The sequence below is a fragment of the Paenibacillus sp. FSL M8-0142 genome, assembly GCF_038597315.1.
Classification (GTDB): Bacteria; Bacillota; Bacilli; order Paenibacillales; family Paenibacillaceae; genus Paenibacillus_AQ; species Paenibacillus_AQ lactis.
Genome location: NZ_CP152008.1, coordinates 230288 through 287958, shown reverse-complemented (window position 1 = coordinate 287958; position 57671 = coordinate 230288). Strand labels below are relative to the sequence as shown.

General features: G+C 54.4%; 53 protein-coding genes (2 of these 53 running past the window's edge). 20 read left to right on the top strand and 33 right to left on the bottom strand.

The features are described from left to right. The 5 genes from NSQ46_RS01315 to NSQ46_RS01295 form a co-directional block, all read right to left on the bottom strand. Positions 1 to 274, bottom strand: the 5' end (the start) of a protein-coding gene (locus NSQ46_RS01315; protein ID WP_007128932.1) for a cation acetate symporter. 1286 nt of this gene lie to the left of the window's left edge; only the first 274 of its 1560 coding nucleotides appear in the window; it begins with the start codon at positions 272 to 274; the stop codon falls past the left edge of the window. 128 nt (positions 275 to 402) lie between these two features. Then, positions 403 to 1914: a cation acetate symporter gene (locus NSQ46_RS01310; protein WP_007128933.1), complete on the bottom strand. Its 1512-nt coding sequence runs from the start codon at positions 1912 to 1914 to the stop codon at positions 403 to 405. A 4-nt stretch (positions 1915 to 1918) separates the two neighbouring features. Then, positions 1919 to 2224 (bottom strand): DUF485 domain-containing protein, encoded by a 306-nt coding sequence (locus NSQ46_RS01305; protein ID WP_007128934.1) that lies wholly within the window; start codon positions 2222 to 2224, stop codon positions 1919 to 1921. Between the two features lie 465 nt (positions 2225 to 2689). After that, on the bottom strand, positions 2690 to 3490 hold the full coding sequence (locus NSQ46_RS01300; RefSeq protein ID WP_028404045.1) for a LytTR family DNA-binding domain-containing protein: 801 nt from the start codon (positions 3488 to 3490) through the stop codon (positions 2690 to 2692). Continuing rightward, entirely contained in the window at positions 3477 to 5246 is a 1770-nt protein-coding gene (locus tag NSQ46_RS01295; protein WP_210094057.1) for a LytS/YhcK type 5TM receptor domain-containing protein, read from the bottom strand. The genes NSQ46_RS01300 and NSQ46_RS01295 overlap by 14 nt, the downstream gene beginning before the upstream one ends. Before the next feature lie 273 nt (positions 5247 to 5519). Between NSQ46_RS01295 and NSQ46_RS01290 the strand changes: the two genes are divergently transcribed. The 4 genes from NSQ46_RS01290 to NSQ46_RS01275 all read left to right on the top strand — a co-directional run bounded on the left by NSQ46_RS01290 (position 5520) and on the right by NSQ46_RS01275 (position 10241). After that, complete coding sequence (locus NSQ46_RS01290; RefSeq protein ID WP_342576130.1) at positions 5520 to 6152, top strand: hypothetical protein; 633 nt, start codon at positions 5520 to 5522, stop codon at positions 6150 to 6152. Between the two features lie 337 nt (positions 6153 to 6489). Continuing rightward, positions 6490 to 7302, top strand: a complete 813-nt coding sequence (locus NSQ46_RS01285; RefSeq protein ID WP_007128938.1) for a CPBP family intramembrane glutamic endopeptidase — start codon at positions 6490 to 6492, stop codon at positions 7300 to 7302. Positions 7303 to 7372: 70 nt separating this feature from the next. Further along, a complete protein-coding gene (locus tag NSQ46_RS01280; protein ID WP_342576127.1) occupies positions 7373 to 9643 on the top strand; it encodes an ATP-binding protein in 2271 nt (756 codons plus the stop codon). Further along, positions 9609 to 10241, top strand: a complete 633-nt coding sequence (locus NSQ46_RS01275; protein ID WP_341342561.1) for a response regulator transcription factor — start codon at positions 9609 to 9611, stop codon at positions 10239 to 10241. Before NSQ46_RS01280 ends, NSQ46_RS01275 begins: the two co-directional genes overlap by 35 nt. 49 nt (positions 10242 to 10290) lie before the next feature. On the opposite strand, the gene NSQ46_RS01270 is transcribed toward NSQ46_RS01275, so the two are convergent. After that, on the bottom strand, positions 10291 to 10740 hold the full coding sequence (locus tag NSQ46_RS01270) for a threonine/serine exporter family protein (protein WP_342576125.1): 450 nt from the start codon (positions 10738 to 10740) through the stop codon (positions 10291 to 10293). Between the two features lie 61 nt (positions 10741 to 10801). Beyond that, on the bottom strand, positions 10802 to 11557 hold the full coding sequence (locus tag NSQ46_RS01265) for a threonine/serine exporter family protein (RefSeq protein ID WP_144878589.1): 756 nt from the start codon (positions 11555 to 11557) through the stop codon (positions 10802 to 10804). 358 nt (positions 11558 to 11915) lie between these two features. On the opposite strand from NSQ46_RS01265, the gene NSQ46_RS01260 reads away from it, so the two are divergent. The 4 genes from NSQ46_RS01260 (at position 11916) to serS (ending at position 15767) form a co-directional block, all read left to right on the top strand. After that, on the top strand, positions 11916 to 12440 hold the full coding sequence (locus tag NSQ46_RS01260) for a PadR family transcriptional regulator (RefSeq protein ID WP_144873093.1): 525 nt from the start codon (positions 11916 to 11918) through the stop codon (positions 12438 to 12440). A gap of 96 nt (positions 12441 to 12536) precedes the next feature. Next, entirely contained in the window at positions 12537 to 13259 is a 723-nt protein-coding gene (locus tag NSQ46_RS01255; protein ID WP_260986051.1) for an ABC transporter ATP-binding protein, read from the top strand. A gap of 89 nt (positions 13260 to 13348) precedes the next feature. Beyond that, positions 13349 to 14122: an ABC transporter permease gene (locus NSQ46_RS01250; protein ID WP_251535799.1), complete on the top strand. Its 774-nt coding sequence runs from the start codon at positions 13349 to 13351 to the stop codon at positions 14120 to 14122. 334 nt (positions 14123 to 14456) lie between these two features. Beyond that, positions 14457 to 15767 (top strand): serine--tRNA ligase, encoded by a 1311-nt coding sequence (gene serS / locus NSQ46_RS01245; RefSeq protein ID WP_144873087.1) that lies wholly within the window; start codon positions 14457 to 14459, stop codon positions 15765 to 15767. Positions 15768 to 16015: 248 nt separating this feature from the next. Here the strand turns inward: serS and NSQ46_RS01240 are convergent, their stop codons facing one another. Continuing rightward, the gene (locus tag NSQ46_RS01240; protein WP_144873084.1) at positions 16016 to 16756 is read right to left on the bottom strand and encodes a Cof-type HAD-IIB family hydrolase; all 741 of its coding nucleotides are present in this window, start codon (positions 16754 to 16756) and stop codon (positions 16016 to 16018) included. 399 nt (positions 16757 to 17155) lie between these two features. On the opposite strand from NSQ46_RS01240, the gene NSQ46_RS01235 reads away from it, so the two are divergent. Next, positions 17156 to 18199 carry an LLM class flavin-dependent oxidoreductase gene (locus tag NSQ46_RS01235; protein ID WP_210094060.1) on the top strand — a complete coding sequence of 348 codons (1044 nt, stop codon included), beginning with the start codon at positions 17156 to 17158 and terminating at the stop codon, positions 18197 to 18199. 262 nt (positions 18200 to 18461) lie between these two features. Here the strand turns inward: NSQ46_RS01235 and NSQ46_RS01230 are convergent, their stop codons facing one another. The 9 genes from NSQ46_RS01230 to uxaC all read right to left on the bottom strand — a co-directional run bounded on the left by NSQ46_RS01230 (position 18462) and on the right by uxaC (position 29272). Beyond that, a complete protein-coding gene (locus NSQ46_RS01230; RefSeq protein ID WP_251535801.1) occupies positions 18462 to 19220 on the bottom strand; it encodes a glucose 1-dehydrogenase in 759 nt (252 codons plus the stop codon). 165 nt (positions 19221 to 19385) lie between these two features. After that, positions 19386 to 20138, bottom strand: coding sequence for a glucose 1-dehydrogenase (locus NSQ46_RS01225; protein ID WP_007128950.1), 753 nt, complete (start codon positions 20136 to 20138; stop codon positions 19386 to 19388). A gap of 20 nt (positions 20139 to 20158) precedes the next feature. Next, entirely contained in the window at positions 20159 to 20584 is a 426-nt protein-coding gene (locus NSQ46_RS01220; protein ID WP_007128951.1) for a MarR family transcriptional regulator, read from the bottom strand. Positions 20585 to 20889: 305 nt separating this feature from the next. Next, positions 20890 to 21531, bottom strand: coding sequence for a nitrite reductase (locus NSQ46_RS01215; RefSeq protein ID WP_210094062.1), 642 nt, complete (start codon positions 21529 to 21531; stop codon positions 20890 to 20892). 77 nt (positions 21532 to 21608) lie between these two features. After that, positions 21609 to 24041, bottom strand: a complete 2433-nt coding sequence (locus tag NSQ46_RS01210; protein ID WP_342576112.1) for a heavy metal translocating P-type ATPase — start codon at positions 24039 to 24041, stop codon at positions 21609 to 21611. 33 nt (positions 24042 to 24074) lie between these two features. Then, positions 24075 to 24275: a cation transporter gene (locus NSQ46_RS01205; protein ID WP_007128954.1), complete on the bottom strand. Its 201-nt coding sequence runs from the start codon at positions 24273 to 24275 to the stop codon at positions 24075 to 24077. Between the two features lie 485 nt (positions 24276 to 24760). Further along, entirely contained in the window at positions 24761 to 25084 is a 324-nt protein-coding gene (locus NSQ46_RS01200; protein ID WP_007128955.1) for a metal-sensitive transcriptional regulator, read from the bottom strand. Positions 25085 to 25642: 558 nt separating this feature from the next. Next, positions 25643 to 27742, bottom strand: coding sequence for an alpha-glucuronidase family glycosyl hydrolase (locus NSQ46_RS01195; protein WP_342576108.1), 2100 nt, complete (start codon positions 27740 to 27742; stop codon positions 25643 to 25645). Positions 27743 to 27865: 123 nt separating this feature from the next. After that, positions 27866 to 29272 carry a glucuronate isomerase gene (gene uxaC, locus NSQ46_RS01190; RefSeq protein WP_007128957.1) on the bottom strand — a complete coding sequence of 469 codons (1407 nt, stop codon included), beginning with the start codon at positions 29270 to 29272 and terminating at the stop codon, positions 27866 to 27868. A gap of 239 nt (positions 29273 to 29511) precedes the next feature. Between uxaC and uxuA the strand changes: the two genes are divergently transcribed. Then, the gene (uxuA, locus tag NSQ46_RS01185; RefSeq protein WP_210094065.1) at positions 29512 to 30609 is read left to right on the top strand and encodes a mannonate dehydratase; all 1098 of its coding nucleotides are present in this window, start codon (positions 29512 to 29514) and stop codon (positions 30607 to 30609) included. A 17-nt stretch (positions 30610 to 30626) separates the two neighbouring features. After that, positions 30627 to 31535: an SDR family oxidoreductase gene (locus NSQ46_RS01180; protein ID WP_342576969.1), complete on the top strand. Its 909-nt coding sequence runs from the start codon at positions 30627 to 30629 to the stop codon at positions 31533 to 31535. Between the two features lie 308 nt (positions 31536 to 31843). On the opposite strand, the gene NSQ46_RS01175 is transcribed toward NSQ46_RS01180, so the two are convergent. From NSQ46_RS01175 to nirB, 6 genes are all read right to left on the bottom strand, one after another. Continuing rightward, positions 31844 to 33160 (bottom strand): 6-phospho-beta-glucosidase, encoded by a 1317-nt coding sequence (locus NSQ46_RS01175; RefSeq protein WP_144878576.1) that lies wholly within the window; start codon positions 33158 to 33160, stop codon positions 31844 to 31846. Positions 33161 to 33236: 76 nt separating this feature from the next. Beyond that, the gene (locus NSQ46_RS01170; protein ID WP_341342563.1) at positions 33237 to 34220 is read right to left on the bottom strand and encodes a BadF/BadG/BcrA/BcrD ATPase family protein; all 984 of its coding nucleotides are present in this window, start codon (positions 34218 to 34220) and stop codon (positions 33237 to 33239) included. Between the two features lie 113 nt (positions 34221 to 34333). Then, complete coding sequence (locus NSQ46_RS01165) at positions 34334 to 35233, bottom strand: AraC family transcriptional regulator (RefSeq protein WP_007128962.1); 900 nt, start codon at positions 35231 to 35233, stop codon at positions 34334 to 34336. A gap of 373 nt (positions 35234 to 35606) precedes the next feature. Beyond that, positions 35607 to 36362: a uroporphyrinogen-III C-methyltransferase gene (gene cobA / locus NSQ46_RS01160; RefSeq protein WP_341342661.1), complete on the bottom strand. Its 756-nt coding sequence runs from the start codon at positions 36360 to 36362 to the stop codon at positions 35607 to 35609. A gap of 64 nt (positions 36363 to 36426) precedes the next feature. Next, positions 36427 to 36738 (bottom strand): nitrite reductase small subunit NirD, encoded by a 312-nt coding sequence (gene nirD, locus NSQ46_RS01155; RefSeq protein WP_007128964.1) that lies wholly within the window; start codon positions 36736 to 36738, stop codon positions 36427 to 36429. Continuing rightward, the gene (gene nirB, locus NSQ46_RS01150) at positions 36735 to 39185 is read right to left on the bottom strand and encodes a nitrite reductase large subunit NirB (protein WP_007128965.1); all 2451 of its coding nucleotides are present in this window, start codon (positions 39183 to 39185) and stop codon (positions 36735 to 36737) included. Before nirB ends, nirD begins: the two co-directional genes overlap by 4 nt. A gap of 541 nt (positions 39186 to 39726) precedes the next feature. Between nirB and NSQ46_RS01145 the strand changes: the two genes are divergently transcribed. After that, a complete protein-coding gene (locus tag NSQ46_RS01145) occupies positions 39727 to 40329 on the top strand; it encodes an ANTAR domain-containing protein (protein ID WP_007128966.1) in 603 nt (200 codons plus the stop codon). 25 nt (positions 40330 to 40354) lie between these two features. After that, positions 40355 to 41413, top strand: a complete 1059-nt coding sequence (locus NSQ46_RS01140) for an anthranilate phosphoribosyltransferase (protein ID WP_342576099.1) — start codon at positions 40355 to 40357, stop codon at positions 41411 to 41413. A gap of 166 nt (positions 41414 to 41579) precedes the next feature. On the opposite strand, the gene NSQ46_RS01135 is transcribed toward NSQ46_RS01140, so the two are convergent. Next, the gene (locus tag NSQ46_RS01135) at positions 41580 to 42674 is read right to left on the bottom strand and encodes a branched-chain amino acid aminotransferase (RefSeq protein WP_028404021.1); all 1095 of its coding nucleotides are present in this window, start codon (positions 42672 to 42674) and stop codon (positions 41580 to 41582) included. Between the two features lie 126 nt (positions 42675 to 42800). Between NSQ46_RS01135 and NSQ46_RS01130 the strand changes: the two genes are divergently transcribed. Further along, positions 42801 to 43691, top strand: a complete 891-nt coding sequence (locus NSQ46_RS01130; RefSeq protein ID WP_007128969.1) for a LysR family transcriptional regulator — start codon at positions 42801 to 42803, stop codon at positions 43689 to 43691. A 166-nt stretch (positions 43692 to 43857) separates the two neighbouring features. On the opposite strand, the gene NSQ46_RS01125 is transcribed toward NSQ46_RS01130, so the two are convergent. From NSQ46_RS01125 to NSQ46_RS01100, 6 genes are all read right to left on the bottom strand, one after another. Beyond that, on the bottom strand, positions 43858 to 44085 hold the full coding sequence (locus NSQ46_RS01125) for a GNAT family N-acetyltransferase (protein ID WP_007128970.1): 228 nt from the start codon (positions 44083 to 44085) through the stop codon (positions 43858 to 43860). 448 nt (positions 44086 to 44533) lie between these two features. Then, on the bottom strand, positions 44534 to 45070 hold the full coding sequence (locus NSQ46_RS01120) for a GNAT family N-acetyltransferase (RefSeq protein ID WP_007128971.1): 537 nt from the start codon (positions 45068 to 45070) through the stop codon (positions 44534 to 44536). A 471-nt stretch (positions 45071 to 45541) separates the two neighbouring features. After that, entirely contained in the window at positions 45542 to 46459 is a 918-nt protein-coding gene (locus NSQ46_RS01115; protein WP_007128972.1) for a macrolide 2'-phosphotransferase, read from the bottom strand. Positions 46460 to 46998: 539 nt separating this feature from the next. Beyond that, positions 46999 to 47829 (bottom strand): formate/nitrite transporter family protein, encoded by an 831-nt coding sequence (locus tag NSQ46_RS01110; protein ID WP_341342566.1) that lies wholly within the window; start codon positions 47827 to 47829, stop codon positions 46999 to 47001. A 47-nt stretch (positions 47830 to 47876) separates the two neighbouring features. Continuing rightward, positions 47877 to 48320, bottom strand: a complete 444-nt coding sequence (cynS, locus tag NSQ46_RS01105; RefSeq protein WP_251535806.1) for a cyanase — start codon at positions 48318 to 48320, stop codon at positions 47877 to 47879. A gap of 288 nt (positions 48321 to 48608) precedes the next feature. Beyond that, positions 48609 to 48902 (bottom strand): DUF6509 family protein, encoded by a 294-nt coding sequence (locus NSQ46_RS01100; RefSeq protein ID WP_007128975.1) that lies wholly within the window; start codon positions 48900 to 48902, stop codon positions 48609 to 48611. A 197-nt stretch (positions 48903 to 49099) separates the two neighbouring features. Between NSQ46_RS01100 and NSQ46_RS01095 the strand changes: the two genes are divergently transcribed. Next, entirely contained in the window at positions 49100 to 49666 is a 567-nt protein-coding gene (locus NSQ46_RS01095; protein WP_251535807.1) for a hypothetical protein, read from the top strand. Between the two features lie 92 nt (positions 49667 to 49758). On the opposite strand, the gene NSQ46_RS01090 is transcribed toward NSQ46_RS01095, so the two are convergent. Together NSQ46_RS01090 and rlmN are read right to left on the bottom strand one after the other, a co-directional pair. Beyond that, on the bottom strand, positions 49759 to 50229 hold the full coding sequence (locus NSQ46_RS01090; protein ID WP_251535808.1) for a DUF3052 domain-containing protein: 471 nt from the start codon (positions 50227 to 50229) through the stop codon (positions 49759 to 49761). Positions 50230 to 50355: 126 nt separating this feature from the next. Further along, positions 50356 to 51417, bottom strand: a complete 1062-nt coding sequence (rlmN, locus tag NSQ46_RS01085) for a 23S rRNA (adenine(2503)-C(2))-methyltransferase RlmN (RefSeq protein ID WP_342576088.1) — start codon at positions 51415 to 51417, stop codon at positions 50356 to 50358. A 482-nt stretch (positions 51418 to 51899) separates the two neighbouring features. Here rlmN and NSQ46_RS01080 point away from each other — a divergent pair, with 482 nt between their 5' ends. Beyond that, positions 51900 to 53381: an FAD-binding protein gene (locus tag NSQ46_RS01080; protein WP_342576087.1), complete on the top strand. Its 1482-nt coding sequence runs from the start codon at positions 51900 to 51902 to the stop codon at positions 53379 to 53381. Positions 53382 to 53438: 57 nt separating this feature from the next. After that, positions 53439 to 54035 carry a TetR/AcrR family transcriptional regulator gene (locus tag NSQ46_RS01075; protein WP_007128980.1) on the top strand — a complete coding sequence of 199 codons (597 nt, stop codon included), beginning with the start codon at positions 53439 to 53441 and terminating at the stop codon, positions 54033 to 54035. A 94-nt stretch (positions 54036 to 54129) separates the two neighbouring features. Here NSQ46_RS01075 and NSQ46_RS01070 read toward each other — a convergent pair whose 3' ends face one another. After that, complete coding sequence (locus tag NSQ46_RS01070; protein WP_342576085.1) at positions 54130 to 55089, bottom strand: metallophosphoesterase family protein; 960 nt, start codon at positions 55087 to 55089, stop codon at positions 54130 to 54132. Positions 55090 to 55277: 188 nt separating this feature from the next. Here NSQ46_RS01070 and NSQ46_RS01065 point away from each other — a divergent pair, with 188 nt between their 5' ends. The 3 genes from NSQ46_RS01065 to NSQ46_RS01055 form a co-directional block, all read left to right on the top strand. Further along, positions 55278 to 56051, top strand: a complete 774-nt coding sequence (locus NSQ46_RS01065; protein WP_007128982.1) for a DeoR/GlpR family DNA-binding transcription regulator — start codon at positions 55278 to 55280, stop codon at positions 56049 to 56051. After that, positions 56051 to 56902 carry a DMT family transporter gene (locus NSQ46_RS01060; RefSeq protein ID WP_007128983.1) on the top strand — a complete coding sequence of 284 codons (852 nt, stop codon included), beginning with the start codon at positions 56051 to 56053 and terminating at the stop codon, positions 56900 to 56902. The genes NSQ46_RS01065 and NSQ46_RS01060 overlap by 1 nt, the downstream gene beginning before the upstream one ends. A 109-nt stretch (positions 56903 to 57011) precedes the next feature. Then, positions 57012 to 57671: the 5' portion of an alkaline phosphatase family protein gene (locus tag NSQ46_RS01055; protein WP_007128984.1), read on the top strand. Its footprint extends 156 nt past the window's final position; the window shows 660 of its 816 coding nt (coding positions 1-660); the start codon lies at positions 57012 to 57014; the stop codon falls past the right edge of the window.

Here is a 57671-nt window from a genome sequence, read left to right as displayed (position 1 = left end):
CATAGGAGGCCAGAAATCCGATCGAATAGAAAAATCCGTCAAAGCCGTACACCGCAATCGAGCCCGCAATGCCTAGAAAGGACGCGGCGCTTATATAGTCTCCCGAGATGGCCAGCCCGTTCTGGAGGCCGTTCAGCCGGTTGCCTGCCGCGTAGAAATCGTTCGTGCTGGTTGTCCTTCCCGCAGCGTAATACGTCATCATAAGCGTCCCGATGACGATCGCCAGAAAAAAAACGATGCCGGATATGTTCACGTACCAGGCCTCCTTATTCATATACGCTTAAGCTCCTTCTATCATTTTACGATAAGATGACAAAAAAAGGGTGACCCTCCTGCTAAAATGCAGATAGAAGACCACCCATTTTTGAAATCTGAGCCCATATGAAGTACAATCGGCGCTGCTTATGCGCCCGTATTCGCCTTCACCAGCACTTCGGCATACTTCGCATCGTCCTTGGAGGAGGATAGGAATGTGCCGACGTAGGCGGCCAGGAATCCGAGCGGAATGGAGACAATGCCCGGATTGCTCATCGGGAACAGCGGCTCCCCGATCAGAATGGCCTTGCCCGCCGGATCCCATATATTCGGGCTGAGCGCGACGAGGATAACCGTGCTGATCAGTCCGGTCAGCATGCCGGTGATCGCGCCGGCCGTATTGAACCTTTTCCAGAATACCGTGAACAGGATAACCGGCAGGTTCGCGCTGGCCGCGACCGCAAAAGCAAGCGAGACGAGGAACGCGACGTTCATCTTCTGCGCAAACAGGGCCAGCAGGATCGAGACGACGGATACGCCGATCGAGGCATAACGCGCCATCTTGAGCTGCTCCTTCTCCGATGCGCTTCCGCGGCGCAGGATTTGCCCGTAGAAGTCGTGGGCGAACGCCGATGCCGCCGACAGCACGAGGCCGGTTACGACCGCGAGGATCGTAGCGAAGGCAACGGCCGAGATGAGGGCGAACAAGAAGTCGCCGCCGATGACCTTGGCCAGCAGCGGGGCGGCCATGTTGCCCGCATTGTCGACTGCGGTAATATCGGACGCCCCGACGAAGGCAGCAGCACCGAAGCCGAGGAAAATCGTCATCACGTAGAAGATGCCGATGATCCATGTGGCGTAGACGACGGAGCTGCGAGCCGTCTTCGCGTCTCTGACGGTGAAGAAACGGATCAAAATATGCGGCAATCCGGCCGTGCCGAGCACGAGCGCCAGGTTCAGCGAGAGCGTCTCAAGCGGGATTTTGTACTTGTTGCCGGGATTCAGGAAGGCCTCCTTCAGCGGTGTGGCCGTCTTCATATGCTCGAACATATTCGTCAGGCTGAAGTCGAATTTCGCAAATACGATGATCGAGATGATGAAGGTTCCGGCCATCAGCAGCACCGCTTTGGAGATCTGCACCCAGCTGGTGGCATGCATGCCTCCGAACACGACATAGATGGTCATCAGCACGCCGACGATCAGTACGGACGTCACGTAGTCCAGACCGAGCAGCAGCTTAATCAGCGCCCCCGCGCCGACCAGCTGCGCAATCATATAGAAGATGGAGATCGAGATCGTGTTGAGCGCAGCGACGCCGCGTACCTTCTTGTCTGCAAAGCGGGCGGCGATCATATCCGCTACGGTATACTTGCCCAGATTCCGAAGCGGTTCGGCCACAAGGTACAACACGACCAGATAAGCGACCAGGAAGCCGATACTATAGAAGAAGCCGTCGAAGCCGACCAGCGCGATCGAGCCGGCGATGCCGAGGAAGGATGCCGCCGACATGTAGTCCCCGGCGATGGCCGTGCCGTTCTGCCAGCCCTTGAGTCCTCCTCCCGCCGTGTAGAAATCGCTCGTATTGGTCGTCTTTTTGGCAGCGAAATACGTAATGACAAGCGTCAGCAGCACAATACCGCAAAACAAAGCAATCGCCATATGCCTATGCCCCCATATCCTTTTTGATCTCATCGGCAATTCGGTCGAACTGCGAAGCCTTGCGGGAGTATAGGATGCACAAGACCCAAGTCATGATGAACTGCGCGAACGCAAACACCCAGGCCCACGTGATCGGTCCTACGGCCGGACGATTCAGCACGTCGGTGTATGACGTAAGAATCGGCAATGCGAAATAAAACAGCAGGAAAAATACCGTCATCGGGACAATGAATCGTTTCTTGCGGGAGAGCAGCGTTTTGAATTTGTCCGAGTGCCATACTTCCGTATAGCCTTTTTCCTTCGCTTCCATTACTTTCCCCTCCATCCATGGCGGAAATTCGGATTAACCTGCGCCTTTTCGATTGTAAGCGCTTTAAATCGATTATATACGGCAGCCGCGGCTCCTACTACCGCTCCTGCGCAAAGCGTCGGATGAGCTGCGCGAAACGCCGAATTTGCCGTCTGGAAAGTGTCGTTTACCACCGCTTTCCAGACGGCAAATTCACATTCGTGAAGCGTTAGCCGATACAGGGGGGGAAATGGCTCAGCGTGATCGAACACGTATTCAGCTGACGCCAAGGGGAAGCATTCCCGTATCAGATGCATTCTACCGACGCAGGTGGAAACGACTGCATTGAGTGTGTGCTGCCGACGCAGGGGGAAGTGGCTGCATGGAGCGCGTGCTGCCGTCGCCCAGAGAAGCAACCTGCATCGAAATGCATTCTGCCCTAACACTGGGACGGAACGCTCCATGAGTCCGGGTGGCGTTAAAGGTCTACGCTTTTCGCAGCAGCCGGAATAAATCCTTAGCCGCCTCTCTGGATAGCGGGATCACCGTCCGCGTCTCGTCTTTCATGACAATGTTATAAGCCCCGTTCGTCCAGGGCGACAGCTCGGCAATGCGGTTCACGTTCACCAGATAGCTCCGGTGCGGCCGAAAGAACGAATAGCCGGTCAGTCGCTCTTCCAGCTCCTGCAAGGTCTGCTTGCTCATGATCCGCTGTCCTTCCGCCGTGTGAATGGCGACGATCCGCTCTTCCCTAACGGCGTAAAGAATCGCCTCGGGATCGACCAGCACATGCTTGTCGCCGTCGTCCAGAAGCAGCAATCCGCTCATTTTGCCGGCCTTGGCTTCCGGCGGCTGCAGACCCCCCGGTCGTGCATGGACGGCTGCAGGCACAGTCGCGCCTGACAGTCCCTGACTTCCGGCATACCTGGCGCGGATCCGCTCGAGCGATTCCTTAAAGCGGATATGACTGTATGGCTTCAGCAAATAATCGATCGCATTCAGGCCGAATGCCTCAACGGCATATTCGTCATAAGCGGTCGTGAACACGATAAGCGGCGAGTGCGGCGAGGCTTTGAGCATCCGCGCAGCCTGCAGGCCTTCCAGCTCCGGCATATGGACATCGAGGAATACGACATCGGGCTGCCACTGCGCAGCGAGCTCCAGCAGCTCCCTTCCGCTCGCCGCATAAGGCAGCATCTCGATATCCGGCTCTTGCTCGAGCAAATAGGCCAGCTCTTCCCTTGCCAGCCGTTCATCTTCAGCGATCATCACTTTAATTCGCTTCACGGCAACGACTCCCTTCCAATACGCTGCAGGGGATGCGAAACGATATGCGCAATCCGCCCTCCGCAACATTTTCGATGATAAGCCTGGCTTCCCGGCCGTACATTCCCATAAGCCGCTGATTGATATTGTAAATGCCGATTCCCGTCCCGCCGCTCTCGTGAAGCGGCCGTTCTCCGAGACGCTCGAGCAAGACCGGCGATATGCCTGAGCCGTTGTCCTCCAGCAGGACGACAGCCATATCCCCGTCGCGCCTGAGCGTGAGCTTAATGAGACCGCCGCTGGCCGTATTGCGCAGGCCGTGCTTGATGCTGTTCTCGACCAGCATTTGGAGCGTGGCGGGCGGTATTTGCAGCTCCTCGAGTCCCGGCTCAAGCTCGCAATGAAAATTGAACTGGTCCTCGAACCGGATCTGAATAATGTCCAGGTAGGCACGCAAGAGCTCCATTTCCTCGCGGACCGTCGTGGCACGCGAGGCCATTAGCTTGGCATTCAGACGCATGAACGCGCCCAGCTGCATCGTCGCATGCCTCGCCAGCTGCGGGTCCGAGCGAATCAGGGAGTGAATCGCATTCAGCGTATTATACAGAAAATGCGGGTGGATCTGGGCTTGGAGCAGCTTCAGCTCCGCCTCTTTCATGAGCTTGGCCATATTCTCGTGGGAGGTGGCGCCAAGCTGATAAGAGATCAGCTGGCCCAGCCCCCGGGCCATCGCCAGCTCGACCCGCCCGATATCCTGAGGCCGCTTGAAGTACAGCTGGATGACGCCGACGATCTGGCTTCCTTCCAGCATTGGGACGAGGATCGCGGCGCCGAGCGACGGATGCTGCGGCTGGATATCCTCGGCATGATCCACTACGTGGAGCTCGCCGGTTGCGATCACTTTTTTCGCCATAGAGGAGCTGATCTCTTCTCCTGGCTCAATGGTCCGGCTGGCCGCCCCCGCATGGGCAAGGAGCCGCTCGGTGTCGGTGACCGCGACGGCGGTCGTTGTCTTGAGCTCCCTTAGCAGCAGATCGGCCACCGCCTGTGCCGTCCGGTACGTCAATCCTTGCTTCAGATGAGGAAGGGCTGCTTCGGCGATGTGAAGCGCCTTCTCCGTCTCGTACGCCGCGGCCCGTTCCTCTTCGGCAAGCGCCACCCGCAGCATCGTCGTGAACACGGCGATCGAGATGCTGTTCGTCAGTACCATCGGCAGACCGATCAGATTTACGAGCTCGATCGCCTTTAGGGAATCTTCAGCACAGATCAGGATGACACCCATGAACAGCACCTCGGCAAACATGCCGACAAACAGCGCCTTCGCCGGGGAGACCACCCGCTCCTGCGCGAAGAAGCGGGCGACGCCGCCGGCAAGCACGCCGATCAGCGGTGCCGTAATGGCACCTGCCAGTCCTGTATAGCCGCCCATATAGAGAAGATGCGCTCCCGCCAGAAGACCTCCGCCGAAGCCGACTCGGGGACCGCCCATCAATCCTCCGATCACAACGCCGACCAGGGCGGCATGGGCCAGCGCCTGATCCTTCGTCAGAGGCATCAGCCAAAAGGAGGTGCTGATGCCCCCCTCCTCCACAACTACCCCGGCATACGTGCCTAGAATGCCGAAGAGCCCGAAGAGGCAGGAGTAAAACACGCTTTGAACGCCCGATATCCCCTTCCGATCGAGTAATTGGCGGAACAGCGGAATTCGGGTCAATATAAAGGCAAGGATGAGCAGCATGCCCATCCGTTCGAACAGATGGAGCGCAAGCTCCTGCATAGGAACCTCCCTCTCCCCGCGTAAAATACGGCTTATGCTTCAGCTACTTAGCCTCATTTTGATGTCTGGTTATGGTTACATGATTGGTTACGGTTATGAATGAATTCGATTCCATTCCCACGCGAATGCGTTTTCAATTGATGCATGATGATTATAAGGCACAGGTTGCAGAGAAGACAATAAAAAGGAATATATGAAGCGAATGGCAAAATGATAAAGGGCTGCTCTTGTCTGGTGAAAGGCAAAACAAATGCAAGATAAGGGGGAAGTGAAATGAAGAAAAGATACTTACTAAATTGGATTATAATAACCACCGTACTTGTACTGATTTCAAACCTGCTCCAATTTGTTGTATCCAACCGAGTTGGTGGGGACAAACTGCCTGTAACTTCTCAACCGATCCACGACAATAACAATAGCTACAATATATTTACGGATTATTCGAGTCGTATTCAAAGCACGTATAGATTGTTATTGGAGCTAGAAAATGATAAGTATAGTAAACCAAATGATGCCTTCTTATTGTCACAGGGATTTTTAATAGGAAACAGTACTGATTACTATTCAAATTTAGAAGTGTTAATCCAAGGTTTGGACAGCAATGATTATAATCATGAGCTTCATAACATTGTTGATACGAATAAAAATTTACAAACGATGATCTATAAATTAAACAGATATTTCTTTACTCAACGGGATAACGCAAAGCTCCCTGATAATTGGGAAAAGATAGAAGGATTACTCGCAAAAATAAGTACTCAATTAACTTCAGAATCCACAAAAGATATGAGTCTGTATAATATTACGAGCTATCCTAAGGAATTTGTTACGAAATCCGAATACACGACTGCTATTTCAACTTTAAACAAAGATATCTTTGAGGTTATTGATTTAATTGATAATTAGGATCCTCCCAAAAAAAGCAGCTAAGGACCTTCGCCCTCGTTAACATGTGCGATAAAGCTTGAAATCCATTGTGAGATCCCTGGGGGTCGAACATTCTATCTTTTTAAACTGGACTAGGCAATATGAGCATCACGGTGAAATAAATGGTTGATTTGGGTACGAGTTCAATTCATTCCACGTTGGCCGGCAAAAATCCGCTGCGTGATCACGCAAAAAATTCGGCGTGCTTCCCCCCCGGAATCGTTGGGGAATACGGATTTCCTCCTAATCTAAGCCCTCTATAATAAGGAACATACACAGCCATTGAATTGGTATCCTTATGTGGAGGGTTATTCTTATGCCTAAAATGCCGTCAACGTTCTATCAGAAAATTATTCATTTCTTCAATTTGTCTGATCCTGATTATGTCCGTTTCGTACGCTCATATGAAGCCAAGACGAAGAAGCAAATCGCGTTCTATCTGTTTCTTGGCCTTCTCCCCGGTCTGATCGCGTACTTATTCACCTTTCCGTTGCGTGAGCCGCTCATGAAGTGGACGGGTCTATCCTCTGTTTATGTACAGTTTATTGCTCTCGTCGTGATGTCGATCGGATGGCATATGCTCTTTCCTTTTTTGATGCTCCGCTTCAAAGACGGGCTGTCGTTCAAACAGTCCCTTGTTTACCTTGGTTTTGGAAAATTCGATCTGAAGGGAATACTGACCGTTCTGCCCCTCTTGACTGTCCTGTTCACAATACTTTCGCTGCCTTACATGAGATATGTGTATACACCGCTGTTTGAGTGGTTGAACGGGTTTTCTGCGCTTCATATGGGAGAATGGCATATTTTCAACCAGGGATATTACGATTTCCCGTTACCGCTGCTTCTGGTCGGCCTTGTCGGCAATTTCATCGGGGAAGAAATTTATTTCCGTGGCTATCTGCTGCGTAAAGTGGGGCGCTTAAAGTTTGACTGGCTGTGGATCTCCTTCATTTTCTATTTCTACCACATGTGGCAGGCTCCCATCAACTGGGCCCTCTTGCCTCTGGCAATCGTTACTCCATTCGAAATTTTAGTCAAGCTGCGGAAAAATATTTATGTAGCCATCCTGTTCCATCTGTTCACCAACTTTTTGTGGGGAGCCATTACACTCTATCTGGTAGGGGTGTGACGCAATCAAACCTGTTTGTCGTTCATCCACAGCAAAAAAGATAGTACAATGGCAGCAAGGGGGTTGCAGCTTGTCGACTATTCTGCGGAAATACAACTGGGTCATATACGGAACGGCCCTTTTATACCTTGTTGCAGCGGCCTACATCCATGTCGCTACGCTTCAAAATCCATATACCGGTTTATTGTTCCGCGAGGATCGTGGCGCATGGATCGTATCATCCGTCGATCGTGCAGGCCATGCAGCGCAATGGGGCGTTCGTATCGGGGATCAGCTCGTCGCGGTGGATGGCAAAGCACCAATTGATATGATCGAGCTCGGCAGCCAGTCATATTTGAAGCAATCGGGGACGCTTCTGTTCATGCGTGATGGACTGGGCACGATTGAAATGCGTAATAGCGCAAAATCATCAGACGTGTACAAGGGGTTGTTCACCGGTTGCGCGGAGCTGGCGCTGCTTGCCATCGGACTGGTGGCTTACCGGAAAAAGCCCGAGTCACATATGGTCCGTCGGTTTTATGCGCTGAATGTATCCATGGCAGCGACGCTGCTGTCCGTATACTCGACGGAGAACACGCTGACCGGATGGATTATGCCGTTGGTGGCGAGCTCGTTGCCTTACCTGTTGTTGGCTTTTTTCATCTCCTTCGTATTCCGATCTGTTCCCCGGTGGATCGGCCTGGTGCTGGCCTTATACCGGATGATGGCCGCATTGTTCGCCGCGTATGCCCTGGTCATCTTCTCACTGGGCGTTATTCCAGGTTGGACACGGAGCGTCATCCATATGGGGCTGTTCGCAACATTTCTAGCTATATTCGCTATTGCGGCTGCCTATTGGAAAGCGATGGACCGTGCCGAGAAAAACAGCCTGCTCACGTTTGCGGCCGCGCTGGCCTTCAGCCTTTTACCCTATTTGTTCCTGTGTGCGCTGCCCGATTTGCTGTGGGGTGAATTTATGATGCCCCCGGATACGGCATTGACCGGCCTTGTGATCCTCCCAGCTTCCGTATTGTGGCTATTGGCACGACAGAAGCTGGTCGACATGCGCTTCTATCTTCCACGACTGGCCATACACAGCTTGTATATCGGGCTGATGCTCATTTTGATCGCTGCTCTCATTCGCAGCAGCGCTTCCAAAACAACGCTTGTGCTATGCGGCGCATTCCTTATCCTTGTGCTGATGCACCAGATGAGCATCAACAGCATCAAGCGACAACGGGAGCGGCGTGAAGACCGGCTTGACCGACAACGGCTGGAGATGTCAATCCGGCTTGCAGAACACCGCAATAGCCGCGACCTGCTGCGTATGCCTGCAGAGCTTGTCCATAGCGTAACGGAAATAGAGGGGTTGTGCTTTGTCTGGAATCGTGATACTGAAGCCGTCATCTACGGAACGGGGAGGTTTGCGGAAATCACGGAATTCGCCGATGCAGGCAAGCCAATTCCGCGGGAGGCGCTGTCAGGACACGGTTTCGAACAGGTGCTGGACCTTGTTGTCCAACCCGGCGAACCGATCATAGGCTATTTGGGATTAGGCGCGAAAAAAAACCGAACCGTTTTCACCTCGGAGGAGCTCGGGTTAATCGATAAGGTGAGACGGGAAACCGTTCGTTTGCTGACGAACACTGCCCTGCTTGATGAGCTGCGTCAAGCACGCGGCACATTGACCGGGGATCAATCCGAATACCGTCTAGTGGAAGCGCAAGAAGCGAAGCAGGTTCGAACGTCATACTATTTGCATGACCATGTTTTGCAAAACCTTATTTTTCTCTCCCGCGATCTGGAAGAATTGCATGATACGCAACAATGCAGCAAGCAGCACACCGCAATCTGGTTGAAATGTCTCTACGATACACAGCGCGACATCCGCCTGCTCTGTGATGATTTGTATCCACATATCGTCGATCAAGCGGGACTGGGCGACGCTCTGCGCTGGCTGATGCGTACGATTAAAGAGAATGGCGGGCCGACGACTAATCTCGTGAATGGGCTGCCGGAAACGCTATCTCCGTTATACAAGATCACATTGTTTCGTATTGTGCGGGAGCTTGCAAACAATGCGTTAAAACATGCCAAGGCGGACAATCTGACTATACGTTTATGGGAAACCCATGACGCGGTCCACTGTCAAATCAAAGATGACGGCATCGGAATAGATCCGGTTGCTGCAGGCGGGCGCGGATTCGGACTCGCCACGATCGGAAGCCAGGTTGCACAATTCAAGGGTGATATCGATATTGACTCGGCAACCGGGCGCGGGACAAACGTCCACGTTTGGCTGCCGAAGCAGGAAGGGAGTTCAGAGCATGGAGCAGCCCATCAAGGTGGTACTGCTGGATGACCATCCACTAGTCATGGAGGGGTTGAAAAATCGACTTGAGCGAGAATCAGATATTCGTGTAGCCGGAACATTCAATGACCCTCGCGAACTATTGTCTCAAATCGCATTGCTGCATCCGGATGTCGTCGTTATTGATATCTCGATGCCCGGCATGAACGGATTCGAGGTGCTGGAGGAGCTAAAACGGACTTATGGCATTTCAGTCAAGCTGATCGTATTATCGGGATACGAGTATGACGAATATGTACATAAAGCTTTTGAGATCGGCGTGCATGCCTATTTGTCCAAGCAAGCGACCTACCCGCAAATCATGAATGCCATTCGGCAGAGCCTGCTCGGTCACCGGTTGGTATCGGAGCGGATGACTGCTCTCCCCAGAACCGACCAGTTGACACCGACGGAACGGGAGGTGTTAAAACACATCGCGTTAGAGAAAACAAACAAGGAAATTGCAACGGCGTTGTTGATGAGTCAACGGACGGTTGAATACCACATGACGGCCATTAACCGGAAACTCGGTGTCAAGACGAGGATTGGTGCGGTTTCTAAAGGCTATGAGCTGGGTTTGCTGGAGCGGCTGCATGATGGGGATAAGTGAACATTCCGGTGGATTCTTATGCACCGCGCTTTATTTTAAAGAGCCCAGCTCACCGCATAACGGACCATTTTCGGATCACCTGGTTGATGACCTCCGAGAGCAGCAACCCGAGCGCGATCGCGCCCGAGATCATAAAAGCCTGCGCCCCCAGCTGCACGGCCTGATCGAACTGATTCTCCGCCACATGCCGGAGGGCATTGTAAGCAACCCCGCCCGGAACGAGCGGGATGATGCCCGATACGCTGAAGACGATGATGGGGGTCTTGTACTTCTTCGCAAAAAAGTGGCTGATTATCGTGACGCAGAAGGCCGCCACCACCGTGGCCGTCACCGGCTTGACCGCCATATCCTGGAGCAAAATATAGAGCAGCCAGCCCACCATCCCGGCAAAGCCGCATTGCAGCAGCGCTTTCCGCGGCGCGTTGAAGATCATGCCGAAGGCGGCGGAAGCGATAAAGCTCGTCACGAGCTGCTGGATATAAAAGCCGATCACGGCCATCCTCCTCTACTCTATGGATTTTGATTAAAACCACCGATCCGGGATGTCCTACATCCCTCGGCTAGAATGAAAGCGTGAACGCCACACCCGCTCCGATGGCAAACGACGTAACGAAGGCCTCCGCCCCCTTGGACAAGCCCGAAATCAGGTGACCGGCCATCAAATCCCGAATCGCATTCGTGATGAGCAGCCCGGGCACAAGCGGCATAACCGAGCTGATAATGATCGTATCCAGCTCCTGCCCGATCCCGAGATTGACCAGCCATACCGAGACGATGCCAATGACAAGCGCACCCGAAAATTCCGCAAAGAACCGGACCGGAATGACCCGGTGCATCACCACAAAGCATGTAAAACCAAGCCCTCCGGCTACCGCAGCCGGTAGGAAGTCGGCCCAAATGCCGCGGAACATGATCAAGAAGCAGCCGCTGGCGACGGCCGAGAGCAGGATCAGCAGCCAGTTGGGATAGATGGACGGTTCTTGCTCGATCTGCTGAAGAGCCTGATACGCTTCTTCAATCGTCAATTCACCCAGGCTTATTTTTCGCGACACACTGTTGACCTTTTCAATCTTGTCCAAATTCGTGGTCCGGTCGGAAATCCGGATCAAGCGCGTAATATGCTGCGGTTCCTCCACGGAAAAGATGATGCCCGTCGGCGTCATATAGCTGTGGCTGTTCGTAACGCCGAACGAGGCGGCGATCCGCATCATGGTGTCCTCCACCCGGTATGTCTCCGCTCCGCTCTGCAGCATGATTTTTCCTGCCAACAGGCAGACCTTGATGATGTCATGCTCCCGCTTCAATGATTCGTTCAATCCCAATCCTCCTGATGACAGCTTCCGATTCAACACGGTATGCCCCTATTATAGTATCATTGCCTCGATAAAGCATAGGATATGCTTTAAAGCATCGCCGCGGACAACAGACGGGCTTCCACCGCAAGTGCTCGGGGCAGTGTTCGTTTCAATCTCGCACCATGATCTGGTAACTGGAGACTACCCCGGTGGCCTCTAAAAAGAAGTCTTCCCCCGATCACATCTTGACAAATGATTCCATCCTCCATATAATCACCTTAGTTGAATATCCAACGTTGGATATTGGATTCTGGATGATCCCTTATTTTCCGCCCTTATATTACAAGGAGTCTCAATTCATTCGAAAGAAGTGAACGACATGACCAATTTGATTCTGCTCTCATTCCTCCGCCAGCGTCCCATGCACGGATATGAGGTCCAGCAGCTCATTCAGAGCAGCCGCATGGACTTGTGGACGAATATTTTATCCGGCTCGATCTATTACGCGCTGAATAAAATGGAGCAGGACGGCCTCATTGTGGCCACCGCGGAGGAGCGCACCGGCGCCCGGCTTCGTAAAATATACAGCATTACGGACGCGGGGGAAGAGCTGTTCCAGCAGATGATCCGCGAAACGCTGACCCTGCCCCCGCACTCGGTCAAATCGGACTTCTCCCTCGGTCTCATCTGGATCGAGAGCATTCCGAAGCCGGAGGCGCTGGAGCTGCTGGAGCAAAATTTGCGGCAGGTCGAGGAATCGCTCGCCCAGTGGCGTTCAGGCAAGGAGATCAAGGGACAATACGGGCTCTCCAAGATCGCCATGGCCACCTTCGATAACGCCATCTCGCTGCTCGAGCAGGATGCCGCCTTTCTCCGAAACATCATGGACTTATTGCAGGAATAAGTGCCTCAGGATAGCTGCAGTTCAGACTGCGGCTTTCATTTACGGCACATATCCAACATTGGATAAATAACATTGGTTAATATAAGGAGGATGTAGATGATGCATACGAAAACCTTGATTCAAGCCTCGGGATTGACGAAAAGCTACGGCTCCCGCACCGTCGTAGACGGCGTGGATCTGGCTATCCGGGAAGGGGAGGTGCTGGCCATCATCGGGCCGAACGGAGCAGGAAAGTCTACGACGCTGGATCTGGTGCTTCAGCTCCGCCGTCCGGATGCCGGACGCGTGCTGTACTGGACGCAGGAGCCCGCGCGCCATATCGGGCTGCAGCTGCAGTCGACCCCGTTCTTTCCCGGCTTCACCGCGCTCGAGAACCTGCGGATGTTCGCAGCCTTCTACGGCCTGCGTCTCCCGGACTCGGAGCTGATGCGCCAGCTGAGCCGCTGCGGTCTGGAGGAGGCCGCGAGAACCGATGCGCTGCGGCTCTCCGGGGGCCAGCAGAAACGGCTCGCGATCGCGATGGCCCTGGTGCATGATCCGAAGCTGATCGTGCTGGATGAGCCGACGGCCGCACTTGACCCTCGGGCACGCCGGGACATTCGGGAGCTTATTCGCTCATTGGCCGAGTCCGGCGCATCCATCGTCTTCACGTCCCATGACATGGAGGAGGTGCATAAGCTGGCGGGCCGGCTGGTGCTCATCAGCGGTGGAAGGGTCCGGGCCTCCGGCACCCCGGAGGAGCTGCTGGACCGTTACCAGGTCGATAGTCTGGAGGAGCTATACATCCGGCTGACGGATGCGGATCCACAAGCAACGTAAACGAACCTGGCAAGAGAGCGGGGCCGGCTAACGCCCCTCTCTTCTATGGCTCCTCGCGCCGAAACGAAAACCAAAAAGGAGGAATTTCTATGCTTACCATCATGAACACCATGCTGCGGGCACTCTTCCGCGATACCCACACCCTTGTCTGGAACATTGTCTTTCCCATTGCAATGCTGGCGGGGCTAGGGCTTTATTTTAACGACGGAGCTTATTCGTACCGCCTGCTGAGCGGTGTGCTCACGACCAACATCCTGTTCGGAGCAACGATGGTTACGGCCTTTAACGTGATGGCTCAGCGCAACCGGGGCGTCTACAAGCTGCTGCGCGCCACCCCGTTCCGTACCGCCTCGTTCGTAGCTGCGATGACAGGCTCCCGCACCGTGCTGGCGCTCCTCGTCAGTGCATGCGTAACCTTGATGAGCGTTGTGCTCCTTGGAGTGAAGCTGAATCTGCTCAGCTTAGCCCTGATTCTGACCGTCCTGCTGGTCGGTACCGTGTGTTTTACCGCGCTCGGCTTTCTTGCCGCTAATCTCTCAAAAGACGAAGGCAACGTCAACATGATCTCCAACCTGATGAGCTTTCCGATGCTGTTTACCAGCGAGGCTTTCTACTCCCTGAACCATGCTCCGCAATGGGTCGTAACCATCGGTCATCTGCAGCCGTTTCACTATCTGGTGGAGGCCATGGGCATCGCCGTCCAGCCTCAAGGAAATGCTTCCGGCCTCTGGCTGCCGCTCGCCATCCTGATCGGATTTACGATGCTGTGCCTCGTGGCGGCCGTCTTGACCTTTCGCTGGGACGCCGATCAGCCTCCCTTCTGGAAGAAGCGGCAGGCCGGGCAGCAGGCGGCTTCGATGTAATTTTTCGGCGTGCCGCCTCTTGTATAAAAGGCTCCTCTTGCGGTATACTGTACAACAATATCAGCATCAGGCCGATGAAGAGCATCCAACTCGGAGGCGTTTTCGCCAAGGGAACCGGGCAGCCGATTGATTGTAAGGCGCACCGTCCCCTAAGTTAACCGGGTCCGCCCGTTACCGCGGAATCAAGAGGATTGAACGAGGGCCCGCGGCATGTTATACGCGCAGGTACGGTTCAATCAATTTGGGTGGCACCGCGAGCGCATAAGCGTCCCTCGTCCCATATGGACTAGGACGCTTTTTTTATTTTTCAATAGGAAAAGGAGCGCGGTTTACCATGATGGACATGAAATGGATTCGGCAAAGCAAAGAAGCACAGGAGGAATTGCAGCGGGTAGCGGACCAGAAGGGGATCGCCCTGTCGGTAGAAGAGCTGCTCGAGCTGGATGACAAGCGGCGGGCGCTGCTGCTGTCGGTGGAGGAGCTGCGCCAGCAGCGGAACGCGTTATCGGAGGAGATCAGCCTCTTGATGCGTCAGGGCAGCAGAGAAGCGGCCGAGCAAACGAAGCAGCAGGTCAAAACGATCAACGAGCGACTGAGCGTTCAGGAGGCACAATTCCGCGAGGTTGAGGCTATGTATCAGGAACTCCTCCTGCTCATCCCCAATATCGTCTCGCCGGATACGCCGGTCGGGGCTTCGGACCAGGACAACGTGGAGGTCAGACGCGTAGGCGCGCCTCCTGTATTTGATTTTGACTATAAAGACCATGTCACGCTTGGAGAGCTCCACGGCATGATCGACATCCCTCGCGGTGTGAAAACCGCCGGCACCCGGAGCTACTACCTGACGGGCATGGGCGCCCTGCTTCATCGAGCGGTGCAGCAGCTTGCAATCGATATGCTTGTTGAAAAGGGCTTTACCCTGATGGATGTGCCGTTGACCGTACGGACGGAGGCGATGCGAAACACCGCCTTCTTCCCGCTCGGCCAGGATCAGGCATTCCGGATTGCCGAGGAAGACAAATGGCTGGTCGGCACCTCGGAGGTCCCGCTGGTATCGTACTACAGCGGCGAAATCGTCGACGTATCGCAGCCGATCCGCCTGGCGGCCGCATCGATGTGCTTCCGCAGCGAGGTCGGCTCGGGCGGCCGGGACGTCTATGGTCTTTATCGCGTGCACCAGTTCGCGAAGGTCGAGCAGGTCGTATTGTGCGAGGCGAACGCAGAGACGTCGGAACGCCTTCTTCAGGAGATCACGGCCAATGCCGAGGAGCTGCTGGGCAAGCTGGAGCTCCCGTACCGGGTCGTTGCCGTCTGCACCGGCGATATGTCGCAGAAGACGTATAAGCAGTACGACATCGAGACATGGATGCCGAGCCGCGGGGCCTATGGCGAGACCCATTCGTCGTCGAACCTGCTCGACTTCCAGGCCCGGCGCTCGAACATCCGCTACCGGGATGCGGAAGGCAAGCTTCGCCACTGCCACACCTTGAATAACACCGCCGTCGCTTCGCCCCGCATTCTGATCCCGCTGCTGGAGAACCACCAGCTGGCGGACGGCTCGATCCGTATTCCGAAGGCGCTGCAGCCTTATATGAACGGGCTCGAGCGAATTGAAGCTCCGGCTGGCTTCGGCTTGGAGGAGTAAACTATAGATCCAGCGCAGAAAAAAGCAAATTCTGCTTCCCTCTAAGGGAATCGTAATCACGCATAAGAGGTGCCCCATAAGATTAGCAGATCTTGGGGGCACCTCTTTGTATTATGGAGAGAGCTCCCGCGATTCATTCCGCAGTCGCTGCTGCATGACGTTTATCGTCGATGCTTGGACGAGTCGCCATTGGGACTCGTCTCGTTATACTGCCACTCCATAATGGTTACCATTCAAGGCTGTCAACGTCAACCAGCGAAAATATAGCGCTGAATCGCCTTGGCAACGCCGTCCCGCGCATTCGTGTCCGTCTGCGCATCGGCAATCGCCTTCAGCTCCTCATCCGCGTTCCCCATGGCAACGCCAAGTCCGGCAGCCCGGATCAGGCGGTAATCGTTCATGTTATCGCCGATAGCCATCACTTCGCGCATATCGATGCCAAGCCTGCTGCAAATCGTGCGCACGCCTGATTCCTTCGATATACCGCGAGGGGAAATCTCCACATTGACGGCTGCCGAACGGGAAATTTCAATCGTATCGATCTCGGAGGCAAGCTCCCGCAGCTTCGAAATGACCGACAGATCAGGATGATGCATGCCGAATTTCATCCATCGCCGCTCAAACATCTCCTCCGTCCAGTTTTTGCGATTCGTAAGGCTCTCCACGCTGTATCCCCAGAAATGGGCGTCCGCCTCCAGCGCCAGCCGGTGCAGCTGTCGAATTTCTTCCGGCTTCAAAAAATGCCGCTCGCACAGCTGCTCCCTTCCCGTCCACAGCTCGGCTCCGTTCAGCAGTACCATCGGGCCGTTCAATCCCAGACTGTTCCAAAGGTCGATGACGGTCTGCATCCCCCTTCCGGTTGAGAAAATCACCATGACGCCGGAATCAACCGCCTTTTGAATCCAATACCGGGTCGTATCGGTCACGATTCCTTCTTCATTTAACGTCGTGCCGTCCAGATCAAGTGCCAGCATTTTGTAATTTGCCATAGGCCATTCCCCTTGCTCTCCTGGATAATTTAAAGATCTTCTTTTTGAATCGATGTAATGATAAGAAGTTCGTTAACGTCCCTGGCATTCCTTTATATTTTTAGTTTCAAATCTGAGAAAAATCAGCCTCAATCGATCAATCGGAATGTCCGAATCGGATTATCAATAGCTTCGGAGCCTCGTCGGGTCCTGTTTTGGAATCCGCTAACCCGGCAATCATTCCCTTTCATATTTTTCTTATCAATTAACTAGGTATATAATGATGGTTATATAGGGAATCCGGTGACTGGGTATACCATACTTATCCGCGGTCATCCTCGGTGCCCTATCGTCAGGAAGCCAGGATGCCCGTCTCTATATAATCTTGCCGTGCTCTGCACGAAGAAGGAGGCAACCAACATGTCTGAATCCGATCTTCATCATACAGAACCAAGAACGGTGAGCGATATTCCGATCTCGATCCTGGATCTCGCCCCGATTACCGCTGGCAGCACTGCAGCACAGTCGCTCAAAAATACGCTCGACCTCGCCCAGCACGCCGAGCGATGGGGCTACAACCGCTACTGGCTGGCCGAGCACCATAATATGCCGGGCATCGCCAGCTCCGCGACCTCGGTCGTCATCGGCCACGTGGCCGGCGGAACGAACACAATTCGCGTCGGGTCGGGCGGCATTATGCTGCCGAACCATGCGCCGCTGGTCATCGCCGAGCAGTTCGGCACGCTCGAATCGCTCTACCCGGGCCGGATCGATCTCGGGCTCGGCCGGGCGCCGGGCTCGGATCAGCTTACCTCCCGGGCGCTGCGGCGCGGCCCCGGCAGCGATGGGCAGGATTTCCCGGACCGCCTCGGCGAGCTGCGGACCTATTTCAAGCCCATCTCCGGCTCGTCCATGCGGGTCCGGGCAATACCGGGCGAAGGGCTCGACATCCCGATCTGGCTGCTGGGCTCCAGCGGCTTCAGCGCACAGCTGGCGGGACAGCTCGGGCTTCCGTTCTCCTTCGCGAGCCACTTCGCGCCGGATTACCTTATGCCGGCGCTCGATCTGTACCGCTCCACCTTCCGCCCGTCGGAGGAGCTTAGCAAGCCTTACGCGATGATCGGCGTGAACGTCATCTGCGCCGATACCGACGAGGAAGCCCAGCGGCTGGCGACATCGCCGTATCAGCAGTTCCTGAACATCATCCGGGGCCGTACCGGCCAGCTCAGCCCGCCGGTCGACAGCATGGATGATCTGTGGAACCTGCAGGAGCAGGCGATCGTGAAGCGGCAGCTCAGCTTCTCCGCCATCGGCAGCCCGGCTACCGTCCGCGCGCAGCTGGAGGAGTTCCAGCGCATGACTCAAGCGGATGAAATAATTGTAGCCGCCGCGATCTATGATCACAAGGCGCGTCTCCGGTCCTACGAGCTGTTGGCAGACGCCGTCGGCCTGAGTAAGCGCTAAGCGAATCATTCCACTGGATAAAACCTACCCAGCGTTGTTATACGCGGGTAGGTCTTTTTTTAATGCACACGAAATCACACACAAATATGCACGAAAAAGTCATAGAAGGGGCATAATTAATTTAATATAAACCAGCCAGCCATCTTACCATGCCAGGACCACGCCCCGGCGCACAAGGTGAGGTTCCCTTGGTGTATAAAGCCCAAAAAAGCCAGCCCGCCGCTGAATCCGGCTGACTGGCCTTGCATATTGAAACCCTGTGTTACAGCGTCAACCCGCCGTCGATCGTCACGAGCGAGCCCGTCATATAACTGGACCCCGGTGAAGCCATAAACGCAACCACGTTCGCGATTTCGTCGGCCTCGGCCGCACGCCCCATCCGCATGTCAGGGATCTCCTCAGGCACATAGCCGCTCTCTTCGAAGGACTTCGCCACGGCTGCCGTCAACGGTGTCTGCACGCCGCCCGGACAGATCGCGTTCACGCGAATGCCCTTCTTCACATATTCGAGTGCCGCGGATTTCGTCAAGCCGACGACCGCATGCTTGCTTGCCGAATAAGCTCCAGCACTGTGCTCGCTGCGGATGCCCGCCGTCGAAGCCGTATTCAGAATATGGCCGCTGCCCTGCTCTTTCATGACCTTCAGCACGTATTTCATGCCGAGGAAGCAGCCCTTCACATTAACGGACATTTGACGATCGAATTCGCTCTCCTCGATATCATCGAGCATGGAGAACTTCTGTATAATCCCCGCATTGTTGAAGAAAAAGTCAATTCGGCCGTAGGTTTCGACAGCTTTATTTACGTAGTTCTGCACATCCTCGCTCTTGGACACGTCGGCCTGTACGAAAATGCCGTCTCCGCCTTGTTCCTTAATCATACGGAGCGTTTCTTCCCCAGCCTCCTTGTTGAAATCAACCAGGACGACGGCTGCGCCGTTCTTTGCCAGCTTCAGGCTGCTCGCTCTCCCGATTCCGCTGGCCGCGCCGGTGATGACTGCAATCTGTTGATGATCGGACATGGAACAACACTCCCTTTATGAAGATATGAATGAACGCTATATATCAAGGACCAATATTCAATGATCTACAAAAGTCTTCTTAAAATTCCTGGGTACCCGTGTATCTGACAGTGATCCATTCGTTATATCCGATCATGGGACTGACCGAACATGAGAGATCCCCGGTTACTTCGCGTAATATCCGCCGTCGATCGGGAGCTCGATGCCCGTAATGTAAGAGGATTCGTCCGAAGCCAGGAACAAGGCGCCATTCGCGATATCCTCCGGTTTGCCGAGGCGTGGAAGCGGAGTCTGCGATTGGAACCACTGCATCATCTGCTCGTTCTTGAACAGATCGATCGTCATCGGCGTTTCGATGTAACCCGGATGGATCGAGTTGCAGCGGATGTTATGCTGTGCAAAATCGACGGCGGTCGCCTTGGTCAGCATGCGCACGGCGCCTTTGCTTGCGGTGTAAGGTCCCGCGCCGCTGCCGCCCGTCAGGCCGGCTATGGAGGAAATGTTGATGATGGAGCCGCCGCCGGCTTCGATCATATGCGGGATGACGTACTTTTGGCCGAGGAAAATGCTCGTCACGTTAATCGACATCGTCTTCTCCCAGCCTTCAACCGTCAAGTCCATGAACGGGGTTGCGTTCGAGATGCCGGCATTGTTGACCAAAATATCAATCTTGCCGTACTTCCTCACGGTTTCGTCCACGACGCGGATCCAATCTTCCTCCGAAGCGACATTTTGCTTGAAGCCGATGGCTTCGCCGCCGCTGGCTTGGATCTCGGCCACGACCTCCTGGATTTTATCCTCCTGCAAGTCGGTGATCGCTACCTTCGCGCCCTCTTTCGCAAACAACAGGGCATCTGCCTTGCCCATACCGCCGGCCGCACCGGTGATGATCGCTACTTTATTGTCCAGTCTTCCCATATTGGATGACCTCCTGATTGTTATTTGCCGTCCCGATTTCCGGACGGGTTCATCTTGAGCTGGAAATGATCAATCATCTTCGCATAAGCGGAGATCAGCAAATCCAGCTCCTCTTCGGTATAATCGGACCACAATCCTTCGTTCAGCTCCCGGTATTTCTCCACCATGCGGGCTTCCATCTCACGGCCACGTTCCGTGATTCTCAGATAGACCTGCCGCCGGTCGGCTTCGGATGTGACACGTTCAATGAGTCCCTTACTCACCAGCTTGTTGCTAAGATTGGTGATCGAAGGCAAAGTCACGTTCAGCACGCTCGCGAAATAGGAGCTTGTCTGATCGCCTTCATTAGCCAGCGTCTGCAGCACGTAATATTGAGGTCCTGTCAGATCGCTGTCCAGTATTTGGGCATAGCTGGCCACAAGCGTCATCATCTGGCGGGACACCATGTGGGACAGCTGCTCCTTCTTATCCAGCTTTGATCACCCCGATCAGGAATAGTCGAATACATATATCACAATATTAAATAGTTAAAAGCTTTTAACAATCAAATTGTATACCCTTTCACTCCGTTCGTCAACTGTCCCGCAGCTGTATCATATGGGGGCTTTCCCTATTCCTCCCTATTTCATACGACCTCGCTCCCGGCACAAAAAAACCTCTATAAAAAGGCCTTCTAAGTATATCCAGCTGCTCGTCAAATATAATTTCAGGGCGTACAAAAAAAGACACCACCATATGGTGATGTCTCGCTTTACCCTGCCGGCTCCATCCGGGCATTGGCGGTTAGCTTCCGCAGCTGTTCCAGTGTGATCCGGTCCACGAATCTTGAAAATTTCTCTTTCTTCTTACCCTGCTCCTGAAAAATCGCAATCAAGCTCCGTATCATCGGAACAAGCTCCTCTGCTTCCAGGCCGGCATGCAGCTGCTTGGCCAGCAAAGCCTTTAGGCCCCGCGGTTCTCCACCGACATACATATCGTATTTATCCCGCATTTTGATGACGGCGATATCCTTCAGCAGCGGTTCGCTCGTGCCGAGCGCGCAGCCTGCATATCCGATCCTGAGCGGCGAGGGTACCGGATGCCCGGCAATCGCTTCATCGAGCGCCCGGGCTACGTCCAGGCCCGCTTCCTCTGCCCCCCTGCAGAAATGGCAGGCGATCAGACTTTTGGTGACGAATCCGGCAGGGTGAACCTGGAGTCCGGCTGCCCTTAACAGGCGCTGAGCCTCTTCCATCTGTTCCTCCTCCATCTCGACGTACAGCTGCTTGAAGCTGGTCATTTCGATACGGGCATCCTCGCCGACGACGCTGCCCAGGACGGCCAGCTGTTCGGGACGGAACATCGTTCCGCCCACCTCAAACCCTGGCGTTACGGCAAACTTCCGCATACTCATGTGAACACTCCCATTTTGTTCAATTGATCGTATGGCCCCCGCAAACGCTATCTATCTTCAAGCCTTCGATGTCGGGGTTATACTTTCATACGCTGCAAACGGAGGGCATTGAGTACAACCGATACCGAGCTAAGCGCCATTGCCGCCCCGGCGACCCAAGGGGCCAGCAGGCCGATCGCGGCAATCGGAATTCCCAGCGAATTGTAGCCGAGCGCCCAGAACAGGTTTTGGCGGATATTGCTCATCGTTTTGCGGCTCATATAAATAGCGTCCGGAATGCTGTTCAGATCGCCCTTCATGAGGGTAACGTCCGCCGCTTCCATCGCCACGTCGGTTCCCGTACCGATCGCCATGCCGATATCGGCTACGGCCAGAGCAGGAGCATCATTGATGCCGTCGCCGACCATGGCCACTTTCTTGCCCTGCTGCTGAAGCTTCTTCACTTCATCGGCCTTGCCTTCCGGCAGCACTTCAGCCAGAACATGGTCGATGCCGACCTGCTTCGCAATCGCCTGTGCCGTCCGCTCGTTGTCGCCTGTCATCATGATCACTTCAATGCCCATATCCTTCAATCTTGCAACCGCTGCGCGTGAGGTTTCCTTAATCGTATCCGCGACGGCGACGAGTCCGGCATACTTGCCGTCGATCGCTGCCAGCATCGCGGTCTTGCCCTCGGTCTCCAGCTCCGACATCCGGGCGAGAACCGATTCCACCGGGACCTGATGCTTCGCCATCAGCTTGCGCGTTCCGACCAGCACCTCATGGCCGTCCACGCTTGCATAGATACCGTAACCCGGAATCGCTTCGAACTCCTGTGCTGCCGGGAGCGCAATCCCTTTTGCTTCAATTCCGGCTACGATCGCTTCTGCCAGCGGATGCTCCGAGCTCTTCTCGGCAGCGCCGACCAGGCGCAGGAATGCTTCCTCTTCAAAATCATGCGCTTGAACATCGGTCAGCTCCGGTTTGCCCTTGGTTACCGTTCCGGTTTTATCCAGAACAATCGTGTCCATCTTATGCGTCGCTTCCAGATGCTCCCCGCCCTTGAACAGTACGCCAAGCTCTGCCGCACGGCCCGATCCGGCCATAATGGAGGTCGGTGTGGCTAAACCGAGGGCACATGGGCAAGCGATGACGAGGATCGCAATCGCGATTTCAAGCGCATTCGCAAAGTTGCCTGGTGTTACCCAGAAGTACCATATGAGAAAAGCTGCGATTGCAATACCGACCACGATCGGTACGAAAATGCCGGAGATGACATCGGCCACCCGCTGAATCGGCGCCTTCGACCCTTGAGCTTCCTCAACCACCTTGATAATTTGGGCGAGAGCGGTCTCTTTGCCCACCTTGGAGGCCTCGAACTTCAGACGTCCGTTTTTGTTAATCGTAGCTCCGATGACCGTATCTCCGGCCTTCTTCTCGACCGGAATGCTCTCCCCGGTCAGCATGGACTCATCGACCGCCGACATGCCTTCGATCACCCGGCCGTCGACCGGGATCTTCTCTCCCGGCTTAACGACGACGATATCTCCAACCATGACCTGCTCAACCGGTACGGTCGTTTCCTGACCGTCACGGATAACGACCGCCGTTTTGGCCTGCAGACCCATCAGCGTCTTGATCGCTTCCGAGGTTCTGCCCTTGGCCAGGGATTCAAACAGCTTCCCGAGAATGACGAGCGTGATCAAAACGGCACTCGTTTCATAATACATCGCCGGGCCGTGATGCACGCTTCCGCCCGCTGCAGCCCAGTCAATCGTCAGGTACAAGCTGTAGAAATAAGCAGCCGATGTACCGAGAGCTACGAGAACGTCCATGTTGGCGCTCTTGTTGCGAAGGGCTTTATATGCCCCTACATAGAACTGCTTACCGATATAGAACTGAACCGGGGTAGCAAGCGCGAGCTGGAACCATGGGTTCATGAAGAGCTCCGGCATCCAGATCCATGAGGTAAAGGAGAAATGGGTCACCATGGCCCACAGCAGCGGCAGTGACAGGATGGCCGATATGATCAGCTTGCGCTTCTGCTTGGCAATGGCTTCCTTGCGGTGGCTCTCCTGATCAGGCGCCTCCTGCTTGGATACAGCCTGGTACCCCAGCTTTTCTACACGCTGCTGAATGTCGCTGATCGATACTTCCGCAGGGTTAAATTCCACCCGGGCCGTCTCCAGTGCAAAGTTGACATTAGCCTGGGTTACGCCCGGCATCTTGCCGACCACCTTCTCGATCTTCGATGCGCAAGCTGCGCAGTACATGCCAACCAGCTGAAAATCAACGGTTTCCTTTGCCGTGCCATAGCCGAGCTTCTGGATCTTCTCCTCCATCTCCTTGACCGAAACGACCGCCGGATCATAGGTTACGGAGGCCCTCTCCAGCGCAAAGTTCACGTTGGCGTCTTGGACGCCTTCCATTTTGCTTAGCCCCTTCTCAATCCGGTTCGCGCAGGCCGCACATGTCATGCCGGTCAACTGCAGCGATGCCTTCTTCTGCTCTTGAACTGCTCCTGTTCCCATCGTCTTACACCCCTCTTCCGTCGTCTTCAGCCCTTAGGCTACCGTGTACCCCTGTTCTTCGATGATTCCTTTGATATCTTCGAGGCTGAACTTGCCGGCATCATAGTTCACCGATACGGTGCCCGCCTTCAAATCCACGCTCCCGGAAATCCCCTGCTCCTTCAATGCGCCCTCGATCGAATTTACGCAGTGCATGCAGGACATGCCTTCAACTTTCAATGTTACCTGTTCCATTCTTCATCGCTCCTTAATGGTTTATTTAAAATGCTTCGGCCTTTCGATCATTTCATCATTTCGCTGCAGGCCGTTATGACGTGTTGTTTGTGTTTCTGACGTTAGTATACCCCCCTACCCTATATTTAGTCAACAGTGAATTTCATCTTTTTTGAAAAAAATTGTCCGCACCGTAATGATCAGGCTTGCGCCCCTTTACGAGCAGGGCTTGTCCCTTTTATATCTAACATCCTCGAATGAACCTTTTTTTATTCCGAACGTGCTGTAAGGCTAGAGCATTCTTACATTAGGACGGAGCACCGGGCGTAAGGGTCCCTTCGGGGCTTCTAAACTATAAAGCCTGCCGCCCGAAATCGGGCAGCAGGCTCTTTGTTCGTTCGTATGCTGAAGCTGTGCGTTCGATTTGCGAAGGCCAGCTTTTTTCAATATCATTAAGCAGCTTAGCAAGCACGGGACACACCTTGAATTCTTAAACAGGCCCTCGCTTATTTCATCAGTTTGTTCATCGTTGTCAGCAATTCGGTAATGACGTCATCGTCGCCTTCCTGCAGGCGCTCGACCACGCAGCTCTTCATATGGTGCTCCAGCAGCAGCCTGCCCACGCCGTTCAATGCCGATTGAATGGAGGAGATCTGGTTCAATACGTCATCACAATACGTATCCTTCTCAATCAAGCCCTTCACCCCGCGAATTTGCCCCTCGATCCGATTCAATCGGCTAATGAGGTTGTTTTTCGTTTTCTCGGAATGATGGCTTTTCCGCTCACTCGTTACCGCGCAGGCTTCATGTGTATGGCTTTCGGTTGTCATCCCATTCCCCTCCTTCATCATGACCATGGATCTTTTTTCAATCTATTCATATCCATAGTATATCATATAGCCCCCCACCCTATAAAGCCCGAGAATCCGCAGGTCTTTTTTCGATGGAGACACGCCTATTTGGAGACGTCTTTATGTAATCTACCCTTATCATATAACAAAACCTGTGCTTGGTTCATTACGTTATTGTTATAAACCGTCTCTATAATCTTAGTTTATGAAGGCCGGCATCCGTTCATACAGGCTTATGACAGCATCTTCTTTTACATGCCCGCTGTGTACCCCGAATGCAGACACCACTGCACAGATGAACCTGGACCGCACGAAAAAAGAGTAGATCCCTCCTTCGCACCGGGTGATCTACTCCCTCTTCCAAGCGGAGCCGCTCGCGTAAGAGCGGCTCCTTCTTTATTATAACGGATCAAGATGTCCTACGGCAGTCCGAGTTACAACCTTCCATCCTCTATACTTTTAAATGGATGCTGTGCCTTTCCTTACCCATCCATACCTTTGAATAGATAAGGTGCCTACCCCTACCCCACGCATTGCTTAAAAGATGGTACGCCCCCGCCCATCCGGCACGCCGGACTTGCGGAAGAAATACGTGTTGATGACATCCCGCCAGTGCTTGGCATGCTCTGCCTGTTCGGCCAGCCTCGCGGCCACCTGGGCATGCTGCGCCGGATCGATTCGCCCCTCGAGAGATGCCCATTCCGCTAGGAGCTCTGCCGCTGCATCCGCACCTTCAAAATGGGTGTCATAAATATGCTGAATCACCGTTTTCCCCGACTTCAGGCGGTGCGAGTACGGCACATGATGGAAGAACAGCAGCAGCTCGTCGGGACAGTCCTCCAGCGTCTCGTACCTGCGCGCATTCGGCTCGAAATACTGGGCCGTATAACCCGTCCCCGTCGCAGCCGTACGGTCGACCCCGATGCCGTCCCGGTCCGCAAAATGGTATGTCCCCCACCTGGAATACTCGTATCCGTCCACGTCCGGCCCGTAATGGGTATGCGGCGTCACCATCCAGCCGACCCCGAGCGGGGACGTATAGCTTTCATAGATCGGCCAAGATTTCATCAGCATGCCGCAGACAGTCTTTATAACGGCCTCGTCGTTGCCGAAGGTCTGCCGGGTCCATTCCTCCGCAATCTCCTCCGAGGTCAGATCAGGATTCCAGATCAGCCGTCCGTAGCCGTACAGATTTGCCTGTGCCAGCGTATGTCCCGTCCAGTTCTCGTCATCTCCGATGTTGGATACGGCCGCAATCCCGCTTAGCTTCATGCTGTGAAGCGAACCGGACACGATCCGTTTCACATACGAGCCCTGCCCGTCCGCGTGCGTATCAAAGTCCAGCACGTCCTTCCACTGCGGAACGAGATAGCAGACATGGCGCTGCTGCCCGGTATATTCCTGCGTCACCTGGAATTCCAGCACCTGGTTCGTATGCTTCATGCTGCCGAACAGCGGGGATACCGGCTCTCGGACCTGAAAATCCATCGGCCCGTTCTTAATCTGCAGCAGCACATTGTCCATGAACCGGCCGTCAAGCGGCGTGAAATGATCGTAAGCCGCCTTGGCACGGTCCGTACTCCGATCCCGCCAATCCTGCATGCAGTTATAGACGAAGCAGCGCCAAATCACGATTCCGCCATGGGGCTTCAGCGCTTCGGCAAGCATATTGGCGCCGTCGGCATGGTCGCGCCCGTAAGCGAACGGCCCCGGCCGGTGTTCCGAATCGGCCTTTACCAGGAATCCGCCGAAGTCCGGAATATGGCTGTAAATCTCATCCGCGGCAGCCCTCCACCACCGCCGTACGTCTTCATTCAGCGGATCGGAAGTGCCTACGCCGCCGATATGAAGCGGAGCCGCAAAGTTAATGCTCAAATACAGCGTGATGCCGTACTTGCGAAATACACTTGCGATTTGGGCCACCTGAGGCAAATATTCCCGGGTGATGAACCGCGTTTCAATCTCATGCACGTTCACATTATTGATCGAAATTGCATTGATGCCGACGGAAGACAGCAGCCTTGCATAGTCCTTGACGCGCGTAAGATCCTCCGTGAAGCGCCCATCCCGGTAAAAGATCGAACGCCCCGCGTAGCCCCGCTCGATCGAGCCGTCCGCATTATCCCATTGATTGATCATCCGGAGCCGGTTAACCGGCTCCTCGGTCACGTTCCATGCCGTTAACGGCTCGTGTGCGGCGACAAGCCGCAGCAAATGAAATACGCCGTACAGCAAACCTTTCTCCGAGCCGCCGATCAGGATCACTCGCTCCTGCAGACTATCCCCCAGATACTGAAGGCGGAAGCCTTCAGGTCCCAGCTTTCCGGGAGCGCTGTTGTCCCCTTCTTCCAGGTCCTGCACGTTATCGGCGGCAGGCTGCACCCGCAGCTGAAGGCCGCGGGATATCCCTTCGTTCGATGCCAGTTGAGGCATCTCGTTGCCCAGCAACAATAGATCCGGCTCGATGTCCAGCAGGGATCGGCATCCGCTGCGAAGCTCCTCAATGGCCGAATCCAGAAGCTCGGATCGCCTTCCCTCCAAGGAGATCGTGCCGAGAACCCGGCGGTAAGCCTCCCGAAGCTCCGCATCCTGGATCGGCGAATACTGAAGCCAGGCTCGATATAATGTACTGTTCATATTCTTTGTTCCTCCTTCGTCCTGCTCTTTATGCCAAACGACTGCTTTTTACTAATCAACAAACCAAATACCGGCCACCATGGACGACATCAAGGCAGACTGAAACCAATACTAAACCCGAGATTATTCGTGGATTTGAAAATAGCGCTCCGCGTTGCGATAGCATATATCCTGGATGATGCCCCCGATATAGTCATAGTCCGCCGGCAGCTCCCCCTCCTTGATCCAGTCCCCGAACAGGCGGCAAAGGACGCGCCGGAAATATTCATGCCTTGGGAACGACATGAAGCTGCGCGAGTCCGTCAGCATGCCGACAAAGGTGCTGATCAGGCCCATGGAGGACAGAGCGGTCAGCTGCTTCAGCATGCCCTCCTTCTGATCATGGAACCACCAGGCAGAGCCGAGCTGAAGCTTCCCTTCGACGCCGGCCGATTGAAAATTGCCGATTGTGGTGGCAATCATCTCGTAATGGGAGGAGTACAGGCTGTAAACGATAGTCTTCGGGAGCCGGTCGTCCTTGTCAAGCTCGCTCAAAAATCCGTTAAGACTCGCCGCCAGATGAAAGTCCAGGATGGAATCATACCCGCTGTCCTTCCCGAGCTTAGCCAGCATGCGGGCGTTGTTGTTCCGGGATGCTCCGATATGAAGCTGCATGGCCCAGCCCAAGTCATGGTACATCACAGCAAGCCGAAGCAGCGTATAGGTTCGGTACTTCGCCTCCTCCTGTTCCGAGATCGGGTCCCCTGCCATGGCCTTGGCATAAATGGCCGCTGCCTCTTGTTCGCTGGCAGGCTCATACGGAAATGCTCCGAAGCCGTGATCGGACAGCCGGCAGCCGTGATCATGGAAGTACTGGATCCGCAGCTTAAGTGCTTCAAGCAATTCTTCATAGGTATCTACCGCATGATTCGCCGCCTCCCCGAGCTGCCGGATATATCCTGCAAAATCGGCATGCGTCAGGTCAAGGACCCGATCCGGACGAAAAGCCGGCGCCACGACCGCGGTAATCTCCGGATTGCGCTGAATACGGCGATGAAATTCCAAGGAGTCGGCCGGATCGTCCGTCGTGCACGCTACCTTCACCTTGAAGCGAGCAAGGATGCCTCCAGCCGTTAGGGAAGGGTCCTTCAGCTTCTCGTTGCACGCATGCCAGATCTTCATCGCATTATCCTCAGACAGCCGCTCCTGAATGCCGAAATACCTCGCCAGCTCCAGATGGGTCCAATGATAGAGCGGATTTCCGACGAGCTTTGGAACGCAGCGCGCCCAAGCCGTGAATTTCTCCTCGGGCGGCGCGCTGCCCGTAATCAGCTCTTCTTCAACACCGAGCCAGCGCATCGCCCTCCATTTGTAGTGATCTCCTTCAAGCCAAATCTCGGCCAGATTTCCGAATTGGCGGTTGTCCGCGATATCCTTCGGGCTTAAATGATTGTGATAGTCGTACAGCGGCATGCTCTCCGCATAATCATAGTACAGCTTCCTGGCGCTATTGCTGTTAAGCAGCAGATTATCGATATCCAAACGGCTCATCTTCCCGATCCCTCCGTTCAAAATTTTCGTTTTCCGTTCCATACTACCATACTTGTATGGTAGTATGGAATATATAAGCCTGGCGGATCTGGAGGAGGATTCCGGCGGCCAATGATGAGCCGCGTGATTCAGCCGTCCTGACATTGCGTTCCTCAGGTAAAGTACAATGGCAAGCCAGGCTCAAGCGCTTATCATTGATTAATTTATTCAACAACCACATTCGTAAAGGCGGTGCAGCAATGCGTATGGTATTTCGGTGGTTCGGCGAAGGCAACGACACGGTCTCGCTGGATCATGTCAGGCAAATTCCCGGCGTAGAAGGAATCGTCTGGTCGCTCCATGATATCCCGGCCGGCGAGGAATGGCCGATGGAGCGGATTGAGGAAGTCCGGGACCAGGCAAGCGCGTTCGGACTTCATATTGACGTTGTGGAAAGCGTGAATGTGCACGAGGATATCAAGCTCGGCCTCCCGTCACGCGATCGGTACATCGCCAATTACATCCGTACGATTGAAAAATTGGGCCAGGTCGGCGTCAAAGTCATTTGCTACAATTTCATGCCGATCTTTGATTGGGCGCGAACCGATATGTTTAAAGCAGCGCCTGACGGATCGACGGCACTCTTCTTCGAAAAAGCCAAGATCCACGGCATCGATCCAATGGAGCTTGTAAGAACGATCACGCAGAACAGCTCTCTTACCATGCCGGGATGGGAACCGGAGCGGCTGGCTCACCTGGCCTCTTTGTTCGAGGCTTATCGCGGGGTAACGGAGGAGGATCTGTGGAGCAATCTAGGGTATTTCCTGAAAGCGGTCGTTCCGGTGGCCGAAGCCAACGGCATTCGAATGGCTATTCATCCCGACGATCCGCCTTGGTCCATCTTTGGCCTGCCCCGGATCATCACCAGCCAGGAGAACCTTCGCAGACTCCTGAGCCTGTACGACAGTCCGGCGAACAGCCTCACCTTGTGCAGCGGCTCGCTCGGCGCGAATCCGGATAACGATATCGTCTCGATGATTCATGAATTCCATGACCGGATACCGTTCGCGCATATCCGCAATGTCCGCGTCTTTGATAACGGCGACTTCATCGAGACCTCCCATCGGACGCAGGACGGGACGGTTGACATCACCGGCATCGTCCAGGCCTATCACGAAACCGGATTTACCGGTTATGCCAGACCCGATCACGGACGGCATATTTGGGGCGAGCAATGCCGGCCGGGTTACGGGCTGTATGACCGGGCACTGGGCATTATGTATTTGTGGGGGCTGTGGGATGCGTACACCAGGAAGAGCCAGGATCAAGCCTCCAAAGTGAAGGAGGCTGTTCAATGAGCGGATTCAGTAACGGTATGCCGGAATCAGCCGGATCTGGTCAAGGCGCGGTCGGATCTGCACGCCAAGAGCACATCGCCCTTCCCATCCACCCGTCCATCCATGGCAAAACCGCGGTTATTACCGGCGGATCCGGAGTATTATGCCGAGCAATGGCGCTAGAGCTTGGGCGTCAGGGAGCGAAGGTCGCCGTCCTGAACCGCACGGTGGAGAAGGGTCAGCAGGTTGCAGACGAGATCACCGCGGCTGGCGGAACCGCGATAGCGGTCTCCTGCGACGTAACGGATCCCGAAAGCGTACGCCAGGCGGAAAGGGCTGTACGCGAAGCATTCGGCCCGTGCGATATTCTGATTAACGGAGCCGGCGGCAACCGGAAGGATGCCAATACGACGAATGAAACCTTCCGTCCCGAAGATGAGGGTCAGCCCGATGTCACCACATTCTTCGGGCTCAGCGTGCCCGGCTTCCGCAGCGTCTTTGACTTGAACTTCATCGGTACGCTGATTCCGACGCAGATCTTCGCGGAGGGCATGGTCGGACGGCCGGGAGCGGTGGTGCTGAATATTTCGTCGATGAGCGCACCAAGCCCGATGACGAAGGTACCCGCCTATAGCGCCGCTAAAGCCGCGGTCAACAATTTCACCCAATGGCTGGCGGTCCATCTTGCAGATGCCGGTATCCGCGTGAATGCAATTGCGCCGGGCTTCTTCCTGACCGAGCAGAACCGTAATTTGCTGACGAACAGCGACGGTTCGCTGACGGAGCGTTCTCATAAGATCATTTCCCACACGCCCATGAGACGGTTCGGCGTGCCGGAGGATCTCCTCGGGACGCTGCTATGGCTTGTGGATGATCAGGCTTCGGGTTTTGTCACAGGAACGGTTATCCCGGTGGACGGCGGCTTTATGGCTTATTCTGGCGTATGAAACAAAACGCAGCCCCTTGGGCTGCGTTTTTTGCGCTATGCGTGGCTTTATGGTTGTCGCCTAATGCGTTGCGGCTTTATTCGCAGTGCGTATTGCGTTATGGCTTAATGCATTGTGGTTTTATGCATTGTGGTTTATGCATTGTGCCTACCTGCGTTGCATTTAGCATTCTGGCAATCTACACTTTCTGCGTTTTCGATCCCGTGATGGTCAGATCCCCCATCTGCATCTTTTTCTCGATGCTTCGGACAAACTCAAGCTCGGTTACACAGGCTTTTTCAGGCTCCGCAACTCCACTTCATGCAGAATTATAGAACTGTCTCCGGCTTGAAGAATGCCGGCAAATACTTCTTGTTCGCTTCCAGCATCTCATCCAGCAGCTTCTTCGCTACAGTGACGGAAGGCACGAGCGGATGATGCACCAGCGCCTGCAATGCGATGCCGCGATCGCCGGTGATGGCGGCTTCAATCGTCAATTGCTCATACACTTTCACGGCATGCATCAGGCCCTTCACGTGGGAAGGAACCTTTTGCGGGGCGAGCGGAATCGGGCCCTGGCCGGTTACGACACAGTTGACCTCGATGCTTGCGTCCGCCGGCAAGAAATCGTAGATGTTCCCGTTGGCTACGTTCAGCGTCTGAATATCATGGCGGTCATTATAAATCGATGTCATCAGATTGACCGCCGCTTCGGAATAGTAAGCTCCGCCCCGCTGCTCCAGCTGCTTCGGCTTCTCTGCCAGGTTCTCATCCTTATAGAGCTCGAACAGCTCCTCTTCCACCCGGCTGACGACATCCGCGCGGGTGCCATCCTTCTCTAGGGATGCCAGCATGTCTGCGAACATCGTGTCCGTCATATAGAAATACTTCAGATAATAGGTCGGAATGGCCTGGAGCGAACGAATAAAATCCGCATCCCAGCCGAAGGTCGGCACGTTCTTGGCCGTGTAGGATTTGCCTCCGTCCAGAAGCTCCGGCATCTTCTCCTCCCCGTTCACGATCGCCGAGGTTACCCAGTGCAAATGGTTAATGCCGACGAATTCGGCCAGCACCTCTTTTTCCGATACGCCATACTCTTTCGCGAGGAATTTTTGGAAGTTGATCGGCGAATTGCACAGGCCGACGGTTTTCACCTTGCTGTGCTTGAGCACAGCCTCGGTCACGATTCCGGCCGGGTTGGTGAAGTTCAGCATCCACGCATTCGGCGCCAGCTCCTCGATGTCCCGGCAGATGTCCAGAATGACCGGAACCGTACGCAGCGCTTTCATCATCCCTCCCGGACCGGTCGTCTCCTGGCCGATAACGCCGTTCATAATCGGGATATGCTCATCCAGCTTGCGGGCGGCCAGCAAGCCGACACGCATCTGGGTCGTAACGAAATCCGCGCCTTCAATCGCCTGCCGGCGGTCCAGCGTCAAATGAACCTCGATGGGAAGACCCGCCTGCTGCACCATGCGTTTGGCCAAATTCCCTACGATCTCCAGCTTATGCTTGCCTTCTTCAATATCCACGAACCACAGTTCGCGAATCGGCATTTGCTCGAAGTTGCGGATAAAGCCTTCCACAATCTCCGGCGTGTAGGAGGAGCCTCCCCCGATTACCGCTATTTTCAAACCTGCTGCCATATGAATCCCTCCAAGGTAAATATCAGATCAAAACGCAACGTTTTCCCGGCATCCGGTCAAATTGTCATACTCAGGCTCACGAAACAGCCGTTTCTTCAAACGTGAATGCCTTGAGCTTGGCTTCGGTCTGCGAATCTATGGTCCGCCCGTCCGCATCCATCGCACAGAGCAGCGCTCCGGCTACCGGATCGGATGTCAGCCTTACGCACCGGGCGTAAGGCGCCCGGACGGCCACAACCCGTTCTATCGCATCCGTAAGGATCGAGCTGTTCGGACGGTTGAGTACGCTGCCGATATACACAATATCGAATGCTTCATCGGACATGCCCAGCCGCCGGATCAGCGTGCAAACGGCATTGCCCAGTTCCTCGCCTTCGGTCTGAAGAATTCGGGTCGCGACTTCATCGCCGGCTTCTGCCGCCTTGAACAAGGTCTTGACCAGGGTCGGCGGAATGGAGATCCGTCCGTAGAGGACATCCTCGTACATTGGCTCAACCGAGGCGTACCCCATCTGCTCCAGCACGAGCGAAGTCAGCATGGTGGCAGGTCCCCGCTCATCCCAAGCGCGAACCACCGCCCGGAAGGCCAGCGTAGCAAAACCGGATCCGCCGGCGTATCCGTCGCCGTAGAGGAATCCGAAGCCGCCGTACTGCAGCTCCGCCCCCTCGCGGTTCCGGGCTGCGCTGTTAAAGCCGGTGCCGCAGATCAGTGCCGCACCATAAGGCCGGCTCGTTCCGGCCCGCATACCGATGATCGTATCGCAGGCGATATCATGCCGCCGGTAACCCAAAGCCCCGATCATGGGGCGCAGGATTTCGTAGTCGGCTTCCCGATCCGCGCCGGCCAGGCCGAAATACGCGTATTCGATGTCGTCCTTGGATACGCCGGCCTCCCGAAGAGCGCTGTTGCAGGCCTCCTTGATATTGCGCGCCGCCTGCTCCCGGTTAATCTGGTGATTCCCGTTTCCGGATGCCCCCTTGCCAACAATGTTGCCTTGATCGTCGCAGATGACGGCATGGGTCTTGCTCCCACCTGCATCCACTCCCAGATACAAACTCATGGACATTCACTCCTAGACGCCGAACCATTTGGCGTTATGTGATGGTATATGTTTAAGATACCGCTTCCATAAGCGCCCCTTCTACTGTTATACACCCGAGGAGTGATACGATCTTACTGTTTCTCTGCACTGTGCGATAAACGAGGGAGCGGGCTGCCGACAGAGGCACGCTCCCGGATGTCGCTGGGCGATGCGCCAATATGCTGCTTGAACAGCCGGTTGAAGTTGGAGAGATTGCGGAATCCGCAGGTCTGCGCGATCTCGATAATCTTCGCATCCGTTGTTTCCAATAGATGCACCGCGTGAGTCAAGCGAAGCTGAATCAGGTAATGATGCGGGGATGTGCCGACAGCCTGATGGAACAACGCGCTGAATCGGGAAGGGCTCAGATGCGTCATATCCGACAGCTCCTTCAAGGTCCATCCGTAATCCAGGTGAAGCTCCATCGTCCGAAGCACTTCCTTCAGGGCATGCATGCCCCTTCCCTTAATCGGCCGGTCCTCCGCAAGCGGTGCCGACAGATGCCGGTTCGCCAGGCTCAGAAAGCGAATAAGGTCCGAGCGGATCAGACTCATATAGGAGGTGCCTTGAGCTTTGTGCTCCTCCATCATGCTCATAAGCAGCCGGGCCATTTCAGGGCGAATCGGGGATTCCCGGTCTACCATCCCCAAGGAGCGGAACGGGTTCATCAGTTCGGGATCGAACTTCAAATCCAGCGAAAGCAGCGAAGGATCGAACATAATGACGTCCATGATCAGATTATCCGTCTCATAGGCGCGGTGGAGCGCGTTACTATTGATGAATACGATGTCTCCTTCTTGAAACGACAGCTTCATCCCGTTGATCAAAATAAAGCCCGTGCCGCTTCGGATATGATTAAGCTCCAGCGCATGGTGCCAATGCAGCCGCTGTGCGCCGACAAATATGCCGCGTGTCGTCGATGCGGTAAAAGGAAAAGCGGCATTCGAAAAATCAATGGCGTCCGGAACAACGCCCTGCGGACGTTCCACCATTCATGCACCTCCAGCAAATCATTATCGTCATTTTGTAAAAAATTCACGGCCAATCCCTATCGTTCTCCATATCGTATCATGCTCGCCGGGCAAACGAAAACAGGCAGCGCCCAAGCAGCGCTACCCTTTGACCGAATTCGGATGATAATTCCCGCTTCTCCTCCAAAACCTTCGCTTCTATGCCTCTATTCGAGGGGCAGCCGCTTTCTTCGCGTTCCTTTCCGATCGCTGTGCTTCGCACCCACTACTCTTTCGTTCCCCGTCCGTCACTGGAACCTTTACCATATCGCTACGCACCTATCCGAATCCTCATCTCGAAAATACATTGAAATTTTCTCATCGAGACTCTCGTTAAGAATCTCTCTTAACGTACTTATCCGATCCTCGTCGAGACACTCCGTTCCAATAACGAAAGCTGCTCGGGCAGCCGAACCACCTCGCCCACCAGGATGAGCGCAGGATTACCCAGTTTCACCGCCTTTGCCAGGTCATGCATATTCTCGAGCGTGCAAATGAAGGTGCGCTGGCGGCTCGTTGTCCCCTGCTCAATGAGCGCGATAGGCGTCGATCCCGCTTTGCCGTGCTGCAGCAGCTGCTCTCGGATATACGGCAGCTGGCTGACGCCCATATAGATCGCCAGCGTATCGACCCCGTGCGCCAGCAAATCCCACCGGACGGGCGAGCCGTCCTCATGGCAGCGGCTTCCCGTTACGCAAGCGAAGGAAGCGGCCAGGCCGCGGTGCGTCAGCGGGATCGAGGCTGAAGCCGCCGCTCCGACGGCGGACGTAATTCCCGGAACGACCTCATAAGGAATGCCGGCTGCCGCCAGTGCCATCGCCTCCTCCCCGCCGCGTCCGAAAACGAAGGGATCTCCGCCCTTCAGCCTCACCACCCGCTTCCCTTGCATCGCATAGGCGACAAGACGCCGGTTGATGTCTTCCTGAGAGGCCGCATGCCGGCCCGGCGCCTTGCCGCAATAGATGCGCTCAGCTTCACGCGGCGCGTCCTCCAGCAGCTCTTCATTGACGAGGCGGTCATACAGAATGACCTCAGCCTGCCGGATCCGCTTCATTGCCTTTACCGTAATCAACTCCGGGTCTCCCGGTCCCGCTCCGACGATACTGACCATCCCCAATGCCCGCACGGCCTGCACCTCCTGTCTCTTTTTCTGATTTAGCGTTCGTTCAGCGTGCTTACATCACGATATAAATCGAGCCGCTCGTGCCGTCAATTTCCGTCCGGTACGTCGTTACGCAGCCATCGTCAGGCTCATAGACCCGGCCGCTCGCCAGATCGATCTTCCAGTCATGCAGCGGGCAGTGCACCGCCGTTCCGCATACCATGCCTTCCGACAGCTTCCCGCCCTTATGAGGACAGCGGTTCTCGACGGCCTTGACGCTGCCGTCGCTCAGCCTGAATACCGCGATTTCCGTATCTTCGATCCGGAAGGTACGCGCCCCCTTCGCATCGATTTCCGCCAAACTTGCCACCCGAATTTTGCTCATGATCTTCTCGCCCCCAAACCTTCACCGGTTCCCGCTTCCGCCAGTGGCATGAAGTTCTTGCGAAGCTCCGGATTATCTATGATTTCTTTCCAAGGATCAGTGGTGTAGCTGAGCGTTTCCTCGATCCGGGATACGAGCGCAAGACGCTCCTCACGGCTTTCCAGCGCCGCCTTCACCTCATCCAGGCCAATCCGCTCGATCCAAACGGAGGTGCGCTCGTTCCAGTTCGCTGTCTCGCGGTAATACTGGAGATAAGCGCCGGTCCATTCCATCACGTCCTCCTCGGTCTTTACCGTGCACAGCAGCTCCGATTCCCGAACCTTAACGCCGCCATTGCCGCCGACATAGATCTCCCAGCCGCCGTCGATCGCCACGACGCCCAGATCCTTAATGGTGGCTTCGGCGCAGTTACGAGGACAGCCGGATACGGCAAGCTTTACTTTAGCCGGCGTATTGAGCCGCTCGAAAGCCTTCTCCATCTGGATCCCCATGCCGATCGAATCCTGGGTGCCGAATCGGCAGAAGGTCGAGCCCACGCAGGTCTTTACGGTGCGGAGCGCCTTGCCGTAAGCGTGTCCGGAAGGCATGTCGAGCTCCTCCCAAATCTTCGGCAGGTCTTCCTTTTTTACGCCCAGCAGATCGAGCCGCTGCCCGCCCGTAAATTTGACCATGGGCACATCGTATTTCTCGGCGACGGCTGCAATCCGCTTCAGATCCGCCGGCGACGTTACCCCGCCATATACCCGCGGAACGACGGAATACGTGCCGTCTTTCTGGATATTGGCGTGGAACCGCTCATTCGTAAACCGGGATTCCTTCTCGTCCTTGTATTCGGATGGCCATAGCATCCCCAAATAGTAGTTGAGCGCCGGGCGGCACTTCGAGCACCCTTCCGGCTCATTCCAGCCCAGGACGTTCATCACTTCTTTCACGCTGACCAGGTGCATTTCCTTGATCTTTTCAACAATTTCGTCGCGGTCCATCGTCGTGCAGCCGCAAATGCCTTCCTTCACCGGCTCGCCGGCCCCTTCGCCGCCGTAGATCGACAGCAATCCTTCAACTTCCGGCCTGCAGCCGCCGCAGGAGCCGGATGCCTTGGTACAAGCCTTGATCTTGCCCACCGTGCTGCACCCGTCCGCGATGGCCTCCATGATTCGCCCCTTCGTCACGCCGTTGCAGCCGCATATGATCTCGTCGACGGAATACGCCTCGAGCCTGGCCAGCGGCGATGCGGAGGCTTGCCCGGCCGGGTAGCCAAGCAGCAATTCCTTCTCGCGCCCGGTGACGGATTCCCCGCTCTTGATCAAGGAAAACAGCGAGGTCCCATCCGATGTGTCCCCGAACAGAACGGCGCCGATCATGCGCTCTCCCTTCATGACAATCTTCTTGTACACGCCCTCGATATCATCCTGATACCGGAGGGATCGCGTATCCGGGGCATCATTGAACATGCCGGCGGAAAATACATCGACACCCGAAACCTTCAGCTTCGTGGACGTTACGGAGCCTGCGTAACCGGAGGTTTCGACGCCGGCCAAGTGCTTGGCAAGCACGGCCCCTTGCTCATACAGAGGGGCCACCAGTCCATAAGCGATCCCCCGGTGCTCGGCACACTCTCCAACTGCATAGATGCCGGGAACGCTCGTCTCCAGAAAATCATTTACGACGATGCCGCGGTTCACCTGCAGCCCGGCCGACTTGGCCAGCTCGACGTTGGGCAGAATCCCGACCGCCATAACGATCAGATCGGCCTGAAGCCGGCTGCCATCGGAAAATTCCAATCCGTCTGCGCGGCGTTTGCCGGTAATGGCCGCCGTCTGCTTCTCAAGAAGGAAGCCCATCCCCTGCGCTTCAAGCTCGCGCTGCAGCATTTCCGAAGCCGGCGGATCCAGCTGACGTTCCATCAAATACTTGTTCAGATGAACGACCGTAACGTCCATGCCCAGATTCAGCAATCCCCGCGCCGCCTCGAGTCCGAGCAGCCCGCCGCCGATGACGGCTGCCCTCTTGTATTTCTTCGAAGCCTCGATCATCATTTCGCAGTCATGGATATCACGGAAGCCGATCACGCCTTCCTTGCGCACGCCAGGCAGCGGAAGCATGAACGGATTCGAGCCGGTTGCGATAATCAGCTTGTCGTAGTCGGCAACAACGCCGGATTCCGATACGACCTTGCGGTGTACGGTATCGATCGATGCGACGGCATCCCCCGTAAAAAGCCGGATGCCGTTTTCCGCATACCAGTCACGGTCATTGATAATGATGTCCTTCATATCCGTACCGCCGGCCAGCACCTTCGACAGCATAATCCGGTTATAGTTCGGATGAGGCTCTGCGCCAAACACGGTCATGTCATAAGCCCCCGGTGCCAACTTCAACACATGCTCAATCGTTCGTACGCCCGCCATCCCGTTGCCGACCAGCACCAATTTCTCAGGTTTGTTCATCACGATTTCCTCTCCTCTTCGGGTATGTTCAGGTTTTCGCCTAACAACATAAAAAGCCTGACCGCCGCAATCGCAAGAGATCCATCTCTCTTGTCGTTTGAGGCGAAGTCAGGCTTCGTTGCCGCTTCGAACGGATACACCGTTGTATCCGTGACTCGATTTTCGTTTTATTGTCCTTAACTATATAAGACGCATTTCACTATGTCAATATTCATGACACAATTTAGCCACAAAATAATTTTATCATGGAACATGTAAACTTTTATTACGTTTATGATCGAAGCAGAGAATATCCGTTATATCGGTATTTCTTTGAACTAAATCAGGGTTCCATCGACCAAACAATGTAAATTTTCCGAACATTAAGGGAAGATCTCCTCTTTATGAAAAATTGAAAATGCGTTATCATCATAAAAACACCCCATTTTCAATTACGAAATCCCCGGTTTGTTTCAAGCACAAACTCACTGCTTGTGTAATATTTTATAACATAAATGATAGACATACGTTTATAAGCTTTCGTATAGGAGGGATTCCTTAGATGCGCCGCTTACTCCTTATTCACGAACACGTCGCCCATGCTTCCAAACCGAACCAAGCTTCAGCCGAGGCCAGCGCCGTTGCCGAGGAGAACCTGAGCGAGGGCGGCTATCATGTATATACGGCCTGTTCAGCTGCGGATCTCCCGCGCTGCATCCACGAGGTCGATGCGGCTGTCGTCCATCTGCCGATCGCCAAGATCGCAGGATGGCAAAGGAATCTGGAAAAGCTGAGGCCCGTCCCTATGCTTTGGTGGTGCAGTTCTTACTCAGGCACGTCCTCCGCTGATTATTGCCAAGATGACGCTCCGATTGACGGGATTCTGACTCCTTCCATGAGCCCATCCGAGCTTCATTGGGCCCTCCATGTCGGGGCCAAGCAATTTCTCGACCGGCAGCAGTGGCACACCGAGCGGCAGCAGCTGCGTTCCAAGCTGGAGGAACGGAAATGGATCGATATGGCCAAGGGTATCCTGAGCGACATCAACCGGATCTCCGAGGCAGAGGCCTATGATATGCTCCGGCGCAAAGCCATGAACGAACGAAAGCGGATCGTGGATGTCGCCACCTCCATCGTCAAGGCGCACCAGCAGCTGAAAGCATGATTACATGAATGGAGGTTGAAGAAGAATGACGATGATCAAGTTGCTGAAGGAAGTCGGACGGGGAAAACGGGGCTCTCGGGATTTGAATTATAACGAGGCCGTCTCTGCTGCCGAATGGATTCTGGAAGACAAGGCTACCCCGGCCCAAATCGGCGCCTTCTTTATGGCCGAACGAATGAAGATGGAAAGCGTGGAGGAATTGGAGGCCTTCATCAAGGCCCTGCGTGACCGATCTTTCCGTAAAGCGATCCATGCCGGACTCGATTGCGCAGGACCTTATGACGGCAGAAAGACGTCCTTCTACGCCTCGTTTCCGACTGCCTTTCTGCTCGCAGCCGCCGGGCTGCCGGTTACGCTGCACGGCAGCGCTTCGCTGCCCCCGAAATGGGGAATTACGGTAAACGACCTATTGCTGTGCAAAGGGATTGATCCCGCCAGCATTACGCCCGAGCAGTCCATTCTGGCCGCCCAGCTCACTGGCGTGCTGTTCGCGGATGCCGAGCAGTGGTGTCCTCCCCTGGGTTCCATCCGCCCGATCCGCGAGGAGATCGGCATGCGCACGATCCTGAACACCGCCGAGAAGCTGATCGACTTCTCCCACTCGCCCTACCTCGTGTACGGCGTCTATCACAACACCGTCTTCGACCGGATGTCACAGCTGCTCCAAAACCTTCGTTACCGTAAGGCACTGATCGTACAAGGGGCCGAGGGCTCGGAGGATCTGCATATCCATCGGGCGACCCGCGTACAGCTGGTGCACCAAGGGCATTCCGAGCTTCATCTGATCGACCCCGAGCTGTTCGGCCTCGAGGCTCAGCTTCCGAAGATCGAGTGGACCGCGGAGGAGCAGCTGCGGGTGACCGAGGAAGTTTTGCAGGGTAAGGGGCACATCGCGTTTACGAACCAGGTCCTCCTTAACGCTGCTGTAAGGCTTCATCTCTGCGAGCGCGCCGCTTCCGTAGAAGAAGGGCTGTACACCCTCAAATCCCTGCTCGACAACAGGCTGGCATGGTACGTCTACGACCGGTGGCTGCGTACACTGCTGGAGCATCCGGCGCAAGGGTCCGCTTCATCGATCAGATAACGAAAACGATCAGGCCCGATCCCATTTGTTCTGCAAAAGGGCCACCCGCAATCCTTATTCCCCTTTCGGAAGACAACTAAAAAAGGACTGCAGCCAGGCCTATATCATGATGAAGGCCATAAAGCTGCAGTCCTTAAACTGCTGAATAAAAAACTGTCGTCTCTAATTAGGAATGCTCCGCCGCATCCGCCAGCGGCAGCTCGATTACCCAACCGAACGGATCTTCAAGGATGCCGCGCTGGATGCCGGTAATTGCGTCATAAACCCGGCTCGACAGCTCCCCGGTAACGCCTTGCCCGATCACCAGCTTCTCATCCTGCCATTCCAAAGACCCGATCGGCGAGATCACCGCGGCCGTTCCGGTGCCAAACGCCTCAACCAGCGTTCCGCTGCGGTGTGCGTCAATGATTTCATCGATGGAAATGGCCCGTTCCTCTACCGGAATCCCCCAATGCTGGAGCAGCTGAATGACCGAGCTGCGGGTCACTCCGTCCAGGATACTTCCGTTCAGCGCCGGCGTAATGACCGTATCGCCCAGCTTGAAGAATACGTTCATGCTGCCGACTTCCTCGATGTACTTCCGATGCACGCCGTCCAGCCAGAGCACTTGGGAATAGCCCTTCGCCGTAGCTTCGTCCTGTGCTTTCAAGCCTGCTGCATAGTTGCCTGCGGTCTTGGCATTGCCTACGCCTCCTACTACGGCACGAACGTATTTCGGCTCCACATAAATGCCGACCGGATTGATGCCTTCCGCATAGTATGAGCCGACCACCGACAGAATGATCATGAATTTGTATTGAAGGGATGGGGCCACGCCCAGCACCGGCTCGGTTGCGATAACGAACGGCCGGATATAGAGCGAAGTACCGGGCTCGGAAGGAATCCAGTCCCGATCAACGAGAACGATCTGCTTCAGAGCCTCAAGCACCAGCTCTTCGTCCAGATCCGGAATGCTGAGTCGGCGGTTGGACAAGTTGAGGCGCTCGATATTTTTGTTAGGACGGAACATCAGAATCCGGCGATCCTCGGTCAGATATGCCTTCAATCCTTCGAACACCGTCTGCCCGTAATGGAACACCTTGGCCGCAGGATCCAGCTGAATAGGCTGATACGGAACGATCCGCGGATCATGCCACCCTTTCTTCGCATCATAATCCAATATAAACATATGGTCGGTAAAGACCGTGCCGAAAGCCTGGTTGTGATGGGCCGGCTTCGGTTTTGGGGACGACGTCAATTCAACGGGTATCGTGTAAGTCATTATGCATACATCTCCTTATCTGCAAGCGTTATTAGTTGAATCATATCAATCGATACCCTATATTAAAAGTATCTGATTTATAGGGATACCATACCTTTTAAGTATAGAGAGGGGCCACTTGAATCCATGGATATTCGCCAGCTCCGTTATTTCCTGACAATTGCCCAGGAAGGCCAGATCACCCGCGCAGCTAAACAGCTGAATATGGAGCAGCCTCCCCTCAGCCGGCAGCTGAAGCTGATGGAAGAGGAGCTTGGCGTCACGCTGTTCGAGCGAAGCGGCAAGCAGCTTCGGCTGACCCATGCCGGCGAGCTCCTGCAACAACGGGCCGACTCGCTGCTTAATCAGTTCAACGAGACGCTGACGGAGGTGAAGGAACTTCATGCCGGCATCCGCGGCATGCTGTCCATCGGCGCGGTCGTTTCCTGCATCTCGCTGCTGCCCCAGCGCATCCATTCCTTCCGGCAAACATATCCCGAGGTCACCTTCAAAATCCGGGAAGGCGACCATTCCCTGCTGGCCGACCAGCTGGATCAGCGCCATATCGAGCTTGCGGTGACCCGCCTCCCGTTCGAATCGCGCTTTGATCCGGAACGTTATGCCGTGCTGCCCTTGCCCTCCGATCCGTTCGTTGCCGTTCTCCCCGGCAGCTGGGAATGCGGGCCGACGCGAGGGCAAATCTCAATGCGTGAGCTGGCAGAGCATCCGTTCCTGTCGCTAAAGACCGACCAGACCAAAGGCATGCATGAGCGGGTCATCCAGGAATTCAACCGCAGCGGCCATCCGCCGCGCGTCATATGCGAATGCTCCAGCGTCGCGATCATCGTGGCATTGGTCGCCGAAGGGATCGGCGCCACGATTTTGCCGGAATCGGTCATGTCCTCCTTCGCCATCCCCAACATCCGGACAATGACCATACTCAGCGCCGATTTCCAATCCGATGTCGGAATTGTCTGGCTCAAAGATCATGTGCTATCCAATCGCGCCCGACATTTTCTGAACACTTTTATAGAATAACATTATTGGAGGCGTATCGTCTTCTCCATGTTTATCCGGTGCCGCGCCAATGATCCGCAGCCCGGACGGCCCCCGCTCTGCCTGTACACCCTTCATGCACGAAAATTTAATGACTGATCAAGCCAAACAGGGAGAGCTGTTACGCTCAATATAACATCCTCCCCGTTTATTCACCGCCGGAGAACGCGATTTCCGCAATTGTTCCGCAGCTTGTAAAGCCGATATTGCGGTATACTCGATTCGAATCAGAATTGGCTTGATCCGCATACAGCATCGGTGTAAGACCCTCCCGGTTCAGAAGCAGACCAAGCTCAGCTACAAGGACGCTGGCATACCCCTTCTTCCACTCTTCCTTCGGCGTATAGACGGCGTTAATGCCTTGAACGCCTCCCATCCAAGCGCTTCATCTCATCCATGGGCACCAGCCTCTCCAGCATCATTCGCCACCCTCTCCTCTCATTCCGGGCCGATAAACGACAAAAAGACCCCGTCCCCATAGGGACGGAGCCTTGCTCCGCGTTACCACCCTGATTCGCGCCGGCTCTTTCCGGCACGCACTCTTCGCCATCATCCATCAATGATGCCCCATGGATAACGGCAGGGAACTCCCGGATCAGCTTCACGTCATGGACAGTCGGCTGATCTGCTCCGAGGTGATGGCCTGTTCATCGCCGCTTCCGCTGCTTCGCACCCACCAGCAGCTCTCTGATTCGAAGCATCCATACGATGCCGGCGTCCTCTTCAGCGCATTTGTTCGAAAATTTTATTCAGTTTAATCCGTTTGCGTTAAGCTGTCAAGGCTGAAATTCGTCCATCAACCCGCCGTTTTATGCAAATCCAGTCTATTTGTTGGTGAACCGAAAGACCAGCATTTCTCCTTTTTCCGGATGGACGCCATCCAGTTCGGAGTATTTTCCACCTGTATACGTATTCAGCGTCTTGCGCCAAAAAATCTGCGTGCTCATATTCCGTTCCGTCGGGTTGGTCTGAAGCTCCCACGCGCCTTGGAACTGATCGAACACAAGCTCAGCTGCTCGCCGCGCTACACCTTGTCTTCGATAAGTCCGAAGCACGAAAAAATCGCTTAAGTAATATTGAATATTGGGCGACGGAACCTGCGGCGGTGTAGAAACCAGCGCGAAACCGGCGGCAATGTCATCCACTGTGATCAGATAAGGAAAGAGAACCGACGGCTGCTCCCACCACACGTCCAGCAGTTTGCTCTGCTCGCTCAAGGTCGGCACATCCCCCTTCTCAAACACTCCATATCGGTTAGGATGGATCCCCCATATTTCAGCGATGTCATGCAAGTACAGCGGATAGAGGTTGTGCAGAATAAATGACTGTTCTTTCGGGCATAAACGCACTTCAATATTCAAGATCAATCCCCTCCCTAATCAATCATTTCAAGCAGGTTAAAATCCCGGTGAGTATGTTTAGAATAACATATTTCCCAGACCAAGATATCGACAAGTATGTAAATTTCGTTACGCATGCCATACAGGGCTGCGGATTGCTCTCCGAAAGTCAAAGCCGCCTCACGATCATTATATGACAGACAGCCTTTCCAAATATTTCTTGATCAACCTATAAATATCCTGCACGCATCCGACAGCGATTTAATTGGATTCTTAGGATCACAATCCCTCTCGGGCATCCGCTACATATATAAGCAGAGAACCTCTCTCTATAAGGTTGTCATAAATTCACAGGATTATGAGCACTCCACATCCCCTCCGGCAAAGCCCAAAAAAAAAGAGCCAACCGAATCTCATCGGCCGGCTCCTTGCTCCAATCTGCCCTCGCGGCAGCATGGATGGGAGAGGATTCCCTCAATCACTTCTTGCGTATTAAGTCAGTCCCAGCATGTTACGTGCCATCGCAAGCACTTCTTCCTGTTCCGTCAGCAAAGCAAATTGTCCGACAGCCACCGGATACGCCGCGTATTGCTCTACGATATGGTCGTACATCCGCGGCCACACCTTCCCGCCGGCTTGCTCGTATCGCTCCAGCAGCAGCTTCAGGTTATCCTCGCCGTGAACGGCATAGTACAGAATGAAATCCTTGCCCGGGTTCGTCACTTCAGCCTCTGTCCAATCCAAAAGCCCGGTAACTTGAACCTGGCTGTCGATTAAAATATGCGGAGGATGGAGGTCGCCATGGACAAGCGACGAATGGCCCGGCCAATAGGAGTCATCACCGATCCATTTCTGCCAGCGGTCCCACAGCGCCGCGGATACTCCCAGGCGGCTTCGCACCTCCTCCATATTCCGCGCCATCTCTTCCCGAGCTACCTGCGGACTCTTCACCCGGAGGCCGGCTGCCCGAGCATCCTCGTGATCGATGCCGTGGAGAGCTGCCAGCCCCTGTGCCAGCGAATCGACGAATCGCTCGCCCGGCTGCACAGGATCCATGTTCCACGCATACCCTTCCGCACCGACAGATGCGGCAGGCTGACCGCTAAGCAGCGGATAAGCGATAAGCTCTGGCGTGTAGATCCGCCAATCCGGTACGGCAACCGGCAGACGGGGCTGAATCAGCTTAAGCACCCGAGCCTCATTGTCCGCCCGTTCGAGCACATCGCCACGCCGCGGCTTACGCAGTACCCAAGACACACCTTCGGCATCCTCGGCAATGCCGACCAGAAAATCCATGCCGGATTCATTCATTTCGATGCCGTCAGGGTTCAGTTCCACCCCGTGCTCCCCTGCGATCGCCACCATGTCCCGGATAATTTCGGTATAATCCTGAGAATGAGCTGTTGTCATATAAAAACGCCTCCTTGATATCGTTATCACCCTCGCAAGCTTCTTGAGTCAAACAACAAAAAAGCACAGGCAATCATCACCTGTGCTCAGCGTAATCGACAATGGGGCGCTTGCTTCCGCCACGATCCCCTATGTCCGAGTGCACGAAAATAACCCCATCCCGGAAGACAGTAAAGGACACAGCAAATCATCCCCCACCTGCTTCGGATAGTCTTAATTTATTCGTCACTCATGACTATGGGTTACGTAAAATTGGCAGACCCATCCCGATTACCCTGCTTGAGCAGCAGGCCTCTTCATCGCGTATTCCATTAGCCGCGAAAAGATCTCAATCGGGAATAATCCAACACACGTAACCCTCCGTTCATCCTAAGTTGCATTTAGAATAACAGATTGGAGCAGGCAATACAAGGGATGATTTGGATTTAATCATTCTTTCCCTGCTATGTAGTTAGAGGATAAGCCAATTCTCTCCAAGCCCGCTTCAGTCCGGTTGGGACGAACGGATTTCCTTCGTTCATCAACAGCCGCCCCCGCGGTCAGCTCGCCTTATGCGAGGAATTCAGCTCGGCAACCGGCGGGGCCGCGGGTTTCTTTTGCGTCAGATACAACGCCAGTCCCGTAAACAGGAAACCGCCGGCGATGTTGCCAAGCGTCACGGGAATTTGATTCCATAGCCACCAATCCCCCAGACTAACGCCCGCTCCCATCAGCATGCCGGTCGGAATGACGAACAGATTGACTACTGCGTGCTCAAACCCTTGACCGAAGAAAATCACAATCGGCAGCCACATGGCGGCAATCTTGCCGCCTGTGCTCCGGGAGGCGTTAGCCATGACAGCCCCCAGGCACACCATCCAGTTGCACAGCATCGCCTTCACAAACACCGTTCCCATCCCTGCCCAGCCTAGCGAAGCATAACCAATCGTCTTCGCTTCAGCAGCGCCCCGTATAAGGTCAATAACGCCGCCCTCTTGTACATGCCCGAACTGTGTCACCGCCGCGTAATAGAGCAGCCCATAGAATACCGAGCCGATAAGGTGCCCGATAAATACCCACGTCCAGCTGGCAAGCATCCGCAAGGCCGTCGTTTTCCTTTCCATAACCGCGAGTGGAATGAGGGCGAAGTTGCCCGTAACCAGCTCCAGTCCAAGCAGCACGATGATGACGAACCCGGCGGGAAACAACAAGGCACCCGCCATGCCGATCCCCGTCTGGACCGTTGCCGTAAAGGCCAGCGTCGTGGCAAATCCAAGCAAGGCTCCGCCCAAAAATCCCCGCAGCAGCATTTGCTCAACGGTCAGCTGCGATTTACTCGTCCCCGCTTGAATCATGGCTTCTACTACTTGATCCGGCTTTACATAGGACATGGTATCCCCCTCCTTCTGGGTGTATGGAACTGAACTGCCGCCCCCCATTACCACTTTTTATAAGTCAGAAACTTTCCGTTTAACGTGACAACCACCCGGTCTCCCTTCGGATCCTCCACACGCTGTATATCCATCTCATAGTCGATCGCAGACATGATGCCGTCGCCGAATTTCTCGTGGATCAAGTCCTTGATCGCCGGTCCGTACACCAGCAAGATTTCATAGAAGCGATAAATCAGCGGGTCCGTCGGAGGCATAGGCACCGTCGTTCCACGGTATGGAATAACGGTTAAAGCCGCAACCGCCTCCGGATCCAGCCCAAGCAAATCCCCGACCTTGGCACTCTCTTCATTCGTCAGCGTCCCCTGTCCCAGCAGCGCCGTTGCCGTGCAGGCCTCCGAACGGTCGATTACGCTTGCGATATCGATCCACTTTAACCCCAATTTGCGTTTGGCCTCCACGATTCGTCTTGTGACCTCGGCTCTCTCCATGCATCCTCTCTCCTTTGTAAAAAGTAGTCTTACTCTCTACTGATCGATAGAAAATGAATTAATGTCATGTTTTCGTACACATAATATGAAAATCTGGTCTAATTATACGAATTTTGTTTGTTGTAAGTCAATAAAATTAACATTAATTATAATTATCATAAGACAATTTCAGTAAATAGATTAATTTGCGTCATATTAAATAACATAATCAGAATAAAAAAATGGCATCCTCTTCAGGACGCCATCATCTTCATTTCATAATCGCTGCAACAGAATACTGTTTTTGAATCAAGCCTCCACCTGCGCATGCTCTTTACAGAACGCAGTGAGCTCCTCCTCTTCTTCCGGCTCCATATCAAAATCAAGATACCGATCGGTCGTTCGCTCGTAGAAATCGTATTTTACAATTCGGGAATCAGCCCCGTCTTTGAGAAAGATCACCCGCAGGTAAACTCCCTGTTCAGAATAAAGCTCGTCCTCCTCCGGCACGTCCAGATCGCATACGAACTCATATCGCTGCCCTGCCAGGATCCCGAACGGATCTTGAATCAACTCTACGCTGTATTCCTTAATCGTCAGCATTAAATCTCACCCTTTCTGTCACACTTCTACATTATAAACCACGAAAACGCCCTGCCACACCTTAAAGATAGGTTCTTATCCCAGAGGACAAATGGATCATTTTTTCGTTTCTCTATGCTTTTATCTCTTACACCTGATCCTTCAAATATTCTACGATCAAGAAGAAGTCGTTCTGATAAAAAAGGAGTTGACGCAAATTGCCGATCAAGGACCAGCTGACGATCACCGTGGAGAAAGGCAGCCATCGGTATTCCTTAACCTCCCCGCTTGGCGGGATAGATCGGTTTACCGTCGTCGTGAATGATCAATTCACCAATGCGCCGAACACGACGCAAATCGCAAGCGGGGCGGGCAAGAGCAGCGCTGCCGGGAGTAATGCCGCGATCCGCTCTCCGCATGCGTACCAGCAGGAAAGTGTCGGCGCAGGCGGAATCGCCAAAAACCTCGGCCTGAAAAACCCGCTGCATCATGGTGTTAAACTGAATGGAAAGCATTCGAAGTCCAAGAAACATCAGAAAGAAGTGGTCTTCGTCATTAATAAGCAGGTGGTCAGGCTGCCGAGATCAATCCGGGACAGCTCAGCCACCCAGATTGCGAGCGGCGCCGGAGCCTTCAGTACAGGCGGCACCAACTCGGCAATTGAAAGCCGGGGCGCCCGGCAGCAGCAAGCCGTCGGCGGCGGGAGCGGCAGCAAAGCGATCAATCGGGATGTCCGCCGCAAGAAGGTTCAATCCAAGCACCGCCGTCCGCATCACGGAAAGTGAAGCGTTAGGTGGCTGCGCACCAACAAAGAAGGGACCCTGATCAGGGTCCCTCTTGTGTAGATATCAAGGATAGCCGCGCCTGTTGTCACGTGTTACATGGATTCTCCTTGGCCTGTCCGTTCTTTGCCCTTCGCGGTGGCCGCGAAGGATCTTGTCATCGTCTTGATCTGCTCCACCTTCCGGTAGCGGAGGGCCGACCAATCCTCGTCGATGGCGATCTGCCGCACCGGCTCATAGCCTTCATCCGCCAAAATGCCGGCGATGCTGTCCCGGCTGCAGTCGGAATTCTTGTAAGTTTTGGACGTCTTCTTCGGATAGCAGAGCCAGAGCAAGCCGTTATCCGCTACGGCGCTCGCTGCAACCTTGGCCAGCTCCCGCAGCTGCCCGTTGCTTGTTCCGAACGCCTGAACGAAATCATAGGGAGCTTGCACCGGCTCCGTATGAACCTCCCCTTGAAACGAGCGAATAACCTCCTGATAGGCCTCCGGCGCGTTCAAGATCAGCACGGGCTGGCCCAAGTCTTTATACTGCAGCTTTTTCACAACCGGATGGGTTTCCAGCATATTGGTTCATTCCTTTCCGCTTGATGTGTCAGGGTCAATAGCAATTGAGGGCTCTCTAGCAGAAAAAAGCATACCGCTTCGTGAGGATGTGCTTTTCCCACTACCCTAAGGCGAGCAGCTCTCCAGTTACTGCGCCTTCTTGATCTGCTTGCTCCGCAATTGGCCGCAGGCGGCATCGATATCGGTGCCGTGCTCTAGCCGTACGCTGACGCTGATGCCCTGCTTCTTCAATGTATCGTAGAATGCAGTGATCGTCTCCTTGGAGCTCCGCTGATATTGACTATGCTCATCCACCGGATTGTAAGGGATGAGATTGACGTTCGCCAGGCTGCGACGATCGCCGACCAGCTCCGCAAGCTCCATAGCGTGCTCTCGCTGATCATTGACGTCCTTCAGCAGAATGTACTCGAGGGTGATGCGGCGCTTCGTTTTCTCTAAATAATAATCGATGGCCTCCATCAGCTTCTCGATCGGAATGGCCTTGTTAATCTTCATGATTCTCGTGCGCAGCTCATTGTTCGGCGCATGCAGGGAGATCGCCAGATTCGTATTCAGATCACTGTCCGCGAACTCAATAATTTTGTTGGCCAGCCCGCTTGTGGACACCGTGATATGGCGTGGTCCGATAGCAAGTCCCTTATGGTCCTTGATCACCCGGATAAAGTTCGCCATGTTGTCATAGTTATCGAACGGCTCGCCGATCCCCATCACGACCAGGTGGCTCACCCGCTCATCCTGGCCTCTGCGGTCCAGATGAAGCTGAACCTGCATCACCTGCTCAACGATTTCTGCAGCCGTCAGATCCCGGCTCTTCTTCAGAAGGCCGCTGGCACAGAAGCTGCAGCCAATGTTACAGCCAACTTGGGTTGTTACGCAGACGGACAACCCGAATTTATGGCGCATGAGCACCGTCTCGATCAGGTTGCCGTCAGCCAGCCTGAACAGAAACTTGACCGTCCCGTCCATCGACTCCTGCTTCGTATGCTCCTCCAGCGTCACAATCGCAAAGTGTTCCTCCAGCAGCTCAAGGCATGAAGGATGCACGTCGGTCATCTCCGAAAATGCCGTAACCCGTGAGCGGTACAGCCATTCCCACACCCGGGTCGCCCGGGACTTCTTATGGCCCCGCTGGCCGAGCCAATCGACCAGCTGATCTAATGTCAATCCATAAATGGATGGTTTATTCATGATGGATATCCTCTTTCTATAAACAACATTAATTATGAGGCATATTGCAAAAATCCAAAGGGCGACTTCAATCAGCAATATATAGATCGAATGGTTTAGTTCGTCTATGTATTGTACCTGGAAGCGGCCGAAATCGAATTTTGCAAATTCCTGATATATCAAACCTTACGGCGAGAAACGGACTCCTGATTGCCCACTCTGTATTGTCCCAAAATTTCAAGACGAACACAAGGGGAGTTATAGGCAATTCACGCTTCTTATACGCAAATCAGGATTGACATATCCAATAAATACCTTTATGTTTATCATTGACTGACTAAATCGATCATAAATATCTATAGGAGAAGGGAGACACTCAACACTCATTTCGTTAATGACGATCACCGCTATTTGTCCTGCACCTGTAATCTAAATTTGAATTTCAGAAGATATTTTTCGTTTATGATTGACTGATTAAATCAATCTATATTTGGAGGTTTCGTATGAAAACAAAAGGCAAAGCGCTCATTCTAGGCGGAGGCATAGCCGGACTATTCACTGCAACCGTGTTATCCAAGCATTATGAAGAGGTGATCATCACGGATCGGGATGAGTTTCCGGCAGGCCCGGAAAATCGGTCGGGTACGCCGCAGGCCTATCATCCGCACCGTTTCCTTGCGCGCGGCAAAATGATCGTTGAAAGCTGGTTCCCTGGCATAACCGAGGAATTGCTTCAGCAAGGGGCGCATCCTCGAGAAATGAAATCCGTTAAGATGACCAATCGCTACGGCACGCTGGAAATGCCCGATGAGCCCAATGCAGGGTGCAGCAGATCCCTGTTTGAGTGGACCCTCCGCAACAGAGTGATCCAAATGCCTAATGTGACTCTCTTACCGAAGCTTGCAGCGCAGGAATTACTGCATGACGCGGACAGGAATGCCGTTACCGGCGTTGTTTTCCGGGACAAAAACGTCAGGGAATCAACGCTTGTTCAAATAAATGCGAATCTGGTCGTGGATGCAAGCGGACGCGGTTCCAAGCTCGCTGATTGGTTGCAGAACCTTGGTTACGCGGTACCGGAAGCAGAGAAACTGCACGTATCCCTAGGATATAGTACGCGGCACTATAGGGTTCCGGAGGAAATCCAGGCTGTATGGAGCACCATCCTGAATGATGGAGATCCCTCCCTTGGTATCGGCACGGCCGTGTTCAATCCGATCGAGAACCAGATCGCAGAGGTTGTTCTGTACCGCGCGGGAGGAGCTTCCTATCCGACAACCGACCATCAGTTGTACGACCAGGAGGCGCAAAATCTGTTCGGTTCCACCATCGGAGATTTGCTTCAGCAGCTTGAACCAATCTCAAGCCCGCGGGGCTACCGGATTGAGGAATGCGTGAGACAGCATTTCGAGCAGATGGAGGATTGGCCTTCCGGTCTGCTGGTGCTCGGCGATGCCTTCTGCAGCTTCGATCCGATATTCGGCCAAGGCATGACGGTGGCGGCCATCCAGGCAGATGCGCTGGACCAGTACTTGCAATCGAGGCAAAATGAAGTCCTGCTTGAGGAGGGATTCGAACGCTTCGCCCTTCTAAAGATGCAATCCGCCATGGAGCCTGCATGGTGGCTCAGTACTGCCGCGGATCTCAGATGGCCGGGGGTGACATACGAAGGCCACCTGTCCGCCCAAGGGTTCTCTTTTGCCCAGAGGCTGTTCGATCTATGCCAGGAGCTGGCTTATGCTCATAACGATATGGCCGTATTCGAACAGTATATGATGGTAACGGGTCTTTTCGCTTCGCCGCAGGCTTTGTTTAACGCAGAGTATATCAACTCGCTTGTGAATGCGGATCCATCGGGAAAAGGCAAAGCTTGGCTCCATCAGGTATTACAGGAGGTGAATTTGCCGCTGGAGGAACTACTCGCGCGGATCATCCCGGTTTTTAATAACGAGTTTCTGCCCTTATCCATGGGATTGCCCGAATAAATCAAATGCGTTATTGTTGTTATCAGCACGAGAATACCAGGATGAGGGATGGACGCAATGACCCCTTTAAACGAAGAACAATTGCATCAAATACGCGACGAACGAAAAGAACAAATCATGCGAGCTGCCATCAAAGTATTTTCTAAAAGAGGAATCTTCGGAACCAAAATGAGCATGATTGCCAGCGAAGCCGGAGTCAGCCACGGCCTTCTCTATCACTACTTCAAATCCAAAGACGAGTTGTTCATCACACTCGTTCAATGGTCGATGGAGGAAGCTCGGCAAGCGTTCTCCGAAATCTATAACGTACCCGGTACCCCTCTTGAGAAAATCGCTCTGCTAACCTCAATGATTCTCCAAGAGGATGATAATTCGCACTTTATGCTGATTCAGCAAGCACGCACCTCGGATGGCGTGCCCGAAGAGGCCAAGCGGATTATCGAGAACTATTCCATCCATGCTTTTGTTGACCAGTTGATGCCGCTGTTCGAAGCTGGGCAGAACGCCGGGGAGATTGCGGCTGGCGATCTGAGAGAGCTGGTGGCCTGTTATTTATCCGTGTTGTCGGGATTAATGACGCTGAAGTCCCAAGAGGATCCAAGCTATACGCCCCCGAAGGCGGAGCTGCTGCTGCGGCTGCTTACGAACGGATAAGGATCATAACGCAAACCAAACACACCTCCCATGAAACCGCCCGGATTGTCTCCGCACATTTCATAAGAGGTGTGTTTTTTACGATTGTCGTATATCAGAGGGGTGCTCCGGGTTCATGCTTCTCCTGCTCCAGGACTCGCGATCCTCCGCTCAGTGTAATCCAAGTATCGAACTCCCGCTGTCCTTCATGCAGGCGAATAACCCTCGCACCGCGGAGCATGCCTTCCCGGCCGTAGGTGCCATAACCGGTAGCTCTGCCGTAGCAAAGCCGGATGCCGTTGAGTTCACCCCAGTAATCGTTAATGTGATCATGTCCGGCGAACGTGCCCATCACATCGCCCCGCTCCAGCATGGCCGCGAACAAACCGGTGTTCAGCTGCGGGCAGCACACTGCCTCAAACTTGTTGCCATAACACGTCCGGCGTTCCCATACATCCCTGTATTCCGGAATCGGGATGTGGAAGAAGGCCAATGCCGGCATGGAGTCGCCGCCACGCTTTACGCTGTATGCGGCAGACGCCATTTCATACCAGCGGATCTGATCGCGCCGAATCCAATCATAGCCTTCAACGGCCGGATGCTGTGACATTTCGCCCGAATCGAAGAAATACAGCACGGCCTCAGCCGTATCTTCCCCTTTTCCGTAAATAGGAAGCGTGTAGTTGCCGACACCGCTAATTTCCGGCGGCCCAGGCTCCGAACAGCAGCCGGGAAGATCCATGGCAGCCTTCATTAATTCCTCCCGCGTAATATCGCCTTCCGTATCATGATTGCCGAATACGAATGCCCAGCGAATCCCCCGAGATTCCGCCGCGAATACGGCATCCTTGAAAGCCTGAACCGGGTCCAGGCAGCTTGCGGAGCTATCCCCTGTCTCCCCCGTATAGATAATATCTCCAGTAAACACAACGAGATCGGGTTGTTCCAGGTCCAGCACCGCCTCCATGCACTGCCGGCTCGCTAAGTCTTGCGCATCGCCATTCCTCCAGTGAATGTCGGTAAACTGTACGATCGTAAACGTCTGATCTTCTTTAAAGCGGAGTACGGGCTTCATATTGCAGCCTCCCTTAATTTCGGTTTGCGGTTTTTGTGTGAATTGTTGTTGTTTTATGTGTATATTAGAGGGTATTCCATGATTTCGTCAATGATTTTTGTTGACATGATGAGGTAACTGCCATAATAATTAGTTGAAATCAACAACACTGGTCAATATCAGTCATACATATGTGAGGTGAATCCGCAATGTCCGTAACCTATGAAGACCGGCGGCAAAAAATCCTGCATCAATTGGAGCTTGAAGGCAAGGTCCAGGTTCACGCCCTCGCGAAGCAGCTGGATGTATCCGCCGAAACGATCCGCAGGGATCTGGACCGCTTGGAGAAAGAAGGCAAGCTGCGCAAAGTTTACGGCGGTGCCGTCAAATCGCGCTCCGGACAGATCGAACCGTCCTTCCTAAGCCGTTCGCAGACGCATTCGGAAGAAAAGGCCGCGATCGGCAAGCTGGCAGCTTCCCTTGTTAAAGACGGGGAGACCATTCTGCTGGACAACGGAACGACCACGATCGAGGTGGTGCGTTATCTTCAGGACCGCCCGCATGTCACGGTCATCACGCACTCGGTGCCTATTCTCAATCTGGCGATGGAGATTTTTCAGGGGAAGATTATTTTTATCGGCGGGGATATGGACCGGACCAAACAGGCTGCAACCGGCCCGCTTACCGAAATGCTGCTGGAACAGTTCAAGGTGAATAAAGCGTTTATCTCTGTCGGGGGCATCTCGTTAACCGACGGCATTACCGATTATGATGTGGATGAAGCCTACATATCCCGAAAAATGCTGGAGCGTGCGGAGGAAGGCATCGTTCTCGCCGATCATTCGAAGCTCGGGGTAACCACATTCTCGAAGCTCGCGAAGCTGGAGGACATCTCCATGCTCATCACGGATCCAGGCTGCCCGCAGGAATGGGTGGATAATCTGTCTGCTCGCGGGATCGAAGTTCTTACCGGGCCGATCTGATGGAGCTTCTGGCCCTGCTTCTGGTCCTGTCATCCGGTCTGACGCATGCGCTCTGGAATCTGTTTACGAAGCGAAGCATTCATAAATCGGTATTTCTGTGGTGCATTCATTCGGTAACCTTAATCATTCTGATGCCCTATTTCTGGATCGAAATGTCGCAGCTCACGCTGAGCCCGAAAGTATACGGCTTCATTCTGCTGTCCATGACCATACAAGGAGGCTACATCCTCCTGCTCTCTAAAGCTTATACGCATGGGGATATGTCCCAGGTCTATCCGTTCATGCGGGGGCTCGGCGCCATGCTGACTTCCCTTTGCAGCCTGGTTCTATTTCACGAGCAAATGAGCACCGCCGGCGTCCTTGGGCTATCCGCCATTATTTTCTCTTTATTCGCCTTATCGGGGATCCGGGCCGGCTCACGTCACAATGTGAATGGAAAAGCGCTTATTTATGCCTGTCTGGTGGGGCTCTGCATTTCAGGCTATACGCTCACGGACAAGGCGATTCTGGATGCCGGAGTTTCCCCCGTGCTGTTAATCCAGTTATCGAATATCAGCTATTTCATCGCGCTTATCATCCCTGTCCTGCGATCCGGACAACTGAAGCGGGAATGGTCCGTTAACTGGCGCACCATACTGCTCGGCTCTGTTCTGGCGCCAGGCTCGTACCTGTTGTTTCTGTTTGCCATGAGGCTGACGCCGCTTGCCCATATTGCACCGATCCGTGAGATCAGCACCGTATTCGGCACGATATTCGGCATTCTTATACTCCGGGAGCAGCAGGGCTCGCGCCGAATCGTGATGTCCGCGCTGATCACATTAGGCATCATCACCATCGCAATCTGGGGTTAGCTCTCGTCTCGTCGGTAAGTCAACCATGTATGAGTCCTGAGTCCAACACTGCCATTCTATGTATCATCAAAATGTACCGATCATGTACATAACAAGGAGGCTGCCATCTATGGCACAACGAGTCGTCATTCTTGGAATCGACGGGGCGGGCGGATTCATCCGTCAAGCAGACGCCCCTCATCTGCTTGAGCTTCTGCAAAGCGGAGCGTATACCTATGAGGCACGGACCGTTTATCCCAGCATCAGTGCAGAGTGCTGGGGTTCGCTCTTATACGGCGTGAGCCCGGAGCGTCACGGGCTTAACAACGACAAAGCGATTCATCGCAAGACCCCTTCCGACTTCCCTTACGCCTCGCTCTTCAAGCTGGCCCGCCGGAAGTGGCCGGATGCACCGTTAGCCGCGTTCAGCTGCTGGGAGCCGATCAACAGAGGGATCATTGAAAACGATCTGGGCGTCCACATGGAATCCATGCCGGACCCTGAGCTCGCGGAAGCCATCACCGCTTATATACATCAGCATCCCGATTTCAAGCTGATGTTCATCCAGCTTGACCATCCGGACGCCGCCGGCCATCAACACGGCTTCGGTACTTCCGGTCAGCTCGCGCAGATTGCCGTCACGGATCAATACGTGCATAGGATTATGGACGGCTTGCGCAAGGAAGGACTGCTGGAGGATACCTGGGTCATCACCGTGAGCGACCACGGCGGAGGCGGCGCCCATTCGCATGATCACGGCAGCGACCATCCGATGGATATGACCATCACC

Bases quoted from the DNA above. Each gene is read 5' to 3' on its own strand.
- NSQ46_RS01275 (WP_341342561.1), top strand. From the start codon at position 9,609: ATGGAGCAGCCCATCAAGGTGGTACTGCTGGATGACCATCCACTAGTC.
- NSQ46_RS01110 (WP_341342566.1), bottom strand. From the start codon at position 47,829: ATGTCCTATGTAAAGCCGGATCAAGTAGTAGAAGCCATGATTCAAGCG.
- NSQ46_RS01135 (WP_028404021.1), bottom strand. From the start codon at position 42,674: ATGACTTACACGATACCCGTTGAATTGACGTCGTCCCCAAAACCGAAG.
- NSQ46_RS01165 (WP_007128962.1), bottom strand. From the start codon at position 35,233: ATGGTGGAACGTCCGCAGGGCGTTGTTCCGGACGCCATTGATTTTTCG.
- NSQ46_RS01175 (WP_144878576.1), bottom strand. From the start codon at position 33,160: ATGGCAGCAGGTTTGAAAATAGCGGTAATCGGGGGAGGCTCCTCCTAC.
- NSQ46_RS01285 (WP_007128938.1), top strand. From the start codon at position 6,490: ATGCCTAAAATGCCGTCAACGTTCTATCAGAAAATTATTCATTTCTTC.
- nirD (WP_007128964.1), bottom strand. From the start codon at position 36,738: ATGAGCAAAATTCGGGTGGCAAGTTTGGCGGAAATCGATGCGAAGGGG.
- NSQ46_RS01140 (WP_342576099.1), top strand. From the start codon at position 40,355: ATGACGATGATCAAGTTGCTGAAGGAAGTCGGACGGGGAAAACGGGGC.
- NSQ46_RS01230 (WP_251535801.1), bottom strand. From the start codon at position 19,220: ATGTCCGATCATCAACAGATTGCAGTCATCACCGGCGCGGCCAGCGGA.
- NSQ46_RS01180 (WP_342576969.1), top strand. From the start codon at position 30,627: ATGCCGGAATCAGCCGGATCTGGTCAAGGCGCGGTCGGATCTGCACGC.
- nirB (WP_007128965.1), bottom strand. From the start codon at position 39,185: ATGAACAAACCTGAGAAATTGGTGCTGGTCGGCAACGGGATGGCGGGC.
- NSQ46_RS01200 (WP_007128955.1), bottom strand. From the start codon at position 25,084: ATGACAACCGAAAGCCATACACATGAAGCCTGCGCGGTAACGAGTGAG.
- NSQ46_RS01270 (WP_342576125.1), bottom strand. From the start codon at position 10,740: ATGGCCGTGATCGGCTTTTATATCCAGCAGCTCGTGACGAGCTTTATC.
- uxuA (WP_210094065.1), top strand. From the start codon at position 29,512: ATGCGTATGGTATTTCGGTGGTTCGGCGAAGGCAACGACACGGTCTCG.
- NSQ46_RS01310 (WP_007128933.1), bottom strand. From the start codon at position 1,914: ATGGCGATTGCTTTGTTTTGCGGTATTGTGCTGCTGACGCTTGTCATT.
- NSQ46_RS01130 (WP_007128969.1), top strand. From the start codon at position 42,801: ATGGATATTCGCCAGCTCCGTTATTTCCTGACAATTGCCCAGGAAGGC.
- NSQ46_RS01220 (WP_007128951.1), bottom strand. From the start codon at position 20,584: ATGGTGTCCCGCCAGATGATGACGCTTGTGGCCAGCTATGCCCAAATA.
- NSQ46_RS01090 (WP_251535808.1), bottom strand. From the start codon at position 50,229: ATGCTGGAAACCCATCCGGTTGTGAAAAAGCTGCAGTATAAAGACTTG.
- NSQ46_RS01080 (WP_342576087.1), top strand. From the start codon at position 51,900: ATGAAAACAAAAGGCAAAGCGCTCATTCTAGGCGGAGGCATAGCCGGA.
- NSQ46_RS01215 (WP_210094062.1), bottom strand. From the start codon at position 21,531: ATGAGTATGCGGAAGTTTGCCGTAACGCCAGGGTTTGAGGTGGGCGGA.
- NSQ46_RS01240 (WP_144873084.1), bottom strand. From the start codon at position 16,756: ATGGCAAATTACAAAATGCTGGCACTTGATCTGGACGGCACGACGTTA.
- NSQ46_RS01195 (WP_342576108.1), bottom strand. From the start codon at position 27,742: ATGAACAGTACATTATATCGAGCCTGGCTTCAGTATTCGCCGATCCAG.
- rlmN (WP_342576088.1), bottom strand. From the start codon at position 51,417: ATGAATAAACCATCCATTTATGGATTGACATTAGATCAGCTGGTCGAT.
- NSQ46_RS01100 (WP_007128975.1), bottom strand. From the start codon at position 48,902: ATGCTGACGATTAAGGAATACAGCGTAGAGTTGATTCAAGATCCGTTC.
- uxaC (WP_007128957.1), bottom strand. From the start codon at position 29,272: ATGAGCCGTTTGGATATCGATAATCTGCTGCTTAACAGCAATAGCGCC.
- NSQ46_RS01145 (WP_007128966.1), top strand. From the start codon at position 39,727: ATGCGCCGCTTACTCCTTATTCACGAACACGTCGCCCATGCTTCCAAA.
- NSQ46_RS01170 (WP_341342563.1), bottom strand. From the start codon at position 34,220: ATGAGTTTGTATCTGGGAGTGGATGCAGGTGGGAGCAAGACCCATGCC.
- NSQ46_RS01305 (WP_007128934.1), bottom strand. From the start codon at position 2,224: ATGGAAGCGAAGGAAAAAGGCTATACGGAAGTATGGCACTCGGACAAA.
- NSQ46_RS01205 (WP_007128954.1), bottom strand. From the start codon at position 24,275: ATGGAACAGGTAACATTGAAAGTTGAAGGCATGTCCTGCATGCACTGC.
- NSQ46_RS01235 (WP_210094060.1), top strand. From the start codon at position 17,156: ATGTCTGAATCCGATCTTCATCATACAGAACCAAGAACGGTGAGCGAT.
- NSQ46_RS01210 (WP_342576112.1), bottom strand. From the start codon at position 24,041: ATGGGAACAGGAGCAGTTCAAGAGCAGAAGAAGGCATCGCTGCAGTTG.
- NSQ46_RS01255 (WP_260986051.1), top strand. From the start codon at position 12,537: ATGATGCATACGAAAACCTTGATTCAAGCCTCGGGATTGACGAAAAGC.
- NSQ46_RS01060 (WP_007128983.1), top strand. From the start codon at position 56,051: ATGGAGCTTCTGGCCCTGCTTCTGGTCCTGTCATCCGGTCTGACGCAT.
- NSQ46_RS01260 (WP_144873093.1), top strand. From the start codon at position 11,916: ATGACCAATTTGATTCTGCTCTCATTCCTCCGCCAGCGTCCCATGCAC.
- cynS (WP_251535806.1), bottom strand. From the start codon at position 48,320: ATGGAGAGAGCCGAGGTCACAAGACGAATCGTGGAGGCCAAACGCAAA.
- NSQ46_RS01125 (WP_007128970.1), bottom strand. From the start codon at position 44,085: ATGGGAGGCGTTCAAGGCATTAACGCCGTCTATACGCCGAAGGAAGAG.
- NSQ46_RS01295 (WP_210094057.1), bottom strand. From the start codon at position 5,246: ATGCAGGAGCTTGCGCTCCATCTGTTCGAACGGATGGGCATGCTGCTC.
- NSQ46_RS01065 (WP_007128982.1), top strand. From the start codon at position 55,278: ATGTCCGTAACCTATGAAGACCGGCGGCAAAAAATCCTGCATCAATTG.
- NSQ46_RS01115 (WP_007128972.1), bottom strand. From the start codon at position 46,459: ATGACAACAGCTCATTCTCAGGATTATACCGAAATTATCCGGGACATG.
- NSQ46_RS01070 (WP_342576085.1), bottom strand. From the start codon at position 55,089: ATGAAGCCCGTACTCCGCTTTAAAGAAGATCAGACGTTTACGATCGTA.
- NSQ46_RS01250 (WP_251535799.1), top strand. From the start codon at position 13,349: ATGCTTACCATCATGAACACCATGCTGCGGGCACTCTTCCGCGATACC.
- cobA (WP_341342661.1), bottom strand. From the start codon at position 36,362: ATGGTCAGTATCGTCGGAGCGGGACCGGGAGACCCGGAGTTGATTACG.
- NSQ46_RS01225 (WP_007128950.1), bottom strand. From the start codon at position 20,138: ATGGGAAGACTGGACAATAAAGTAGCGATCATCACCGGTGCGGCCGGC.
- serS (WP_144873087.1), top strand. From the start codon at position 14,457: ATGATGGACATGAAATGGATTCGGCAAAGCAAAGAAGCACAGGAGGAA.
- NSQ46_RS01290 (WP_342576130.1), top strand. From the start codon at position 5,520: ATGAAGAAAAGATACTTACTAAATTGGATTATAATAACCACCGTACTT.
- NSQ46_RS01075 (WP_007128980.1), top strand. From the start codon at position 53,439: ATGACCCCTTTAAACGAAGAACAATTGCATCAAATACGCGACGAACGA.